Genomic DNA, 55,499 nt, shown 5'->3' with positions numbered 1-55,499 from the left:
CACCGTGACCTTCACGCCGAAGAACAGCCAAGCCAGCGACGTCATACTCAAGCTCAACAACGAGGGCCTCAAGGAGCCCCCCGAAAAATGGTGAAGCTCCACTCGCAGCGCGGTGCCACCCTGCTGGAAGCGCTCGTCACCCTGGTCATCATCGCCTTCGGCCTGCTCGGACTGGTCGGCCTGCAATCCCGCCTGCAGGTGTCCGAGATGGAGGCCTACCAGCGCTCCCAGGCGCTGATCCTGCTGAACGACATGGCCAACCGCATCGCCATCAACCGCCGCGCCGCCGGCAGCTACGTCACGGCGACGCCCGTGGGCACCGGCAACTGCCCCGCCGCCACAGGCAGCCGCCAGCAGGTCGACGCGGCGGAATGGTGCAACGCGCTACAGGGCGCGGCAGAGACGTCCGGCACCAGCAAGATGGGCACCGTGATCGGCGGCCGCGGCTGCGTCGAGGACCTGGGCAACAACGAGTACCTGATCACCGTGGCCTGGCAGGGCCTGGTGCCGATCTCTGCGCCGCCCGACGGCGTCGCCTGCGGCAAGAACCTCTACAACGGCGACCCGACGACATCGCCTTGCAAGGACGACCTGTGCCGCCGCACGGTGACGACCCTGGTGCGCATCGGCTCACTCACATGAAGGCGAGATCCCGTAGTCGCTTCTCGCGCGCGCATGCCGCTGCCGCGCAGCGGGGCCTGACCCTGATCGAGCTGATGGTGTCGATCGCCATCACGCTCATCATCGTGGCAGCCCTGATCACCCTGTACCTCAACGTGTCGCGTTCCAACCGGGAAATGGTCAAGGTCAACCGGCAGATCGAAAGCGGCCGGCTCGCCGTGCACGTCCTGGAGAACGAGGTCGCGCACGCCGGTTTCTGGGAAAACTACATGCCCCAGTTCGACGACCTGACTCTGACCACGGTGCCCGCCGACGTGCCGACCGGCGCTGCGCCCGACCCCTGCCTCGCCTACACGCCGGCCAACTGGACCGACGCCTACAAGCGCAGCCTGCTCGACATTCCCGTGCAGAGCTACGAGGACGTTCCCGCCGGCTGTGCCGCGATCGTGACCCACAAGAAGGCGGACACCGATGTGCTGGTGGTGCGTCATGCCGAGACGTGCCTGCCAGGCACGCCCAACTGCGAAAGCGATATTCCTGCGGGCAAGCTCTATTTCCAATCGTCCTTGTGCGCGACGCAAACGCCCTCGACCTTCGAGCTGAACACCACCGGTTTCAACAGCATCCTGCGCAAGGATTGCACCAATGCGGCAGTCAAGCGCAGGTTCATCTCCGACATCTACTACATCCGCGACTACGCCGAAGCCGAGGGCGACGGCATCCCGACACTGGTGCGCTCGCGCCTGGACACCGCGGGCGGCACGCCCACCTATCCGCAGCCGGTGGCGCTGATCGAAGGCATCGAGGGCCTTCGCGTGGAACTGGGGCTGGATACGCTGGGCAAGACCGGTCTCGCCGTGAACTACACGCAGGCCATCAACTGGCTCGATGCCACCAACAAGACGACACCGACCAATCGAGGAGACGGCAGCCCCGACGGCGCATTCGTGCGCTGCACCACCGCCACGCCGTGCACGGCGGACCAGTTGATCAATACGGTCGCCGTGAAGTTCTACCTGCTCGCGCGCAGCATCGAGCCTTCGCCGGGCCATACCGACAACAAGACCTACGAGCTCGGCAGCGCCGCGACCCTTCCTGCCTACAACGACCAGTACAAGCGGCACGTGTTCTCCACCACCGTGCGCCTGACCAACGTCGCAGGCCGAAGGGAAACGCCGCCGTGAGAACCATGACCCCGAGCCGACAGCGCGGCGCCGCGCTGATCGTCGGCCTCATCATGCTGGTGCTTATCACCCTGACGGTGGTCGTCGCGTTCAACGTCAGCATCTCCAACCTCAAGTCCGTCGGCAACATGCAGACGCGCAACGAGGCCGTCGCGGCGGCCAACCGAGCCATCGAGGAGGTCGCCGCCTCGCTGTTGCCGCCCAACGCGGACGGCACCCCGTCGATGGTGGCGCCGGTGGCGACTGCCAGCCTGGTGGACATCAACAACGACGGCAAGACCGACTACACGGTGCAGGTCGCACCACCGACCTGCGCGCGGGTGACCAAGGCCTCGGGCGGAGGAGGCGGCGGCACGAGGACGGGCCCAGGCGGAATCACCGGCGGTGGCTCCACCAGCGGCTCTGGGCTGACCACGGTGCCGGATCAATACAACGCCGTCTGGGACATCAGCACCACCGTGACGGACGACGCGACCGGCGCCTCGATCGCGGTCCGGCAAGGCGTGCGCGTGCTCATGAGCCAGGCGCAGTTCGAAGCCTTCTGCCCCTGAGGCGTTCTTTCTTGCGATCAGACGATGAACAGGTTCGACAAATGAAAAAGAACTTTCTCAAACCACTGTGGGCCGCTGCCTTGCTGGTGCTGCAGCTGGCGACACCGGCGCGGGCGGAGGACATCGACCTGTTCACTGGCTACACCCCAGTCGTCACGGATCTTCCCAACGTGATCTTCGTTCTGGACAACACGGCCAACTGGAGCCAGCCCTTCGAGGCTGAAATGACTGCTCTGGCGACCGCCTTCGAAAGCCTCAAGCCTGACAGATTCCGCGTGGGCCTGATGATGTTCAGCGAGACAGGCAATGGCAACTCGAACGTCGACGGAGCTTACGTGCGCGCCGCTGTCCGCACGCTGGACAATGGCACCAAGGTCAAGTACGGCGCACTTTTTCGCGCGGACAGTCCCGGCAGGCTCGACAAGCTCGGCGACAAGTCCAATGGCGGCAAGGTCGGCAAGACCATGGTGGAGATCCACCGCTATCTCACCGGCGGCGCGCCGATGGCCGGCAACAACAAGCTGAAGACGGACTACACCGGAAACATCACGGGCACAGCGGCGTCCAAGGCCATCTACGCATTGCCGGGCAACGCCTTGAGCGCGTTTGACGGCACGGCGTACAACAGCCCGAACACGGCCCACTGCACCGGCACCTACGTCATCTACATCAGCAACGGCGCTCCTCAGGACAACACCAGCGACACCAAGACGGCTGCCGATGCGTTGCAGGCGGTCGGCGGCTCGACCACAACGATCCCCTTAACTCCGAGCGGCTCGCAGGACAACATGGCCGACGAGTGGGCCAAGTTCCTGAACACCAGCCTCGGCGTGAAGGTTTACACCATCGAGGCTGCCGCAGCGAGCGGTGGCCAGGGCCCCGGCTGGACCGCCCTGCTCAAAAGCATGGCCGGCCAGAGCAAGGGCGAGTACTACGATCTGCGCGCTAAGCCCGACCTGGGCGCGGCATTGGGTGACGCGCTCAACGACATCTTCAGCAAGATCCAGTCCGTCAACAGCGTGTTCTCCTCGGTGAGCCTGCCCGTGAGCGTCAACACGCAAGGCACCTACCTGAACCAGGTGTTCGTCGGGATGTTCCGTCCGGACCAGGATGCCTTGCCGCGCTGGAACGGCAACCTCAAGCAGTACAAGCTGGGCCTGGATGGCAACAAGCAGCTGATCCTGCAGGATGCTGACGACGCCAATGCCATCAACGCCGAGACGGGCTTCATCGCTCCCTGCGCGCGCAGCTTTTGGACACCTGCGCGCAGCGACACCGACAAGTACTGGAGTTTCCGTCCGGCGGGCGACTGCATCGGCAAGGAGGTCGCAGACAGCCCCGACGGGAACATCGTGGAAAAGGGTGCCCAGGGCTATCTGCTGCGACACATGACGGTCCCCGCTCGGAACGTCAAGACCTGCGCGCCCGGTGCCTGCACGAGCTTGATCGACTTCAGCGCCGGCAACGTGAAGCGCGCGGATGTCGGCGTATCGACCGACGCCGACCGCGACACCCTGGTCAATTGGGTCCGCGGCGAGGACAACAAGGGCGACGAGAGGCTCGACAGCAGCGGCAACCCCTTGAAGGATGCCAAGGGCAATCCGCTGACCTACCCCGACATGCGCCCATCGGTGCACGGCGATGTGGTTCATTCACGCCCGGTGGCCATCAACTACGGCACCGATTCGGCGCCGCAGGTGGTGGTGTTCTATGGCGGCAACGATGGTGCGCTGCGCGCCGTCAACGGCAATCGCAGCACGACGAGCGCACTGTTGGGCTCGGCCCCTGCCGGCAGCGAACTGTGGTCGTTCATCCCGCCGGAGTTCTACGGCAGCCTGAAACGGCTGCGCGACAACACCGTCCGCATCAACTATCCCCAGACCACCGCCACGACCACCGGCGCCGCCGCACCCAAGCCCTATGGCATGGATGGTCCGGTTTCCGCCTACCGGCAAGGCAGCGATACGTGGTTGTTCGCAAGCATGCGCCGCGGCGGTCGCGCGCTCTATGCCTTCGACGTGTCGAACCCGACTGCACCGACGCTCAAGTGGCGCAAGGGCTGCCCCAACCAGGACAACGACACCGGATGCGACATCGGCTTCGAAGGTATCGGCCAGACCTGGTCAGCACCGAAGGTCGTGAAGGCTTCCGGCTACAGCAGCGGACCGCTGCTGATCTTCGGCGGCGGCTACGACAAATGCGAGGACGTGGACACGAACGTCTCCACGAAAGCGTGCAGTTCGAGCACCAAGGGCAACAAGGTCTACGTGCTCGATGCCAGTTCGGGAATCGTGCTCAGTACATTCACCACCGCCCGCGCGGTCTCCGGCGAGGTCACGATCGTGAACGACGCCGCCGGACTGGCCAAGTACGCCTATGCGGCGGACCTGGGCGGGAATGTCTACCGCATCAAGATCGAGGACCGTGCCCCCGGCACCTGGGAGATGACGACGCTCGCCTCGCTGGGCTGCGACGATGCCGTCAGTTGCACCCCCAATCGCAAGTTCATGTTCGGCCCCGACGTCGTCGAGGACAACGGCCTGTACGTGCTGCTCCTGGGCTCCGGCGATCGCGAAAAGCCGCTGCGGTACTACGAATATGCCTTGTCCGTTGCCAACCGCTTCTACATGCTGGTGGACAAGCCCGCCGACACAAGCTGGCTGGACGCAGAAGCTTCACGCTGCGGCTCCGTCAAGGTGCTGTGCCACCAGTCTCTGGTTGCCATCACGGGCACATCGACCCCGACCGGCACCGACCTGGCGGCCAAGAAGGGCTGGTACCTGGCGCTGGCGGCGGGCGAGCAGGTCGTGACCTCGTCCGTCACGGCCTATGGCACCACCACGTTCAGCACCCACATACCGAGCAACCCCTTGAATCAGAGCCAGACCTGCCGCGCCGATCTCGGTACCGCCAGCGTCTACAACGTGTCCTATCTCGACGCCTCGCCCGCACAGGGAGGGACGCGTTCCGACGTCGTCGTCGGTGGCGGCCTAGCCCCTTCCCCTTTCGTGGGGCGGGTCAGGGACGACAACAACGGCGTGCGGGACGTGGTCATCGGAGGCAGCCGGGACTCCGTCCTGAGCCCCAAGGAGACTTTCGGCAAAGCCGCCTTCCGCCAGCCGAAGGGCCGGGTCTACTGGTTCATCCAGAAGTGAGCGCTGCAAACGTCCGTCGCTCGCTCGCGGTCAGGCTCGGACGCCGATCGGCCGGCCGCCGGCGCGGCTTCACCCTCATCGAGCTGATGGTCACGATCACGGTGCTGGCGATCCTGCTCGCGGTGGCCGTGCCCTCCTTCGACGGAATCCGGCTTTCCAACCGCCTGACTTCCTATGCCACCGATCTGGTGGCCGGCAGTCAGCTGGCACGCACGGAGGCGATCAAGCGCAACGCCCAGGTCACGATGTGCGTGTCCGCCAACGGCACCAGCTGCAGCACGTCGGGCGGCTGGGAGACCGGCTGGATCGTGCTCAGCGGCACGACGGTCATCCACCAGCAGCCGGCCGCGGCCGCGGGCTACAAGCTCACGGAAGGCGGCGGCACCACCTCGCTGAGCTTCGAGTCCACCGGCGTCGGCGCCAGCCAGGCCACCTTCACCATCTGCCGCGCGAGCCCCAGCGTGGGCGGGCAGGAACGCGTCGTCAAGATCAGCGCCACCGGGCGGGCTTCGATCACGCGAACGGCTCTCGGCACCTGCGCCTGAAGCCGGACTAAGCATTTTTTTATGCGATCCTCGCCGACTTGCAAAAACTGGCCGGCCGAGTTCCCTTCGGCGCCACAACAACAACGGAGCATGGGCATGGGACGGGCCTCGCACTGACATGGAAAACCAGCTCGCCTGGACACTCGCAGCCTGCGCGCGCGTCATGCGTCCGGTGGTCCGGCTCGCATTGGCCATGGGAGTCAAGCATCCCCATCTGGAGGAAATGCTGCGCGACCTGCTGCTGAGCGAGGCGCGCCGCTCCTGGCAGGCCCAGGGTGTCAAGAACCCCAACATCAGCCAACTCTCGGTATCGACCGGGCTCAACCGCAAGGCCGTCACGGCCAAGGTCCGGGAGCTGGGCGAAGTCCTGCCCCATACCGAAATGTCGGCGGCCGCCAAGACCTTCACCCTGTGGCTGCAGATGCTGGCCGAGCATCCGGAACACCGGCGCCTGCCCGTCGTGGCCGAGGCCGGCGTGCCTTCCTTCGAAACGGTGGCCAGGCAAGCGAGCCGCGGCAACATGCACCACCGCGCCATCCTCGACGAGCTGGTCCGCCTGAACATGGTGGCCGAGCACGGGGGTCACGTCGAAATCACGGCCGAAGCCTTCGTGCCCGCGAAGGATCTGCAGTCCATGCTGGCCTTTTTCGGCGACAACGCCCGCGATCACCTGCTGGCCGCCGTCTCCAACACGCTGGGCGAACGGGCGCCCATGCTCGAGCGCGCGGTCTATGCCAACGGCGTGACCCTGCAGGACTGCCAAGGCATCGAGCAATTGGTCCGGCAACGCTGGAGCAGCTTGCATCACGAGCTGACGCACGAGATGACACGGGCCGTCGCCTCCGTCGCCGGAAACGCATCGGGCCGGATCCGCGTCGGCATCTACACCTACTACGAGGCCGAATCCACCGAGCCGGCCGAGCCGGGATCCGGCGTGCCCCAGATCGGGCAAAAGGGAAAAGAATGAAGAACAGCCTCGTGCGAAGCTGCCTGATCGCAGCGTCGATGACCCTGCTGCTCTCGTGCGGGGGCGGCAGCGACGGCGGCAGCTTCGCTCCGGCCGGCGCAAGCGGCGCCCCGTCCGGTACCGCGTTCCGCGGCCTCTCCAGCAATGCGTCGGGCGACGGCACGCCGGGGTCTGCAGGCGGGTCGACATCCGCAGGTGGAACAAGCTCCGCCGACGGAACGAGCACATCGGATGGAACAGGCTCGGTAGATGGATCGGGCGCATCGGACGGCTCGTCGACGGCCGCTGCCGGCGGCGACGACTCGGGCGTCGGATCGGGTGGCACCGGCGTGAGCACCGCGGATGCCGTCGGTATCGGCGGGGTCGATGGCCTGGGCAGCATCATCGTCAACGGGCTGCGCTACGGCACCGACAACGCCATCTTCAGCGTCGCGGACGCCCCCGCCCTGCAGATCGGAATGACGGCCAAGGTCACCGGTCCCTTCAATGCCGAGTTCACCAGCGGTGTCGCGAAGCAGGTGGTGTCCGCCGCGGAGCTGCGCGGGCCGGTCGACGACGTCGATCTTGCCCGCGGGAGCTTCACCCTCATGGGTACCACCGTGACCACGGACGGAGCGACGGTGTGGGCCAACGCAACCGGCCTGGCCGGATTGCTGCCGGGCGCAGCGGTTCAGGTCTGGGGCCTGCCCGCCGCACCCGGCGCCCTTCGCGCCACGCGGGTCGAGCAGCATCCGGCGAGCTCGGCGCCGATCGCCACCGGCACGGTAAAGAACCTGAACATTGGCTCGCGCGTCTTCACGCTGGGCGGCTTGAGCGTCGACTACGGCACGGCCTCCTTCGCGGGCGGCATCAACGCCAGCACCCTGGCGAACGGGGCCATCGTGCGCGTGCGTGCCGCCACCCAGGCGACGCCGGGCGTGCTGTCCGCCACGGTGGTGGAGGCGTGGCACACGGTCCCGCAGGCGAGCAGCACGCCGGTTCAGCTGGCGGGCATCATTACCGACTACACGGCGCTCTCCTCGTTCCGGCTGCTGGGCACGAAGGCCGATGCCGCCTCGGCGCAGATCACCGGCGGCCTTGCCAGTGCCATCGGCAACGGCGTGAAGGTGGAAGTCGGCGGCACCATGAGCGGCGGCATCCTCGTCGCGACGAAGCTCAGGATCAGGCATGTTCCCGGGACCAGTGGGCCGGCATCGTTCAAGCTCATCGGCCCGGTGGCGGGCTACAGCTCCCCGGCGAGCTTCCGGGTGCGCGGCCAGCCGGTGGACGCGAGCGGCCCGGGCGTCGTCTTCACCAACGGCACGGCGGCCAACCTCGCCATCGGCAGGATGGTGACGGTCTCGGGCTCGCAGATCGTCAACGGCGTGCTGGTTGCCCAGCAGGTCAATTTCGATTGAAATGAGGCACCGGCGAGCGCGCGCCTGAGAGAGGTTCAGCGCTCGCCGCGCACCACCAGGCTCACGCCCGCCGCCGTCATTGCGATACCCACCAGCGTGGCCACCGTGATCGGCTCGGCAAAGAGAAGCCAGGCCATCAGCGCTGTGCAGGGCGGCACGAGGTACAGCAGGCTGGTGACGGCCGTCGCGGTCCCGCGCTGGATCAGCATGTAGAGCAGCGAACTGCCGCCCAGCGACAACGCCAGCACGGACCAGGCCATCGCGCCACCCGAATACAGGTTCCACTGGATGCTGTCGGCCTCCAGGGCCGCAAAGGGCAGCGTGACCAGCAGCGCCGCGCCGAGCTGGATCGCACCCGCGACGCGCACGTCGCAGGGCGCGACGAAGCGCTTCTGATACAGGGTTCCCGCCGTGATGGAGATGAGCGCCATCAGCGCCAGCCCCATGGTCAGCACGCTCACTTCCCCGCCCTGCTCCAGCTTGCGCAGCACCACCAGCACGAGGCCGGCGAAGCCCAGCGCGAGGCCGGCCCATTGGCGACGCGAGACCGCGCCGCCGTGCATCGACATCCAGATGGCCGTGAGCACGGGCTGGATGCCGACGAGCAAGGCGATCAGCCCCGAGCCCATGCCGGCCCGCACTGCCGCCCACACGCCGCCGAGGTAGCCCGCCTGCATCAGGATGCCGGTGACCGCCAGGTGCCCCCATTGCGCGCGCCCCAGCGGCCAGCGCGCGCGCGCCGCCCACACCCAGACCAGGAAGCAGAGGACCGACAGCGCATAGCGCACCGCCAGGAACTTGAGCGGCGGGGCATAGGGCATGCCGTAGCGCGCCACGATGAAGCCGGTGCTCCAGATCAGCACGAAGACCGCGGGCATGGCCCGCACCCATCCCGAAGAGGCCGACGCCCCAACCGCCGTCATTTGGCGCGGGCCCGGATCTCCGGAACGGCCTTCTGGAGGTAGTAGACCATCGACCAGACCGTGAGCACGGCCGAGATCCAGATCAGCCACTGGCCCCAGGTGCCGGTATCGATCACGCCGAACAGGACGCCGTCGAAAAGCAGGAAAGGGATCGCGACCATCTGCACGACGGTCTTGATCTTGCCGATCATGTGGACCGCCACGCTCTTGGCGGCACCGATCTGCGCCATCCATTCGCGCAAGGCTGAAATGGCGATCTCGCGGCCGATGATGATCAGGGCCACGAACACGTCGGCGCGGTTCAGGTGCACCAGCACCAGCAGCGAGGCGCACACCAGGAACTTGTCGGCGACCGGATCGAGGAAGGCGCCGAAGGCGGAGGTCTGGTTGAGCCGCCGTGCAAGAAAACCGTCGAGCCAGTCGGTGGCGGCGAACACGATGAACAGCACCGTGGCCACGATGTTGCGCATTGGCTCGCTCAGGGGCAGGTAGAACACCCCCACGATCAGCGGGATCGCGACGATGCGCGTCCACGTCATGATGGTGGGAAGCGTCCAGAACATGGCGAGGAGTATATGGCTCGCCTCCGGCCTGCCCGCTCCAGGGGCCTAGTGCAAGGCCCGGTAGATCTCCTCCGCCAGTTCGAAGGCGATGCCGTCGACCGAGGCGATGTCCTCCACGCTCGCCGCCGCCACGCCGCGGATGCCGCCGAAGCGCTGCAGCAGCCGCGCGCGGCGCTTGGGCCCGATGCCGGGGATGTCTTCGAGCTGGCTGCCGCCGACCCGCACCTTGGCGCGCTTCGCACGCATGCCGGTGATGGCGAAGCGATGCGCCTCATCGCGGATCTGCGCCACCAGCATCAGGGCCGCCGAGTCGCGGCCGAGGTACACCTTGTCGCGGCCATCGGCGAAGACCAGTTCCTCCAGGCCGACCTTGCGGCCCTCGCCCTTCTCCACCCCGACGATCAGCGACAGCGGCAGCCCCAGTTCGCTGAACACCTCGCGCGCCATAGACACCTGGCCCTTGCCGCCGTCGACCAGCACGAGGTCGGGCATGCGCGCGCCGCGCGTACCGGGTTGGGCATCGCTGCCGGCGCCGCCCGCATCGCCCGCCGGCGGCGCATCGGTCTCTGCGGCCATGGCCTCCGCCAGCTTGCCGTAGCGGCGATGGAGCACCTGCCGCATCGCCGCATAGTCGTCGCCTGGCGTAATGCCCTCGATGTTGTAGCGCCGGTACTCGCGGTTCTGCATCGCGTGATGCTCGAAGACCACGCAGGAAGCCTGCGTGGCCTCCCCCGCCGTGTGCGAGATGTCGAAGCACTCGACGCGGAAGTTGTCGAGCTCGTCCGGCGCGAGCTCGAGCGCCTCGACCAGCGCGCGCGTGCGCGCCTGCTGCGAGCCCTCTTCCGCCAGCAGGCGCGCGAGCTGCAGGCCGGCGTTGGTCTGCGCCATCTCCAGCCAGTGCCGGCGCTGCTCGCGCGGCTGGAACACGGCCGTCACCCGCGTGCCGGCCTGCTGCGAGATGGCCTCGATCAGCTCGCGGCTCACCAGTTCGCTCAGCACCAGCGTGGGCGGCACCGGCACGTCGATGTAGTGCTGGGCGATGAAGGCCTCGAGCACCTGGACCTCCACCGACCCCGCGAAGGCGCCCGGGGCCTCCTCGCCCTCGGCGTCCTGGGCGCCCTGCTCCATCTGCGCCGCGTCTTCGATGTGAACCGGGAAGTAGGCCCGGTCGCCCAGGTGCCGGCCACCCCGCACCATGGCGAGGTTGACGCAGGCCTTGCCGCCCTGCACCTTGACCGCGAGGATATCCACGTCCTTGTCGGAGGCGATTTCGATCGACTGCTGGTGCAGCACGCGCGACAGCGCCGACATCTGGTTGCGCAGCTCGGCCGCCTGCTCGAACTCCAGCTTCTCGGCATGCGCCGTCATGCGGGCCTCGAGCTGGGACAGCACCGCCTGCGTGTCGCCCAGCAGGAAGGCCTCGGCATTCGCCACGTCGTGAGCATAGGCCTCGGGCGTGATGTAGCCCACGCACGGTCCGGTGCAGCGCTTGATCTGGTAGAGCAGGCACGGCCGCGTGCGGTTGGCGTACACCGTGTCCTCGCAGGTGCGCAGCTTGAAGACCTTCTGGAGCAGCTGGATCGATTCCTTCACCGCCCAGGCGCTCGGATACGGACCGAAGTAGCGGTGCTTGCGATCGACGGATCCGCGGTAGTACGCCAGCCGCGGGAAGGCGTGCGACGCGATCTTCAGGTAGGGGTAGCTCTTGTCGTCCCGGAACAGGATGTTGTAGCGCGGCTTGAGCGTCTTGATCAGGTTGTTCTCGAGCAGCAGCGCCTCGGCCTCGGAGCGCACCACGGTGGTCTCCATGCGGGCGATCTTCGAGATCATGTGGCCGATGCGCGTGCCGGCGTGGTTCTTCTGGAAATAGTTGGCCACGCGCTTCTTGAGGTTGCGCGCCTTGCCCACGTACAGCACCGCGCCCGCCGCGTCGAAATAGCGGTAGACGCCCGGCAGTTGGGGGAGCGCCGCAACTTCGCTGAGCAATTGATCGGAATGCGTGTCTGACATCGGGCGCTATTGTGCTGGCGCGAGCGCGGCCGGTCGCCGGCAACGGGCTGTAGAGTATCCCGCGATGCGCTGGGACATTTTCTGCAAGGTCATCGACAACCATGGCGACGTCGGCGTGTGCTGGCGGCTGGCGTGCGGGCTCGCGACTGGGGGCGACACGGTCCGGCTGTGGATCGACGACCCCTCGGCACTGGCATGGATGGCGCCGCAGGGCCACGACGGGGTCCGCGTGGTCACCTGGAGCGAGGATGGGGCCGGGCAAGAAGCCCGCGCCGCGCAGCCGCCGGACGTGCTGATCGAGGCCTTCGGCTGCGACCCCGCGCCCGAACTCGTCGCGCGCTTCGCGGAACCCCTCCCGGCGGGCGCGCCGCGCCGCGTCTGGCTCAATCTCGAATACCTGTCCGCCGAACCCTACGTCGAGCGTCTGCACGGGCTGCCTTCGCCCGTGTTCAAGGGCCCGGGCACCGGCCTCACGAAGTACTTCTTCTATCCCGGCTTCACCCGCTCGACGGGCGGGCTGCTGCGCGAGGAGGACCTGCCGGCACGGCGCGCGCGCTTCGACCGCGCCGCCTGGCTCGCGCAGCAGAACATCGACTGGAACGGCGAACGCCTGGTCTGTCTGTTCTGCTACGAACCGCCGGCGCTCGGGGCCCTGCTCGCGCGCTTCGAGCAGGCGGGCGAGCCCACCCGCCTGCTGGTGACGGCCGGCCGCGCATCCCGGGCCCTGCCGCCCGGGCCGGCCAGGCGCGGCGCGCTGTCGATCCAGTGGCTGCCCCACCTGTCCCAGACCGATTTCGACCACCTGTTGTGGGCCTGCGACCTGAACTTCGTGCGGGGCGAGGATTCGCTGGTGCGCGCCCTCTGGGCCGGGGCGCCCTTCGTCTGGCAGATCTACCCCCAGGACGACGACGCCCACCACACCAAGCTCGACGCCTTCCTGGACTGGCTGGAGGCTCCACCCTTGCTGCGCCGCCTGCACCACCTCTGGAACGGCATGGCCGAGGGCGAGCTGCCGGACGTGGGCCCGGTGGCACTGCCGCCGTGGCGGGCAGCCGCGGTCGCCGCACGCGATCGGCTGCTCGAACAGGATGGCCTTCTGGCCCGTTTGCGGCAGTTCGTCGCCCAAAAAAGTTAGAATTGCGGGCTTTGCGGATTTCGGGCCGGGCCCCAGCCCAGGTGCCGCTGCATCCGCTGAACCCGCCGCGGTGAATGTGTCAGAGGATCCAGGCCCAGACACGCCGAGCGGCCAACATCCAGAAACCCTGACTATGAAAATCGCTCAAGAAATCCGCGCCGGCAACGTGATCATGCACGGCAAGGACCCGATGGTCGTGCTCAAGACCGAGTACAGCCGCGGCGGCCGCAATTCCGCCACCGTGCGCATGAAGCTCAAGAGCCTGATCGCCAACTTCAACACCGAAGTCGTGTTCAAGGCCGACGACAAGATGGAGCAGATCGTGCTCGACAAGAAGGAGTGCACCTACTCCTACTTCGCCGACCCGATGTACGTCTGCATGGACAGCGAATTCAACCAGTACGAGGTCGAGGCCGAGAACATGGGCGACGCGCTCAACTACCTCGAAGACGGCATGCCGGTCGAAGTGGTGTTCTACGACGGCAAGGCGATTTCGGTCGAACTGCCCACCAGCGTCGAGCGCGAGATCACCTGGACCGAGCCGGCCGTCAAGGGCGACACCTCGGGCAAGGTGCTGAAGCCTGCCAAGATCGCCACCGGCTTCGAGGTGCCGGTGCCGCTGTTCGTCTCCCAGGGCGACCGCATCGAGATCGACACCCGCACGGGCGAATACCGCAAGCGTGTCTGAGCGGCTGCGGTATCCGCGTCAAAGGCTCCTTCGGGAGCCTTTTTTGCGCACCGGACGCTGGACGGCGGAGCGCGCACAATCCTAGGCCGATTTCCGCACCAGACCATGCCCAACAACGCACACGACATCCACAACAAGCGCCTCGCAGACGCCTGGGCCACTCTCCAGGCGCATGCCGACAAGGGCCTTCCTCTCAACGCCGACCCCTCGCGACTCGCCTTTGCCGACCCCGAGTTCCTGTTGCGGCGCGAAACGCGCGGGCTGCGCATGCAGCTCGAGCTGATGAAACCCGACCTCGAGATGCGTGCCCATGGCATCGAGAACACCGTGGTGGTGTTCGGCAGCGCGCGCTTCCGCAGCGAGGAGGAATCCGGTGCCCTGATCGCCCAGGCCGATGCCGCCGGCGACGCGATCGCCGCCGCGCGCTGGCGCAGGCTGGCGCGCAGCTCGCACTACTACGAGAAGGCGCGCGCCCTCGGCAAGCTGATCGCCCAGTACAGCGACGACAAGGACCCGGAAGACAAGCTCTTCGTCTGCACCGGCGGCGGCCCCGGCATCATGCAGGCTGCCAACCGCGGCGCCTACGAGGGCGGCGGACTTTCGGTCGGCCTGGCCATCGCGCTGCCGATGGAGGAGGAAGCCAACCCCTACGTCACGCCGGCGCTGAGCTTCAAGTTCCACTACTTCGCAATCCGCAAGATGCATTTCATGATGCGGGCGAAGGCGCTGGTGGCCTTCCCGGGCGGCTTCGGCACCCTGGACGAGCTGTTCGAGGTGATCACGCTCGTGCAGACCCGCAAGGCCCGGCCGGTGCCGATCGTGCTCTTCGGCTCGGACTATTGGAAGCAACTGATCAACTTCGACTTCCTGGCCGAGGAAGGCGTGATCTCGCCCGACGACGTGAAGCTGATCGAGTACGTGGACACGCCGCAGGACGCGTGGGACGCGATCAAGCGCTTTTACAAGCTCTGACCCGGACGGACGCGCGCGGGCTCACCGCGCGCGGGCTCACTGTAGCAACGGCGCGTTCGACTGCGCTACGACGTCCAGAGCGGGCCCCGGACCGCGGCTCACGCCTTCAGCCCCCAGGCCGCCCGCGTTCCGAGCGCCACCACCCCACTCGCCAGCCAGAACACGCCGCCGATGCCGATCAGCGCGCCGATCGACCCGAAAAGCATCGGCATGGCGACGCTGGAAGCGTTGATGGCCATCAGCCGCAGTCCGAGCGCTTCGCCGTGCCGCTCGTGCGGCGTGATCTGGTGCAGCATGCTCATGACCATCGGCTGCACGGCGCCGAGCGCAAAACCCAGAACCACCGAGCAAACGCCCATCGTGAGGGCCGAGGACAGCAGCGGGTAGACCGAGAACACCAGCGCCGTGATCACGGACGACGTCGTGATGACGCTGCGCTCCGATGCGCGGGCGGCGATCAGCGGCAGCACGATGCGGATCAGTGCCGCGGCGATCGCGAAGGCGCCTAGGATGGACCCGATGACCGACGCCCCGAGCCCGCGCTCGTGGCCGAGGATGGGCAGCAGGAAGGCATGCACGTCCCAGCTGGAAGATTGCAGCCAGTTCACGAACAGCAGGCGCCGGAACATGCCTTGGCGCAAGAGGTCCCAGGCACGCGGCCGGGCTCCGCCGTTCGCCGGCGCGATGGGCGGCAGCTCCTGCGTGCGGCGCGCGAAGAACCAGCCGGCGAGTGGGAGCAGTGCCAGCACGGCGAACGCTATCCGAAAACCCGGCAGGTCGGCGGGACTGCGGCCCGCATGGTCGATCAGCAGGCCGGCGCAGAAAGGGCCGACGAAGTTGGCCACCGCCGGGGCAATCGCGAGCCAGCTGAACACCTGCTTGAGCTGCACCGGATTGCTCGCCGCGCGCCCGACATGGCGCTGCAGCGCGATGACGGCCGCGCCGGTGGCGCCGCCCGTCAGCAGTGCTGAAAGGCACAGCACCGGGAACGAGGGCAGGATGGCCGCCACCGCGGCCCCCGACGAGGCCGCGATCACCGACAGCATCAACGGGCGCTTGAGCCCGTGCCGGTCGGCAAAGCGGCCGGCCGGCAGCGCCAGGAACACCTGGGTGAGCGCGAACAGCGCAATGAGCACGCCCACGGCCGCCGCGCTGTAGCCTTGTTGCAGGGCCAGCAACGGCGCGCCGAGGCGCATGCCTGCCATCGCCGCATGCAGCAGGATCTGCGCCGCGATCAGGCGCAGCAGTTCACCGCTCACGTGGCCAGTTCGCCGTCGTCTGCGGCCGGCAGCAGAGCCTGTGACTGCGCCTCCGGGAGTGCCTCCACCTTGCGCAGGGCCAGGCGCATCTGCTTGGCCCGGGTGTCGGCCTTGTCGAGCGTATCGGAGGCCTTGGCCACCTGCTCCTTGATGCGCGCCACCCATTCGCCGTAGCGCTCGAATTCGGTCTTGACCGCGCCGAGCACCTTCCAGACCTCGGAGGCCTGCTGCTCCAGCGCGAGCGTGCGGAAGCCCATGTGCAGGCTGTTGAGCATCGCCAGCAGCGTGGTCGGCCCCGCCAGCGTCACGCGGTGCTGTCGCTGGATCGCGTCCATCAGCCCGGGGCGGCGCAGCACCTCGGCGTACAGGCTCTCGACTGGCAGGAACAGGATCGCGAAATCGGTGGTGTGGGGCGCCGCTAGGTAGTTTTCGGCGATCGATCGCGCCTCGGTGCGGATGCGCGCCTCCAGCGCGCGAGCCGCCAGCTCGGCAGCGCCGGCGTCGATGCGCTCATGGGCATCGAGCAGGCGCTCGTAGTCGTCGCGCGGGAACTTGGCGTCGATCGGCAGCCAGACCGGCGCGCCATCGCTGCCGCGGCCCGGAAAGCGGATGGCGAAATCCACCCGCTGGCCGCTGCGCGGCTTGGTCTCGACCTGCCGGGCGTACTGCTCGGGCGTGAGCACCTGCTCGAGCAGGGCCTCGAGCTGCACCTCGCCGAACACGCCGCGCGTCTTCACGTTGGTCAGCACGCGCTGCAGGCTGCCGACGCCGACCGCCAGCGTCTGCATCTCGCCCAGGCCCTTGTGCACCTGCTCCAGACGGTCGGCCACCTGCTTGAAGCTCTCGCCCAGGCGGGCCTCGAGCGTGCTCTGCAGCTTCTCGTCGACGGTCTTGCGCATCTCGTCGAGCTTGGCCGTGTTGCTCTGCTGGAGCTGCGCGAGCTGGGTCTCCATCGTCGCGCGCACCTCGGCCAGCCGTCGCGCATTCGATTCGGACAGGCCCTGCAGCTGGGTATTGAGCGTGTCGGCCAGCGTCTTCTGCAGCAGTGCGAGCTGCTGCGCGAAGGCGTCGATCTGGGCGTTCTGCGTGCGCGTGGCCTCCGCCCCCTGCTGCACCAGCGCCTGCTGGAAGGTGGCGAAGGCCTGGCTGGTCTCCTGCCGTGCGCCGCGCGAGGCCTCGCCGATCTCGTGCCGCAGCTCACGCTCGATGCGCTCGTTGGCCGCGCCGAGCGTGGCGACCAGGGTGCTGTGGTCGGGGGCCGGCGGCTTGCGCAGCAGCAGCCAGAGCAGCAGGACGATGTTGAACGCCGCGAGGCCGATCAGGATCCAGGATTCCGGCAAAGGCATGACGTGTCTACTTGCCTCCCAGTACCGCGGGGTTGAGGGGCGTGACCGGCTTGCCGTGGACCAGGAATCCGACCAGGTTGTCCGCCGCCAGCTCGGCCATCGCGCGCCGCGTCGGGATGGTGGCGCTCGCGATGTGGGGAGTGAGCACGACGTTGGGGACCTGGAGCAGCCCCGGGTGCACCTTGGGCTCGCCCTCGAACACGTCCAGCCCCGCCGCCGCGATGCGCCTGTCGCGCAGCGCCTGCGCCAGCGCCGCATCGTCCACGATGCCGCCGCGGGCGATGTTGACCAGCGTGGCCGTCGGCTTCATCAGGGCGAGCTCGGCGGCGCCGATGGTGTGATGGGAGGCCGGCGAATAAGGCACCACGAGCACGACGTGGTCGGCGGTCTTCAGCAGCTCTTCCTTGCTCGCGTAGCTGGCCTTGCACTCGGCCTCGAGCTGCGCATCGAGCCGCGAGCGGTTGTGGTAGATCACCTTCATGCCGAAGCCGTGCGCGCCCCGCCTGGCGATGCCCTGCCCGATGCGCCCCATGCCGATGATGCCCAGGGTGGCGCCGTGGATGTCAGAGCCGGCGAACATGTCGTAGCTCCACTTCTCCCACTTGCCGGCGCGCAGGAAATGCTCGCTCTCGGTGATGCGGCGCGCGGTGGCCATCAGGAGCGCGAACCCGAAGTCGGCCGTGGTCTCGGTCAGTACGTCGGGCGCGTTGGTGGCGAGCACGCCGCGAGCGGTCATCGCGTCGACATCGAAGTTGTTGTAGCCGACCGCCATGTTGGCGCAGATCTTCAGCTCGGGGCAGGCGGCCAGCACCTCGGCATCGATGCGCTCGCTGCCGGTGGTGAAGGCGCCCTGCTTGCCTTGCAGTTTCTGGATCAGCTCGGCCTTGCTCCAGCTCTGGTCGTCCTGGTTGGACTCGACCTCGAAATGCGCTTGCAGCCGGGCGATGGTCTCGGGAAAGATCGAACGGGCGACGAGGATCTTGGGTTTGCTCATGATCAACGGAAGAAGATGAAGGTGGAAAGGAGGAACAGCGGCACCAGGATGGCGCCCGACCACATCATGTAGCCGAAGAAGCTCGGCATGCGCACGCCGCGGCTTTCCGCGATGGCCTTGACCATCAGGTTGGGCGCATTGCCGATGTAGGTGTTCGCGCCCATGAACACGGCGCCGGCCGAAATCGCGGCCAAGGTCGACGCATAGGTGGTCATGAGTGCCTGCGCATCACCGCCCGCCGTGTTGAAGAACACGAGGTAGGTGGGTGCATTGTCGAGGAAGGAGCTCAGCACGCCGGTGGCCCAGAAGTACATCGCCGGATCGGGCTGCCCGTCCGCCCGCGTCACCGCGGCCACTACCGCGCCGAACGGGCCACCGAGGCCGGCCTTGAGCATCGCGATCACCGGGATGATGGTGAGGAAGATGCCCGCGAACAGCTTGGCCACCTCGAGCATCGGCGCCCAGACGAACTGGTTGTCGGCATGCACTCGGGGCTTGGTGAGCCGCAGCGAGATCAACGCGATCGCGACCAGCCCGACGTCCCGCACCAGCCCGGGCAGACCGACGACGGTGCCATGGATCTCGAAGGCGATGGACGACTGCCAGACGCCGCTCAGCAGCACGAGGCCAACAATGCCGCCCAACAGCCAGAAGTTGGCCGCGCCATCGAAGCCGAGTCGGCGCGTGTCGGGCGTCGGGTCGAAGGGCAGCACGCCCTCCTTGCGGTAGTACCAGCGGTCGAGCACGTAGAACAGCGCCAGCAGGATGCCGACGATGAACAGGGTCTCGGGCAGGATGTTGCGCGCCGTCCAGAAGAACTCCACCCCCTTCAGGAAGCCCAGGAACAGGGGCGGATCGCCCAGCGGCGTCAGCGAGCCGCCCACGTTCGAGACGATAAAGATGAAGAACACGACCACGTGCACCCGGTGCCGCCGGTTGTCGTTGGCGCGGATCAGGGGCCGGATCAGCAGCATGGAAGCGCCGGTGGTGCCCATCAGGCTCGCGAGCACTGCGCCGACAGCCAGGATCCCGGTGTTGAGACCGGGGGTGCCATGCAGGTTGCCGCGGATGTGGATGCCGCCAGCCACCACGAAAAGCGCCGTCAGCAGGATGATGAAGGGGACGTACTCGGCGAGCATCGCGTGCAAGAGCTGCGTGGCAGCCAGGCTCACCCCATGGATTGCCGCGAAAGGCAGCAGGAAGGCCAGCGCCCAGGCCGCCGCCACCTTGCCGTAGTGGTGGTGCCAGAACGAAGGCGTCAAGAGAGGCATCAAAGCGATGGACAGCAGGATGCCGGCGAAGGGCAGGCCCCACCACGCCGACAAAATGCCACCATCGAAATCGGCAGCGACGGCAGTGGCAGGCAGCAGGGTCGGCAGTGCGACGGTAACCAGCAGGCGGAGGAATCTGGTGTGCGCGTACGAAGCTGTCATGCGGGCGGCTGGGCAATCTCGAAGACCTGGCGCAGGTAGGCCAGGTAGCGCTCGTCGTCGCACATGTTCTTGGAGGGCGTGTCGGACAGCTTGGCCACGGGCTGGTCGTTGCACCGGACCATCTTGATCACGATCTGCAGCGGCTCGTACCCGAGGTCGTTGGTGAGATTGGTGCCGATGCCGAAGGCCAGTTGGCAGCGCCCGCGGAACTGCTGGTAGAGCTCGATCGTGCGCGGGAACGTGAGGCTGTCGCTGAAGATCAGGGTCTTGGTTCGCGGATCGACGCGGTTCGCGGAATAGTGGGCAAGCATGCGTTCGCCCCACTGGAAGGGGTCGCCGCTGTCGTGCCGGGCGCCGTCGAACAGCTTGCAGAAGTACAGGTCGAAGTCACGCAGGAAGGCGGTCATGCCGTAGACGTCGGACAGCGCAATCCCCAGGTCGCCGCGGTACTCGCGCGCCCACGACTCGAACCCGAAGACCTGGCTGTCGCGCAGGCGCGGACCCAGCGCCTGGCAGGCCTGGAGGTACTCGTGCGCCATGGTCCCCAGCGGGATCAGGCCGAGCTTCATGGCATAGAGCACGTTGCTGGTGCCTGCAAACTGCGGCGGTCTCTCGACGCTGCGCTGCGGCGGCGAGGTCACGGGGCCGAGCCGGGCGCTGAGGGTACGCAGGACTTCCTCGTGCCAATCCTTGGAAAATCGGCGGCGGGTGCCGTAGTCGGCGATCTTCAGGTCCTGCAGCCCCGGTCCCTGCAATTGCGTCAACTTGGTCTCGAGGCGCCGGCGGCCTTCGGCGATGTCCGGATTCGGCTGGGTGCTTCGGAAGTAGACCTCGTTGACGATCGCCAGCACCGGGATCTCGAACAGGATGGTGTGCAGCCAGGGCCCCTCGATGCGGATGTCGAGCTCCCCCGAAGGCAGCGGGGTGATCTTGATGTACTTCTCGTTGAGGCGGAACAGCCCCAGGAAATCGACGAAGTCGCTCTTGATGAAGCGCATTGATCGCAGATAGCTCAGCTCCGCATCCCGGAACTGCAGCGAACACAGGTGCCGGACCTCCTCGCGGATCTGCGACGCGAACTGCGCCAGGTCGATGCCGGCATTGCGGCACTTGAAGCGGTACTCCACGCGCGCGCCCGGAAAGTGGTGCAGCACCACCTGCATCATCGTGAACTTGTAGAGGTCGGTGTCGAGCAGGCTGTGGATGATCATGATGATGACGCGGCGCGCTGGTGTCCTGTTTCTGCGTGCGTCCGATTATCACGGGGCACGTCGGCATGTGCCTACGGGCCCTTCCCCGGGCGTCCTACTGCCGGGTCCGGACCTGCGAGCAAGAGTTCATTCACGCCAGCAAGACGCAGCACGCAAGCAGCGATCGGGCAGCGACAAACCCTCATCTGAAGGAGATAGGTTGATGAACAAAGACACCATCGAAGGCAACTGGAAGCAGCTAAAGGGCAAGGTCAAGGAACAGTGGGGCAAGCTGACCGATGATGATTTCGACGTCATCGCCGGGAAGCGCGACCAGCTGCTCGGACGCATCCAGGAACGCCACGGCATCAGCCGGGACGAAGCAGAGAGGCAAGTCAAGGAGTGGGAGACCCGCGACGGCCGCACGCCCGACGCGCTCTGGTTCGAGAAGTATTGATATCGAAAACACCAAGGAGTACATCATGAAGAAGCATCTGCTCATGCTCGCGATCGCCTCGTCGTGCCTTGTGGCCACGCAGGCCAGCGCGCTGACCCAGGACGAATACAAGGCCGCCAAGGAGAGGATCGAGGCGTCCTACAAGGCGGACAAGGCCAAATGCGAACCCATGAAGGACAACGCAAAGGATGTCTGCGAGAAGGAAGCCAAGGGCAAGGAGAACGTCGCCAAGGCTCAACTCGAGCAGCAGTACAAGCCCAGCGACGCCAACGCCCGCAAGGTCGAAGAAGAAAAGGTGAAGGCCACCTACGAAGTCGCGAAGGAAAAATGCGACGACCAGAAGGGTGACGCCAAGAGTGCTTGCGAGAAGCAGGCCAAGGCAGACGAGACCAAGGCCAAGGCCGATATCAGGGCCATGCACGCGAAGAAGTGACGGGGCGCCGGGCGCCACGTAGACAAGAACGGCGCCTGAGGGCGCCGTTTTTTCATGCCCGATCGATGGCGAGGAGTTCGTCGACTACTGCTTGCAGGGTCGGCGGCAGCTTCACGGGCCGCCGGGTCGCCCGGTCGACATAGACATGAATGAAGTGGCCCTGCGCCGACGCAGTATCGGCGCCCTCGGCGAACAGCGCGATCTCATAGCGCACGCTGGAGCTGCCGACATGGGCGACTCGAACGCCTGCCTCGACAGTCTGCGGAAAGGCCAGCGGCGCGAAGTAGTTGCAGCCGGTCTCGACCACGAAGCCGATGACGGCGCCGTCATGGATATCCAGCGCGCCGCGCTTGATCAGCAGTGCATTCACTGCCGTGTCGAACCAGCCGTAGTAAACGACGTTGTTGACATGCCCGTACATGTCGTTGTCGGCCCATCGCGTCGGGATACTTCGGAAGACGCGAAAGGCGCTGCGGGGAAAAGGGGTGGGTTTAGCGGTCATGCGAGTACCTTCGCCTTCTGCTACGGTGCTATTTCGCCTTCGGAACGGCCAGGCGGCTCATTGGTGTCCTCTGGCCGCGGCATTCTGCCATCGGCGCCAGTACTCGAATGCCACCCGGAACGTGCCGAGCTGCACCTGCACCGTTTCGGAGATATCGCTGGCATAGCCGCCGGCCATCGCGAACGCGAGCGGGATCCGGCGCTGCCAGGCGAAGTCGAAGACGCGCCTGTCGCGCGCCTCCAGGCCATCGAAGCTCAGCTTGAGGCGCCCCAGCCGGTCGCGCTCGAAAGGGTCGGCGCCCGCCAGGTAGATCAGCAGGCCGGGGGAAAAACGCCGGTCGAGCTCGTCGAGCGCATGCTCGAGGGCCACCAGGTAGTCGGCGTTGCCGCAGCCGTCGGGCAGTTCGACATCGAGGTCGCTCACCTCCTTCCGGAAAGGGAAATTCTTCTGTCCATGGATCGACAGCGTGAACACGCTCGGGTCCTCGCGAAAGATGCGCGCGGTCCCGTTGCCCTGATGCACGTCGAGATCGATCACCGCCACCTGCAATGCCGCGCGGCGGCGCCGGCCCTGCTCCGCCTGCATGAGGCGCGCCGCGACGGCGGCATCGTTGAAGACGCAGAAGCCCCCGCCGCGATCGGCGCCCGCATGGTGGGTGCCGCCTGCCATATTGCCCGACACGCCTTCTGCCAGGGCGGCGCGGCAGGCCGCGATGGTGGCGCCGGTGGAGCGGCGCGAGCGCTCCACCATGGCTTCGCTCCAGGGAAAGCCGATCTCCCGCATGGCCTGCGCATCGACGCTGCCGTCGCTGATCGCGCCGATCCATTGCGGCGTGTGGACCAACGCGAGTTCCCCATCGCTGGCACGTGGCGCCTCCAGCATCTCGACGTCGGGCAGTTGCCGCTCCATCTGCTCGCGCAGCAGCACGTAGCGCCCCATCGGAAAACGATGACCGGGCGGCAGCGGCAAGACGAAGTGGCCCGAATAAAAAGCACGCATGGGAACATTGTCGGGGACGGTTTTAGAAAGCCGCTTCTAAATTGCTGCAGGGCAGCAAAAACCGCTTGGAGAGGTCCGCGTCGTTGCCTATACTTTCGCCATGCTGCGCCGCAACATAAATGAATGGGAGGGGCAGCTCACCCCCGGGTTCACCCCTTTTATTTGAATGGAGCTTCCACATGGCACTGACCGCTGACCAAATCATCGCCTCCCACAAGGCCAACGTCGAAACGCTGTTCGGCCTCACCACCAAGGCCTTCGAAGGCATCGAGAAACTGGTCGAACTGAACGTCACCGCCTCCAAGGCTGCGCTGACAGAAGCCGCCGGCACCACCCAGGCGCTGCTGAGCGTCAAGGACGCACAAGAACTGCTGGCCCTGCAAGCCGGCCTGTTCCAGCCCATGGCCGAGAAGGCCGCCGCCTACAGCCGCCACCTGTACGAGATCGCGCAAGGCACTGGCACCGAATTCAGCAAGACGTTCGAAGTCAAGGCCGCTGAAGCCCAGCAAGCCTTCGTCGGCCTGGTCGACAGCGCCGCCAAGAATGCCCCCGCCGGTTCGGAAACCGCGGTTGCCGTGATGAAGAGCGCCGTGGCCGCTGCAAACAACGCCTTCGAGTCGGTCCAGAAAGCCGTCAAGCAGGCCACGGACGTCGCGGAAGCCAACTTCCAGGCCGTCTCGAACACGGCCGTGAACGCCGCCAAGAGCAGCGTCCAGACTGCTGCTCGCAAGCGCGCCTGATCATCGACGAGCCTGCCTCGAGCGGGCAACGATTGTCTCCTTGGGTCCTTCGGGATCCAATTCCAGGGCCCCGTCTTCGGACGGGGCTTCTTTTTTTGCGCTCTATGATCGCTCCACGAAACGCATTCTTGAGGAGCTGAGCACATGCAGATCGAAGGCAGGGTTTTCATCGTCACCGGCGGCGCTTCGGGCCTCGGCGAAGGCACGGCGCGCATGCTTGCGGCCAACGGCGGCAAGGTGGTGATCGCCGACATGCAGGCGGACAAGGGCGAGACGGTCGCCAGGGACATCGGCGGCGTCTTCGTCAAGTGCGACGTGAGCCAGGAGGCCGACGGCCAAGCCGCCGTGGCGGCCGCCCAGAAGCTGGGCAAGCTGGTCGGCCTGGTCAACTGCGCAGGCATCGCACCTGCCGAAAAGACCGTCGGCAAGAACGGCCCGCATGCGCTGGCTGTATTCAGCAAGACCGTTACCGTCAACCTGATCGGCAGCTTCAACATGATCCGGCTCGCGGCCGACGCCATGAGCAAGAACGACCCCGAGGCGACCGGCGAGCGCGGCGTGCTGATCTCCACCGCCTCGGTCGCGGCCTACGACGGCCAGATCGGCCAGGCAGCCTACAGCGCCTCGAAGGGCGGCGTGGTCGGCATGACCCTGCCGATCGCCCGCGACCTCGCGCGCAACGGCATCCGCAACATGACGATCGCCCCGGGCATCTTCGGTACGCCGATGCTGTTCGGCATGCCCAAGGAAGTCCAGGACGCCCTGGCCGCCAGCGTGCCCTTCCCTTCGCGCCTGGGCACGCCCGAGGACTACGCCAAGCTGGCGAAGCACATCATCGAGAACGAGATGCTGAACGGCGAGGTGATCCGGCTCGACGGCGCGATTCGGCTGGCGCCGCGCTGACCGCCGCGATATCGCCAGGAATAGGCGGCGCGCTGCCGGTGCGCTCCAGGCGCTCGTACTGCGCAATTACCTGGGCGCCGAAGAGCACCAGCGTAGCGGCGATCTCCAGGCTCAGCAGCACCACGATCGCGGTGGTCAGCGAGCCATACACCACGTTGACCTGCGACAGCGTGGCGAAGTAGAGCACGAGCACGCGGCGCGTGACCTCCCAGAGCAGCGCCGCGGTCACGCCGCCCAGCAATGCGTGCCGCAGCCGCAGCCGCCCCACGGGCATCACCAAGTAGAGCGATGTGAGCATGAAGATCTCGCCGCCCAGCCCGAGCAGATACAGCAGCACCCCAGACAGCCCCGAGAGCGACCAGCTGCGACCGAACAACTCGACGCTTTCCTGCCCGATCACCTGCAACGCGCCCGCCACCAGCGTGACCAGCAACAGGCCGACGCAAAGGCAGAGGATGTAGACATAGGGCATCACGGCGGAAATCAGGAAGTGCCGTGAATGGTTGGCCTTGCGGTGATGAAAGATCACCGCCATCGCGCTTTCGAGCACGGTGAAGGCGAGCGAGCTGAAGAAGATCATCGTCACCAGCAACACCGGCCCCATCAGATCGCGATGGGCCAGGAAGTTCGACAGCTCGGCGACGATGGCCCGTGACTGGCCCGGCAACAGCCACTCGAGGTAGCGGCCCACCGAGCTCAACAGTTCCGCCTGTTGGGTGAAATGCGACATCGCGATCACGCTCAGGATCAGAATCGGCACGATCGACAGCAGCGCGTAGTAGGCGACCGCCCCCGCAAGCAGCAGGCCCTGGTTGGCCCGGAACGCCTTGACCGCATCCCAGGCGAAGCGCAGAGGATGGCGCAGCAAGGGCACTGCGTGGCGGACGGTACGGCGAATCATGCAGACGAGGCCCGGGATCCGAAGCGGCCAGTATGCCGCCGGGCCGCGTTGGCTGGAGGTCTTGCGTATGATTTGCCGCTCTCCGCCTACATGACCATCCCCGCCTCTTTCATCCAGGAACTGATCGCGCGCGCCGACGTGGTGGAAATCGTCGGGCGCTACGTCCAGTTGAAGAAGGCCGGCGCCAATTTCATGGGGCTGTGCCCCTTTCACGGCGAGAAGTCGCCCTCCTTCTCGGTGAGCCCGACCAAGCAGTTCTATCACTGCTTCGGCTGCGGCGCGCACGGCAACGCGATCGGCTTCCTGATGGAGCATGCCGGCATGGGTTTCGTCGAGGCGGTGAACGACCTTGCCGGCCAATACGGCTTGCAGGTGCCCGAGGACGACGCCTCGCCAGAGGAACGCGCCAGAGCCGCCGGACAGCGCCAGAAGCAGGCCACGTTGTCAGAAGTGCTCGAGAAGGCGGGCGAGGCCTACCGCAAGCAGTTGCGCCAGTCGAAGACCGCCATCGACTACCTCAAGGGCCGCGGCCTCTCGGGCGAGATCGCCCGGCAGTTCGGCATCGGCTACGCGCCGCCCGGCTGGCGCACGCTCGCCAGCGTGTTTCCCGACTACGACGACCCGCTGCTGGCCGAGAGCGGCCTGGTGATCGCCGGCGAGGCCGACGAGAACAGCGACGGCAAGCGCTATGACCGCTTCCGCGACCGGGTGATGTTCCCGATCCGCAACGTCAAGGGCGAATGCATCGGCTTCGGCGGCCGGGTGCTGGGCGACGAGAAGCCCAAGTACCTCAATTCGCCCGAGACCCCGGTCTTCAGCAAGGGCCGCGAACTGTACGGCCTCTACGAAGCCCGCGCCGCCTTCCGCGAGCGCGGCTATGCGCTGGTGACCGAGGGCTACATGGACGTCGTGGCGCTGGCCCAGCTGGGCTTCCCGAACGCAGTCGCGACGCTGGGCACGGCCTGCACAGCGGATCATGTCCAGAAGCTGTTCCGCTTCACCGAATCGGTGGTGTTCAGCTTCGACGGTGATGCCGCTGGCCGGCGCGCGGCACGCAAGGCGCTCGATGGCGCCCTCCCCTACGCGACCGACGTGCGCAGCGTCAAGTTCCTATTCCTGCCGGCCGAGCACGATCCCGACAGCTTCATCCGCGAATTCGGCGCTGACGCCTTCGCGCGCTTCGTGAGCGAGGCCACGCCGCTAAGCCGCTTCATGGTCGAGGTTGCGCGCGAGGGTTGCGACCTCGGGAACGCCGAAGGACGCGCCCACATGGCCAGCAACGCCCGACCGCTCTGGAGCGCCCTGCCCGAGGGCGCGCTCAAGCGGCAACTGCTCACCGAGATTGCCGAGATGGTCCAGTTGAGCGCCCAGGAGCTGGGGGAGCTGTGGCTGCCTCCTGGGGCAGCCCGTCCCGTCGGGTCCGGTCCGCGCGAGCGCCGCGAAGACCGGGCTCGGCCGCCAGAAGACCGCTATGGGTCCCGCGCTTCGGCTCCACGCGTCCCTGCACGCGGCCGCACCCTGCCGCCCAGCCGGCCCGACGTGGCCGCGCGCCTGTTGCTGTCGAACATGGCGGAATGGGAGGCCCTGCCCCACGAGCTCCATGCGCTGCTTTGCGAGCTGCCCGGCGAGCACGGACAGCTCTTCGCCTGGCTGGACAGCCAGTTGCACGAACACGGGGTGCAGCCGTGGGCGGCGCTGCGCGAGGGCTTGCGGGGCCTTGACTTCGAGGCGCTGGCGCTGCGCGTGATGACCGGCCCCGAGGGCGCGCCGCTCGGCGACCCCGAGGGCGAGCACACGGCCGAGGCCGCGCGCGAGCTGCGCAACGTGCTCGATTTCATGCTGGACGATCGCCTCAAGGCTCAACAGAGCGAGGCCATCGAGGCGGTCGGCAGCGATCCGCGGGCCCTGGAGCGCTACAAGGCCCTAGAAGCGCGTCGGCTGGAACTGCGCGCCCGCCTGCATCCACGTTAGCCAATTTGCTTGAAAAATGCGCAGCACGCTATAATGTAAGGCTTCGCATACAAGCGAAAACTAAGGCAAGAGCGACAGCAGCACCTCCGGGCCGACTCGATGCGCAACGCAATTTCCGATGAATCCACGTCGGAACACGGGTCAAAAACCGCAAGGACTGCACACCAAATGTTCGCCCGACATCTTGTCTTTTGAAACGCGTTCGAGGGGTCGCCAGCGGCCTTTTGTTCGCCCCTTTCCGTTTTTTGTGCTCCTGCCTGCGCCGGGCTGTTGGCGCCTGTGATCCTGTTGGTCCAATTTCTTGTTGTACGAGGTCTTATGCCCAGTTCAAAGAAGCCTGCCGTGTCCGCCGTCAGCAAGTCGGTTGCAGAGAAACCGTTGAAAGCTGCGGTCCTGCCGGCAACTAAGACGGGTACCGCCGCGTCCAAGGCCACAGCCGCAACGAAAGTGAAAACCGTGCCCACCAAATCGTCCCCCACCGCCGAACTCAAGAAGACCGCCGCAGCAGCGGTCGCCGCCGCACCCGCCACTGCCGCCCGCAAGGTCGGGCGTCCGCCCAAGGCGGCCGGTGCCGCACCCGCCGCCGGCGGCGCCAAGCGCGGCCGCAAGCCCAAGGCTGCCGCCGAAGCACCCGCCAGCGACGTCGATCTGTCCGACATCGAGGACGAGCTGGTCGGTGACGAGCCCGTGGCGACCGAAGAAAAGGTCAAGCCGCTGCGCATGAAGATCAGCAAGGCGAAGGAACGCGCCTTGATGAAGGAGTTCGGCCTCGACGAGACCGTGCTGTCCGAGGAAGACCTGGCCAAGCGCCGCTCCCGCCTCAAGACCCTGATCACCCTGGGCAAGACCCGTGGCTACCTGACGCACGGCGAGATCTCCGACCACCTGCCCGACAAGCTGGTCGACGCCGAGACCATGGAAGTCGTGGTCACCATGCTCAACGACATGGGCGTGGCGGTCTACGAGCAGACACCCGACGCCGAGACCCTGCTGCTGAACAACACGGCGCCCACCGCGACCACGGTGGAAGAAGCCGAGGAAGAGGCCGAGGCGGCGCTCTCCACCGTCGACAGCGAATTCGGCCGCACCACCGACCCCGTGCGCATGTACATGCGCGAGATGGGCACGGTCGAGCTGCTGACGCGCGAGGGCGAGATCGAAATCGCCAAGCGCATCGAAGGCGGCCTGATGGCCATGATGGAGGCCATCTCGGCCTCCCCCGCCACCATCGCCGAGATCCTGCGCCTGGGCCAGGAGATCCGCGAGGGCAAGGTCGTCATTTCCACCATCGTCGACGGCTTCTCGAACCCCAACGAGGCCGACGACTACGTGGCCGAGGAAGACTTCGACGAGTTCGACGAGGAAGACGACGACGACGGCAAGGGCGGCTCCAAGGCGCTGACCAAGAAGCTCGAGGAGCTCAAGAACGAAGCGCTTACCCGTTTCGACCGCATCGCCGTGCTGTTCGAGAAGGTCCACAGGGTCTACGACAAGGAAGGCTACGGCACGCCGGCCTACCAGAAGGCGCAGCATGCTTTGTCGGAAGAGCTGATGACCATCCGCTTCACGGCCCGCACCATCGAAAAGCTGTGCGACCTGGTGCGCACCCAGGTCGACGACGTGCGCAAGAAGGAGCGCGAGCTGCGCCGCATCATCGTGGACAAGTGCGGCTTCCCGCAGGACGAGTTCATCCGCGACTTCAGCGGCTACGACAAGAACGGCAACCGCGTGCCCTCCAATCTGCTCAACCTCAAGTGGGTCGAGAAGCAGGCCGCGGCCGGCAAGCCCTGGAGCGCCGTGCTGGCCCGCAACATCCCGCCGGTGCAGGAGCTGCAGCAGAAGCTCGCCGACATCCAGTCGCGCGTGGTGGTGCCGCTGGCCGAGCTCAAGGACATCAACAAGCGCATGAACGAGGGCGAGTCGTCCTCGCGCGACGCCAAGAAGGAAATGATCGAGGCCAACCTGCGCCTCGTGATCTCCATTGCCAAGAAGTACACCAACCGCGGCCTGCAGTTCCTGGACCTGATCCAGGAAGGCAACATCGGCCTGATGAAGGCGGTCGACAAGTTCGAATACCGCCGCGGCTACAAGTTCTCGACCTATGCGACGTGGTGGATCCGCCAGGCGATCACGCGCTCGATCGCCGACCAGGCGCGCACCATCCGCATCCCGGTGCACATGATCGAGACCATCAACAAGATGAACCGCATCAGCCGCCAGCACCTGCAGGAGTTCGGCTTCGAGCCCGACGCCGGCATCCTGGCCGCCAAGATGGAGATCCCGGAAGACAAGATCCGCAAGATCATGAAGATCGCCAAGGAGCCGATCTCGATGGAAACCCCCATCGGCGACGACGACGATTCGCACCTGGGCGACTTCATCGAGGACAGCAGCAACACCGCGCCGATCGAGGCCGCGATGCAGGCCGGCCTGCGCGACGTGGTCAAGGACATCCTCGACAGCCTGACGCCGCGCGAAGCCAAGGTGCTGCGCATGCGCTTCGGCATCGAGATGTCCACCGACCACACGCTGGAAGAAGTGGGCAAGCAGTTCGACGTGACGCGCGAGCGCATCCGCCAGATCGAGGCAAAGGCGTTGCGCAAGCTCAAGCATCCGAGCCGCTCCGACAAGCTGCGCAGCTTTATTGATACGCTCTGATCCCCAGCGGATCCTCGAGCTTGAACGCCCGCTTTGCCTTCACCGGCGGCGGGCGTTCTCTTTGGCCGCGACACCAAGACCGAGACCAAGACCAAGACGAAGAACGGAACCTGGCCACATGAACCCCGACGCCCACAAACTCTGGCACGCGCCGCGCTGGGCCCTGGCCGTGCTGCTGGCCGTGCTGGGCATGCTCGGGCCGTTCTCGATCGACACCTACATCCCGGCCTTCGCAGGCATCGCCCAGACCATCGGCGCAACACCGGCCGAGATGCAGCAGACGCTCTCGGCCTACCTGTTCGGCTTCGCCTTCATGAACCTGTTCCACGGCGCGCTGTCCGATAGCTTCGGCCGCCGCCCGGTGGTGCTGTGGGGCCTGGCGGTGTTCACCATCGCTTCGCTGGGCTGCGCGCTCTCGCAGACCATCGGCCAGCTGGTGTTCTTCCGCGCGCTGCAGGGCCTCTCGACCGGCGCCGGCATCGTGGTCTCGCGTGCGGTGATCCGCGACATGTTTCCGCCGGCCGACGCACAGCGGGTAATGAGCCAGGTCACGATCTACTTCGGCGTCGCACCGGCGATCGCGCCGATCATCGGCGGCTTCCTGTTCGTGCACCTGGGCTGGCACAGCATCTTCTGGTTCCTGGTCGCAGTGGGCGTGGTGCTGTTTGCCGCCAACTGGAAGCTGCTGCCCGAAACCCTGCACTACAGCCAGCGGCAACCCTTCGAGGTGCGGCACCTGATGCGTGGCTACTGGGACCTGTGCTCCGACCCTCGCTTCCTGCTGCTGGCGCTGGCCAGCGGCGTGCCATTCAACGGCATGTTCCTCTACGTGCTGGCGGCGCCTGCGTTCCTGGGCGACCACCTGGCGCTGGCGCCCACGCAGTTCTTCTGGTTCTTCCTCCTGACCATCGGCGGCATCATGGCCGGGGCCTGGGCCAGCGGCCGCATGGCGGGCAAGGTGGCGCCCAAGCGGCAGATCCGCGACGGCTTCCTGATCATGCTGCTGACCTCGATCGTCAACGTGGTCGCCAACGCCCTCTTCACGCCGCACGCGGCCTGGGCGCTGTGGCCGCTCGCGGTGTTCGCCTTCGGCTGGGCGCTGATGGTGCCGGTGGTCACGCTGCTGGTGCTCGACCTGCATCCCGAGCGCCGGGGCATGGCCTCCTCGCTGCAGGCCGTGATCGGCTCGACCGCCAACGGCCTCGTGGCCGGCGTGGTCGCCCCGCTGGTCATGCATTCGACGCTGGCGCTGGCGCTGACCTCGATCGGGATGATGAGCATCGGCCTCGTGGCCTGGGGCTGGCTGCACGGCCGCTGGCCCGAGATCGGACGCCGGGTCGCCGGCGAGGTTGCCTGAGCATGGGACGCGAGGCACTGCGCACCTTCGCCCGCTCCTGGCTTCCGGCCCGCACCAATGTCAACACGCGCGAACGCCTGCGCGCGGTCGCAGGAGCCGGCCTGGGCCTGCTGCTCACGGTGCTGATCCTTCAACTGGCCAAGCCGGGCAGCGGCAACCAGTGGCTGATCGCGCCGCTGGGCGCCAGCGCCGTGCTGGTCTTCGCACTGCCGGCCAGCCCGCTCGCCCAGCCCTGGCCGGTGATCGCGGGCAACATGTTCTCGGCACTGGTCGGCGTCGCCTGCGCGCGCTGGATGCCCGACGCTGCCTGGGTCGGGCCCGCAGCCACCGCCCTGGCCATCGCGCTGATGTTCGCCCTGCGCTGCCTGCATCCGCCCGGCGGCGCGGTGGCGCTGCTGGTGGCGCTGAACCACACGACGCACTTTCCCTTCGCGCTCCATCCGGTGCTGGTCAATTCGGTGCTGCTGGTACTGGCCGGCGTGGTCTACAACAGCCTGACCGGGCGGCGCTACCCGCACGTTCAACTGGCACCGCGCACGCCGCAGGCCGATGCGCGCTTCAGCTCGGCCGACGTCGATGCCGTGCTGGCCCGCTACAACCAGGTGCTGGACATCAGCCGCGACGACCTCGAGTCGCTGATCCGAGAGACCGAGCTGGAGTCCTACCGCCGCCGCCTCGGCACCGTGCGCTGCGCCGACATCATGTCGCCCAACCCGGTGGTCGCCGAGTTCGGCACGCCGTTGCAGGAAGCCTGGGCCCTGATGCAGGCGCGCCGCATCAAGGCGCTACCGGTGACCGACCGCACGCGCCGGGTGGTGGGGATCGTCACGCAGGCGGATTTCTTCCGGCACATCGACCTGGACCACCATGATGGCCTGGCCGGCCGGTTGCGCAACTTCATTCGCGCCACGCGCACCGTGACGTCCAGCAAGCCCGAGGTGGTCGGCCAGATCATGACGCGGCAGGTCCGCGTGGCCAGCGAGGAGCGGCCGATGGTGGACCTGGTGCCGCTGTTCTCCGAGGGCGGCCACCACCACATCCCGATCATCGACGGCGAGCGGCGCCTCACCGGGATGATCACGCAGTCCGATTTCGTGCGTGCCCTGTACCGCGCGGTCGGCCCTGAGACCGAAGCGGCTACTCCAGCGTCACGTTCGCCTTCTTGACCAGCGCCGCGTAGCGCTCGGCTTCGCTGCGAAAGTAGCGGGCCGCCTCCTCCGGCGTGGTCGGCTTGATGATGTTGCCCTGCTTGTCCATGGCCTCGCGCACCTCGGCCGTTCCGAAGGCAGCCACCACGGCATCGTGCACGCGCTTGACCTCGGCCGCCGGCAGCCGCGCCGGGCCGATCACGGCGAACCAGCCCTCCACGTTGTAGTTGGGCAAGCCCTGTTCCGCAATGGTCGGGATCTCTGGCGCGGCCGGCGAGCGTGCGGGGCCACACACCCCGATCGCGCGCAGCGCGCCGCTCTTGATGTGCGGCTGCGCCGCCGGCAAGGCCACCACGCCGATCTCGACCTGGCCCGCGATCATGTCGGTCACCATCGGGCCGGTGCCCTTGTAGGGGATGTGGCGTGCCTTCACGCCGGCCTCTTCCAAGAACATCTCGCCGGCCAGGTGGATGATGGTCCCGTTGCCCGAGGACGCGTAGTTGTAGCCATCGGGCTTCGCCTTGAGCAGCGCCACCAGCTCCCTCACGTTCTTCGCCGGTACCTTCGGATTCACCAGCAGCACCAGCGGTGTCGCGCCCACCACGCTGATGGGCGTGATGTCGTTGATGGCGTCGAAGGGCATCTTCTTGTAGACGCTCGGGTTGATCACGTGGTTGTTCGACACCATGCCGAGCGTGAGCCCGTCCGGCGCCGCCTTGACCACCACCGACGTACCGGTGATGCCGCCCGCGCCCGGCAGGTTCTCGATCACCACAGGCTGGCCGAAGGCCTTGCCGAGCGCGGGCGCGGCGGCGCGCGCAATGGTGTCCACGCCCGAACCGGCGCTGATCGGCAGGACGATGCGCACCGGCTTGTCGGAGCCGCCCTGGGCCAGGGCGGGCAGCGCGGCGGTGGCGAGCGCGCAAGTGCCGAAGCCGAGCATCGTGCGGCGCGAGAGGATGGGGTTCATGTCGTTGTCTCCTTGAGTTTTTCGAGTCGTCGAGGGGCTCGCCGGTCAGGCCGCTTCGCGGGACGCGAGCTGCGACAGCACCTCGTCGGTGTGCTCGCCCACGCGCGCCAGAGCCTGCCGCACGCCGGGACGGCGGCCGCCCATCAGCAGCGGCAGCAGCACCACTTCGGTCATGCCGCCGTCATCGGTTTCCATCGGTACGAGGCCGCCGCTGGCCTTCAGGTGCGGGTCCTGCAGCAGCTGGTCGGGCCGCACGATCGGGGCGTAGGGAATGCCGGCCTCCTCGAGCCTGGGCGCGAGTTCCTCGACACGGTGATGGGCCAGGATCTCGCCGAGCCGCTGCAGCAAGGCCGGGCGCACCGCCACGCGCAGCGCGTTGTTCGCCAGCGCCGGGTCGGCAGCCAGTTCGGGTGCTTCCAGCACGCGGCACAGCGTGAGGAACTGCTTGTCGCTCACCGCGCCGATGAAGAGCTGCTCGCCCCCGGCGAGCGTGAAGACGTCGTAGACGCTCCAGGCCGACACGCGGGAGGGCATCGGCGGCGGCGGCTCGCCGGTCATCGCGAACTGCTGCATGTGCTGCGAGGACAGGAACACGCAGTTCTCGAACAGCGCGCTCTGCACCTCCTGCCCGCGGCCGGTGCGCTCGCGCTCGCGCAGCGCCGCCAGCACGCCGATGGCACCGAACATACCGCCCATGATGTCGTTGACCGAGGTGCCCGCGCGCAGCGGACGCCCTTGCGGGCCCGTCATGTACGAGAGGCCGCCCATCATCTGCACGACCTCGTCGAGCGCGAGCCGCTTCTCGTACGGACCGGGCAGGAAGCCCTTGTGCGAGACATAGATCAACCCCGGGTACTTCTTCGAGAGCGTCTCGTGGTCCAGGCCCAGCGAGCTCATCAGCCCCGGGCGGAAGTTCTCGAGCACCACATCGCACTGGCCGATCAGCTCGGTCGCCGTGGCTCGGCCCTCCTCGCTCGTGATGTCGAGCACCACGCTCTTCTTGTTGCGGTTGAACGAGCGAAAGAAGCCGATGCCGAGGCCAGGCAGCCGGCGCGTCTTGTCGCCGCCCGGCGGCTCGATCTTGATCACCTCGGCACCGAGATCCGCCAGGATCATCCCGCAGGTGGGGCCCATGACCATGTGGGTGAACTCGACGACGCGGACGCCGGCGAGAGGCAGGGAATCGGCTTCGTTCTTCATGGTGCTTTCGTGTCAGGCCGCCAGGGCTTCGGGTGTGAAGGTCTTTGGCAGGCCGGCGCGCCAGAGCGTGCCGTGCAGCGTCTCGCCGTGCAGCCAGTCCGCCACGCGCGCGCGCAGCGCGAGCAGCTGCCCGATGTCCACTCCGGTCGCGATGCCCATGCTGCCCAGCATGTAGGCGAGGTCCTCGGTGGCGACATTGCCGCTCGCGCCGGGCGCATGCGGGCAGCCGCCGATGCCGGCCAGGCAGGCGTCGAAGCGGCTCACGCCGAGCTCCAGCGCCGCGTAGACGTTCGCCAGACCCAGGCCGCGCGTATCGTGGAAGTGCCCGCACCAGAAGCGCTCGCCTGCGATCTTCAGCGCCTGCTCGAAGAGCTCGCGCACCATCGCCGGGTCGGCATAGCCCACGGTGTCGGCAAGGCTCACCCGGTCGGCGCCGGCGTCGAGCAGGGCCTGCATCAGACGCAGCACTTCGCTCGGGGCGACCTCGCCCTGCAAGGTGCAGCCGAAGGCCGTGCCGACGCCGCCTTCGATCAGCGTTTTCGCGCCGGCTGCGTCGCGCGCCGCGCGGATGCGGGCGACTTCCGCCACCACCTCGTCGGGCGTCTTGCGCAGGTTGGCCAGACTGTGGGCATGGCTGGCCGACAGCGGCACGATCATCAGGTCGGCGCCGCTCGCGATGGCGCTCTCGGCGCCGCGCAGGTTGGGCACCAGCACCGAGACGAAGAGGCCGGGCAGCGTCTTTGCAAAACTCACCAGCTCGGCGGTGTCGGCCAGCTGTGGCAGCAGGCGCGCCGGCACGAAGGAGCCGACCTCGATCTCGCGCTGGCCCGCGGCATGGGCCGCCCGGATCCACTCGCGCTTGTGCCCGGTGGGCAGGACGGTGGCGATGCTCTGGAGGCCATCGCGCAGGCCGACTTCACGGATGACGGCGGCGCGTGGCAGGCGCGGGTTCGATGCGGGCATGGGGCGTTGTCTCTCTTGGTCGGTGGAAGCCGATCCTTCCCTGGACTCTAGGCGTTCCCTGTCGCTAGCAAAAGCGTTAATCTGGCACGCCAACCATTCCGAAACGGAATCTCATGCGCGACCTGGACCTCACGAGCCTGCGCCTTTTCGTGGCGGTCTGCGAGACCCGCAATATCGCCCGGGCCGGCGAGCAGCACCACATCGTCGCCTCCGCCATCAGCAAGCGGCTGGCCCAGCTCGAAAGCGTGGTCGGCGCCACGCTGTTCGAGCGCCGCCGACGGGGCGTCACGCCCACGGCGGCTGGCGAGATCCTGTTGGAGCATGCACGCGCCATGCTGGCCAGTGCCGACCGCGTGGCCCGCGACATGGCCGCTTACGGACGCGGCGTGAAGGGCCAGGTGCGGGTGCTGGCCAGCGTGTCCTCCATCGCCGAGTTCCTGCCCGACGACATCGCGGATTTCCTGCAGGCCGAGGCGCACCACGACATTCGCGTCGACATCGAGGAGGCACTCAGCCGCGACTTGGTCCGCGCGCTGCGCGAAGGCTCGGCTCCGGTCGGCGTGTGCTGGGACGCGGCAGACCTCGAAGGCCTGCAGGCCTGGCCCTACCGGCGCGACCGGCTGGCCATGGTCGCGCATCCCTCGCATCCGATCGCGCGGCGGCGGCGCTGCAGCTTCGAGGAGACGCTGGAGTTCGACCACGTGGGGCTGCCGGCCTCCACCGCGGTCCACACCATGCTGGCGCGCGCGGCCGCCATCATCGGCCGGCCGCTCAGCTATCGCGCGGTGGTGTCGACCTTCGACGCTGCGCTGCGCTGCGTGCGCGCCGGGCTGGGGATCGCCGTGGTGCCGCGCGAGGTGGTCGACCCCGTGGCGCAGAGCTTCGGACTGCGCGTGGTGCCGCTGTCCGACGCCTGGGCCGAGCGGCGTTTTGCGATCTGTTTTCGCAGCGAAGCCAACCTCTCGCCGGCGGCCAAGCTGCTGGTGGCGCACTTGCGCGAGCGTGCCCGGGTCGGCTGAAGACCGGGATGCGGGCGACCGGCCGCAGAGGATGCTTGTTCAGCGCTTCTTCTTCGGCGCCATGACCGGCGGCCAGTAGCGCTCTTCAGCGAAGCGCGCCGCCAGGAAGTCCAGCATCGCCCGCAACGCGGCGGGCATCTGCCGGCGCGAGCCATAGACCGCGTAGACCCCCAACGCCTGCGGTTTCCATTCCGGCAGCAGTGCGACCAAACGGCCTTCCGCCACCAGCGGCGCAGCTGAATACACCGGCTGCATCGTGACGCCGGCGCCTTCGAGCGCGGCCGCCAGCAGCACGCGCGATTCATTGGCGCTCAGGTTGCTTCCCACCGGTACTGCGAGCTGCCGGCCCCGGCGTTCGAACTGCCAGAGGCTCTTGCCGAAATAGGAGTGCGTCAGGCAGTTGTGGAGCGCGAGCTCCTGCGGTGCACGCGGCGTTCCGTGCGCCGCCAGGTAGGCCGGCGTGGCGCACACCAGCGAGCCGCAGGTGCCCAGCGGTCGCGCGATCAGGTTCGGGTCCAGGTCGTTGGTGATCCGGATCGCGAGGTCGATGCGCTCCTCCACCAGATTGACGATGCGGTCGCTGGTCTGCAGGTCGACCGCCACTGCCGGATGACGCTGCAGGAAGGCCGCCACCGCCGAGGCCAGCACGTCCTGCGCCATGGACTGGGCGCAGCTCAGCCGCAGCAGGCCGCGCGGCACTTCGGCCTGCGCATCGACCGCCACCGGCATCTGGCCGGCAATGTCGAGCATCTGCCGGCTGCGCGAGAGCGTCTCCTCGCCCGCGGGCGTGAGGCTGAGGCGGCGCGTGGTCCGGTGCAGCAGGCGTGCGCCGGCCCAGCCCTCCATCTGGGCCAGATAGCGGGTGACCATGGGGCGGGACATGCCCAGCGCGTCGGCGGTCGCGGTCATGCTGCCGCGCTCCGCCACGTTCACGAACACCTGCGCGGCAGTGATGCGGTCCATGATGATCTGATCGATTCAAGCAACAAACCATTGCATGGTAAGCAGTTTTTCGACCGGAACAAGAAACATAAGATCGCCGGCACGCCGAGTCAGCGGCAAGCATCTCGCGCAGCGGTGCGGCAAGTTGCCTGAGTCCGCGGCCTCCCTTTCTTTGCCCTTCAACCAGGAGTTCTCCATGAGCAACATCGCCATCCTCGGCATCAGCGGCCGCGTCGGTTCCCGCATCGCCAACGAGCTGCTTGCACGCGGCCACACCGTCACCGGCATCGCGCGCAACATCGACAAGGTCCAGCCCAAGCCCGGCCTCAAGCTCAAGCAGGCCGATGCCACCCGGCTCGACGCACTGGTACCGCTGGTGCGCGGCCATGACGCCGTCGTCAGCGCGACCCACTTCGCGGACGGCATCGACGCGGCCACCGCCATCGCCGCGGCGAAGCAGGCCGACGTGCCGCGCCTGTTGGTCGTGGGCGGTGCGGGCAGTCTCGAGATCGCGCCGGGCAAGGCGCTGGTGGATACGCCCGAATTCCCGCCCGCCTACAAGGCCGAGGCGCTGGCGGGCCGCAGCTTCCTGCAGGCGTTGCGCGTGGAAAAGGACCTTGACTGGACCTTCCTCTCGCCCTCCGCGCTGCTCGAACCCGGTGAGCGCACCGGCCGCTATCGCACCGGCGGCGACCAGCTGCTGGCCGACGCCGACGGCAAGAGCTGGATCTCGATGGAGGACTACGCGATCGCCATGGCCGACGAAATCGAGAAGCCCGCGCATTCCCGCCAGCGCTTCACCGTCGGCTACTGAACCGCCGCCGCAGTCGCGTCGAGCGCATTCTTCTTCGCCCCGCATCCGCTTGAGCATCATCGGTGCGGGGGAAGCTCGCGAAATCTGTTCGACGACCCGAGCTTGCCAGGAGCCCCTCGTAGAATTTTTTCTACAACTTTCGGGGGGGTTCCATGAGACTCGTCGGTATTGGCTTTTCGGCACTCGCGCTCGTCGGGCTCATCGCCTGTTCCAAGGTGCCCGACACGGTGAAGATCGGCGTCGCCCAGCCCTTGTCAGGCCCGCTCGCTGCCCTGGGCAAGGACATGCTCCAGGGCGTCGAGCTGGCAGTGAAGGAAATCAACGCCAGCGGCGTCACGGTGGACGGAAAGACCTTGCGTTTCCAGATCGTCGCCGTCGACGACCAATCGAGCCCGCGCGCGTCGGCGAGCAGGTGGCGCGCCATCTTGTCGATGAGGGCGTGATCGCGGTCATCGGTCACCTCAATTCCGGCGTGAGCATCCAGGCTGCGCCGATCTACGCTGCGAAGAACATCCCGCAGCTCAGCATCTCCACCCAGCCCAAGTACACGCAGCTCGGCTTTCCCACGACGCTGCGGCTGGTGGCCAGCGACACGATCCAGGGACGCGCGATGGGCGCCTATGCGGCCACGACGCTCAGCGAAAGCGCAGGCGCCTGTGCGGTCGTCGACGACAGTACGTCCTACGGCAAGGCCCTGGCCGACCTGGCGGAAAAATCGCTCAACGCCCAGGGCCGCACCGTCGCCTTGCGGCGATCGTTCGACGACAAGAGCACCGAATTCGGCTCCCTGGTCAAGGAGCTGAAAACCCGTTCGGTCGAAACCATCGTCACGACCCTCGCGGACTTTCAAGTGGTCGCGATCGTCGAGCAGCTGGCAGATGCAGAGCTGACCAACATCAAGATCGTCGGTGGCGACACGCTCAAGACCAACAAGCTGCTCGCAAAGAAGCTCCCCCTCGAAGTCTTTGCCACCTCGCCCGTGCTGGAACCGAGGGAGTTCTACCGCGGCGCGAAGTTCGTCGCCGCGTACAGCGCTGCATATGGCCACGCACCGGCGTATGGCTCGCACTACACCTACGATGCGATATACCTGCTGTCGAACGCCGTGCAACGGGCCGGGTCGGTCGACGGGAAGGTGCTGACGACCAAGCTTCGCGAGCTCGACTTCATGGCCCCCGTCACCAATGTGATGAAGTTCGGCCCCGACGGCGAGCAGATCTACGGCAGCGTCGGCGTCTATCGTCCCCGCGGGGGGCGCTGGGAACCGCTGATGGTTCAGACCGCTGGTGAGCGAGGTGCTCTGCCCAGGCTACTGAGCGGCCGGCTGCGCCTCCAGCGTTTTCTTCATCGCGCGCATGCCCTCGTCGATCATGCCGGCGATGGGCTCCGCCATCTCGTTCGGGAGCAGATCGGCGATCCAGACCAGCCGGCTTTGGCCGCCGCCCTCGTCGAAGATCTGCAGCGATGCGTTGTGATGGCTGAGCCGCCCGCCGGTGGCCGACCAGACCAGCCGCCGCGCGGCATCGTCCATATCGACGATCACCTCCCGCGCCACCACACCGTTGCCGAAGGTGACAATGCGCGCATCGCCCTCCAGCTTGCAGTCGGTCACGAAGCCGGGCACCAGCCGGCGGTGGATCGTGCCGATGTCGCGCACCACCTCCCAGACCTGCGCGGGGCTCGCGGCCACCTGCGTTTCGCGTCGAATGCTTGCCATGCTCGAGTCTCCTGTGGCTGACCGTTGTCGGGCCAGTGTAGGCCCGGCGCAGGCTCAGCGCGCCACGCCCAGCAAACGCTCCAGCACCTCGGGCTGGGCGCGCAAGGCCGCCGCGCGATCGGCATGCACCACCGTGCCATGGTCGAGCACTACCGCCTCATCGGAGATCGCGAGGATGGCCTGCGGATGCTGCTCGACGATGATGGCCGCGAGCCCCTCGTCCTGCGTGATGCGGCGGATCGCGCGCAGCAGCTCCTCCACGAGGATCGGCGCCAGCCCCTCGAGCGGCTCGTCGAGCAGCAGCAGGCGCGGATTCACCACCAGCGCCCGGCCCACGGCCAGCATCTGCTGCTCGCCGCCCGACAGCTGCGTGCCCAGGTTGCGCTTGCGCTCGGCCAGGCGCGGGAACATCTCGTAGACGCGCTGCGGGTTCCAGCGGCCGGGCCGTTCGACTGCGGTCAGGTTCTCGTGCACCGTGAGCGACTTGAAGATGTTGCGCTCCTGCGGCACCCAGCCGATGCCGGCTGCCGCGCGCTGGTGCGGCGAGAGCTTGTGCAGCGCCGCGCCCGACAGCGCGATGCTGCCGCCATGCTGGCGCGTCGTGCCGGCCAGCGTGTTGATCAGCGTGGTCTTGCCGGTGCCGTTGCGGCCCAGCAGCGCCAGGGTCTGGCCTTCGCCGAGGCTGAGCGAAATGTCGTGCAGCACCACGGCCTCTCCGTACCCGGCGCTGAGCTTCTCGATGCGCAGCAGTTCAGACATGCACTGCCCCCTGGCCCAGGTAGACCTCCTTGACCTTCGGATCGCGGGCGATCGCGTCCGGGTCGCCTTCGGTGAGCAAGGCTCCGTTGACCAGCACCGTCATGCGGTCCGCGAAGCTGAACACCAGGTCCATGTCGTGCTCGATCAGCAGCACCGAGACATCGGCCGGCAGCGCGGACACCGTCTGCAGCAGCTCCTCGCGCTCGCCCGCCGGCACGCCGGCCACCGGCTCGTCCAGCAGCAGCACGCGCGGCTCGCAGGCCAGCGCGATCGCGATCTCGAGCAGGCGGCGCTTGCCGTAGGCCAGCTCCCGCGTCGGCTGCCGCGCCACGTCGCTCAGATGGAACTGCTCCAGCAGCTGCGCCGCCCGCTCCGAGACCTGCGCCGACGCGCCCAGCGGCCGCCACCACTGCGCACCCAGGCCCGAGCGCTGGGACACGACCAGTGCCAGGGTCTCCAGCGGCGTCATCGAGTCGAAGAGCTGGTTGATCTGGAAGGTGCGCACCATGCCTCGCGCGACGCGGGCATGCGGCGCCAGGCGCGTGATGTCTTCGCCCTCCAGCACGATGCGCCCGGCGGTCGGCGTGAGCACGCCCGTCAGCAGATTGACCAGCGTGGTCTTGCCGGCGCCATTGGGGCCGATCAGCGCGTGGCGCGCGCCGCGCCGCAGGTTCAGCGTCACGTTGTCGGTGGCGGTGATGCCGCCGAAGCGCATCACCAGGCCGGTGGCGGACAGGACGGTATCGCTCATGGCCTCGAACCCGCCCGCCGGCCGAACCACGTCCAGGGCCTGAGCAGCCGGTCGCGCCCCACCAGCACCAGCAGCACCAGGATCAGACCGATCCAGAACATCCAGTACTGCGGCGTCACCGTTGACAGCGTGTCCTGCAGCAGCTTGAAGACAATGGCACCGGCGATGCCGCCGTAGAGCCAGCCCACGCCGCCGATCACCAGCATCAGCAGCACGTCGGCCGAGCGGTCGAAGGCCAGCACGTCGAGCGAGGCGAAGCCGGTGGTCTGCGCCAGCAGCGCGCCCGCTGCGCCCGCCACCGCAGCAGCCACGGTGTAGATCACCGCGATGCGCGAGACCACGGGGATGCCGATCGCCATCGCGCGCAGCCGGTTGTCGCGGATCGCCTTGAGCGTGGCGCCGAAGGGGGACTGCACCACGCGCCGCATCACGAGGAACAAAAGCAACAGCACGGCGAGCGAGTACCACGCCGCCGTGCGGCCGTAGAGGTCGAATTCGAACAGGCCCAGCACCGGCCCCATCACCACGCCCTGCAGCCCGTCCGCGCCACCGGTGAGCCAGTCCAGCTTGTTGGCCAGTTCGAGCAGCAGCAGCGCAGTGCCCAGCGTGACCATCAGCCGCGTGAGGTCGCTGCCGCGGAGGATGGTGATGCTGGCCACGGCGCCGAGCGCGGCCGAGGCGACGATGGCGACCAGCAGACCCACCGTCGGGTCGGGCATCACGTGCTTGGCAAAGAGAGCGGACGTGTAGGCGCCGAAGCCGAAGAAGGCCGCATGCCCGAGCGAGACGATGCCGGTGTAGCCCAGGATCAGGTCCAGCGACAGCGCGAACAGCGCGATGATCGCGATCTCGTTGATCATCAGCGCCTTCGAGGGCAGCAGCCCCGGCAGCACGAAGACCACCGCCCAGAAGACGAACTCCCACGGCCGCCAGCGCGTGCGGGCGAGCAGCGCGTCGCGCGGCGCCTCGGCGCTTATCGGAGCACCTTCGCCTGCGGCTACGGTGCCATGAGCCTTCGGAGCGGCCGTGCGGCTCATCGGCCACCACCCCGCCGGGTGAACAGGCCCTGCGGGCGCCACATCAGGATCAGGATCATGAGCAGGTAGACCGTGAAGGCCCCCATCTTCGGGATGAAGTACTTGCCCGCCACGTCGGCGATGCCCAGCAGCAGCGCGGCCAGCAGCGGCCCGGTGATCGACGAGGTGCCGCCGACCGAGACCACGATCAGGAAATAGATCATGTACTTGAGCGGGAAGGTCGGGTCCATGCCGAGGATCTCGGCGCCCAGCGCGCCGCCGAGCCCGGCCAGGCCCGAGCCCACCGCGAAGGTCGCCAGGAACACCACGTTGACGTTGATGCCCAGCCCCGCCGCCACGCGGGGGTCGTCCACCGCGGCGCGCAACCGGCTGCCGAAGCGCGTCTTCGACAGGATGAGCTGCAGCACCACCGTGAGCAGCGCGCACACCACGATGATGAAGATGCGGTAGTGGCCCATGCCCAGCAGCAGCGCGCCCTCGCCGATCTCGGTGCGCCCGCGCAGCCAGTCGGGCAGATGCACGTTCTGCTGCGAGGAGCCGACGAAATAGTCGATGGCCGCCACCGCCATGAACGCCAGCCCGATCGAGAACAGCACCTGGTCCAGGTGCGACTTGCCGTACATCGGCCGGTACAGCGTGCGCTCCAGCAGCGCACCCAGCAGCCCCACGAGCACGAAGGCGAGCGGCAGGCACACCAGGAAGGGAACGCCCGCCTTCTGCATCGCGAACACCGTCAGGTAGCCCCCCGCCATCGCGAAGGCCCCGTGCGCGAGGTTGATGAAGTTCATCAGCCCGAGCGTCACCGCCAGCCCGACCGCGAGCACGAACAGCAGCATGCCGTAGGCGATGCCGTCAAAGAGGATGGTGAGCATGCAGCTTGGGTTGGGGCTGTCGAATCCAGTCGCGACTTACTTGGACTTCCCGGGATCCTTCACCGCCTTGATCACGTCGAACTCGACGTTGTAGAGCTGCCCGTCCTTCTTCTCGACCTTGCGCAGGTACACGTCCTGCACGATGTCGCGGGTCTGCGCATCGATCAGCACCTGGCCGCGCGGGCTCTCGAAGAGCTGGCCCTTCATCGCCGCCAGCAGCGCGTCGCCGCCGCCCTGCCCCTTGGTGGCCTTGAGCGCCTCGTAGATCACGTGCATGCCGTCGTAGCCGCCGATCGCCATGAAGTTGGGCCGCATGTTCTTGTTGGCCTTCTGAAAGGCCTCGACGAACTTCTTGTTGAGCGCGGAAGGATGCGCGGCCGAGTAATGGTGCGTGGTGACCACGCCCAGCGCCCCGTCGCCCATGTCGTTGAGCTGGTCGTCGTCCGTCACGTCGCCGGTGGCGATCATCTTGATGCCGGCCTTGTCCATGCCGCGCTCGATAAACTGCTTCATCACCGCCGCGCCGGCGCCCGAGGGCACGAAGACGAACAGCGCGTCGGGCTTGGCATCGCGCACCTTCTGCAGGAAGGGCGCGAAATCCGGGTTGCGCAGCGGCACGCGCAGCTTGTCGAGCACCTTGCCGCCGTTGAGCTGGAAGCGCTCGGCGAAGAACTTCTCCGCGTCGTTGCCCGGGCCGTAGTCGGTGACCAGCGTGACCACCGACTTGATGCCGTTCTTGGGCGCCCAGTCGCCCATCGCGACCGAGACCTGCGGCAGCGTGAAGCTGGTGCGCACGATGTAGGGCGAGGCCTCGGTGATGCTGGAGGTGGCGGCGGCCATCACCACCATCGGCGTCTTCGACTGGGTGGCGATGGGCGCGGTGGCCATGGCCGAAGGCGTGATGCCGAAGCCGGCCAGCACGTTGACCTTGTCGTTCACCACGAGCTCTTGCGCCAGGCGCTTGGTCACGTCGGGCAGGCTGGTGTCGTCCTTGACGATCAGCTCGATCTTCTTGCCCGCCACGGTGTCGCCGTTCTGCGCCATGTAGAGCCGGGCCGCAGCCTCGATCTGGCGCCCGGTGGTGGCCTGCTGCCCTGTCATCGGCAGCACGAGGCCGATCTTGAACGTGTTGCCCTGGGCCTGCGCCAGCGGCATGGCCAGGGCGAAGGCCGTGAGGCTCGCGGCCTGCAGGAGGTGGCGACGTTGCATGGAAGTCTCCTTGAGATGGGGATCGGAACGGGGCGTATTGTGATCAATCGAAACGACGTTGGCGCCTTGGCAAACACCTAAGCACCGGCCTGGCGACCTGCATTCTGCGCGATGCAGCGACCACTTGCGCGATCATCGCGCAAAGCTTCCGGCCCTTCACGGCGTGTCCGGGCGCCATGCGGAATCGAGGGTGATGCTGCCGACCGCGCGCGACACGCAGGCGCAGATGCGCCGGCCTTCGCGCTTCTCCTGCTCGCTGAGGAACACGTCGCGGTGGTCGATCTCGCCATCGACCGCGAGCACGTCCATCGCGCACAGGCCGCATTCGCCGCGGCGGCAGTCCCACAGCGTCTGCACGCCGGCGGCTTCGAGCGCTTCGAGCAAGCTGCTTTCGGCGGGTACCTGGATGCTGAGGCCATGACGCGGAATGCGCACTTCGAATGCCTGCGCCGGCAGCCGGCCGCTGCTGCCGAAAGTCTCGAAGCGCAGGTTCGCAGGCGGCCGGCCGGCCGCCGCCCAGGCGCGCTTGACGGCCTCCAGCATGGGCACCGGCCCGCAGGTGTAGAGCTGGCCGCCGCGCGGCAAGGCCTCGATCTCGGTCGCGAAATCGATCGGTGCGCTGCCGGTGTGGGCCTGGACGCTGGTGGCTTGCGAGCCTCCGAGCGCCTGCTGCAGCACCGGGAGGTAGGCCAGCTCCTCGGCACTTCGCGCGCCGTAGAGCATGCGCACCGGCACACCCCTGCGCGCGGCCAGCGCGCTCAGGCGCTGCGCCATGAAGACCATCGGCGTGATGCCGATGCCACCCGCCACCAGCAGGTAGCCGGGCGCCGTGGTGTCGAGGCCGAAGTGGTTCTGCGGCTGCGTCACCAGCAGCCGATCGCCAGGTGCCAGGCGCCACATCGCGAGCGAGCCGCCGCGGCCATCGTCCAGGCGCTTGACGGCGATGCGCCAGGAGCGGCCGTCCGGCTCGCCGACCAGCGAGTAGTGACGCGTCTGCATCCGGCCTGCGCCTGGCGCGCCGACCAGCACCTGGACCTGGAGATGAGACCCCGGCTCATAGCCCATTGCCACGCTCGATTCGGGCGTGAGCTCGAACTCGCGCACGGTGGGCGTCACGTCGCGGCAGGCCGTGATGCGCGCAGGCATCCAGTGGATTTCGCTGTTCATCGCAAAAATGGTGTCTTCAGGCCCGCCGGCGGATCAGTTGCACACCCGGCAGAGGATGGTTGTGTGCGCCGTGCAGCGCCTCGCGCAGATTGCGCTGGGCCAGGCGGCTGTGCTCGCGCATCAGCGACTCGGCGCGCGAGCCTTCGCGGTTCTCGATCGCGTCCAGCACCTGGCCGTGCTGGTCCTGCGCGATCACGAGCATGTCGCGCGCGGCCGGCGAGTTGGCCTGCACCACCACGAAGGCGGAGGGCGATGCGAAGGGAAGGTTGATCACGCGCTCCATCTGCTGCGCGAGCAGCGGGCTGCCGGCCATCTCCGACAGCAGCCGATGGAACTGGCCGTTGAATTCGACATAGCGCGAGAAGGCGGCGTCGTCGAGCGCCGGCTCCTTCAACAGTTCGTCGATGCGACGCAGGCAGGCGCGCGCCTCGCGCAGCACCACGGGCGCCGCGCCGCGCTCGGCCGCCAGCCGCGCCGACAGGCCTTCGAGCGTGCCGCGCAGCTCGATGGCATCGGCGACGTCGCGCTCGGAGAAAGTGCGCACTGCATAGCCGCCATTCGGCAGGGCTTCGAGCAGGCCTTCCTGCTCCAGCCGCATGAGCGCGCTGCGCACCGGCGTGCGCGAGACGCCCAGTTGCTCCGAGATCGCCACCTCGGCGATGCGCGCGCCGCCCGGCAGCTCGCCGGCCAGCACCATCTCGCGCAGCCGCAACTGGGCCTTGACGGCCTGCGAGCTGCCGGCCTCGCCGGCTTCGACGCCGCCGCTCACGCGCCCTCCGTCACCGGCGCCGGCCGGATCGGGATGGTGGGCGTGGACGGCCGCTCCTTCGCGATCATCTGGTCGATCAGCCGGCGGGCCCACATCGCGCCGGCGTCGATGTTGAGATTGTTGAAATCGCGTCCGGGGCGCTCGTCCATCGCGCGCTGCTGTGCCTCGAGCACCAGCTCGTCCTCGCGGAAGATGCTGGCCACGCCCTCGCGCAGCTCGTGCGTGAGCCGCTGTTCGCCGATGCAGTAGTTGCGAGCGAAGGCCCAGAAATAGAGGCAGGTCTTGTCGGTCTCGGGCGTGATGGTGTTGAGCACGTAGCCGTTCACGCCCCCGCTGCGGTCGCCCGGATGCCCCTCGCGCGGCACTGCGCCGCTGCCCGCCGGTGCGACGCCCACGTCGATGTTGACGGTGCACGGGCCCTCGAAGCGGATGATCTGCCAGCGGTCGACCTTGCCCTCGTAGCTGCGGGCATGCCGGATCTGCGCAGCCCAGAACGGCGGCGCGTCGATGTTCTCCATCCACCGCGTGACCGTGGCCGATCGGTCGCCGTGCGTCGCGACGAAAGGCGCCTCGGCCACCGCGCGGTTGCCGATGGAGGAGCCGTGCACGAAGGTCTCGTGCGTGAGGTCCATCAGGTTGTCGACCACCAGGCGGTAGTCGCAAGCCACGCGGATCATCTTGCCGTCGCCGGCCCAGGCCGGGTCGTCGTTCCAGTGCATGTCGGGCACCAGCGCCGGGTCGGCCTTGGCAGGGTCGCCGGGCCAGACCCAGACGAAGCGGTGCTTCTCCACCACCGGGTAGGCGCGCACGCAGGCCGACGGATTGAGCGTCTCCTGGCTCGGCATGTGGGTACAGCGGCCCTGGCTGTTGTAGACCAGGCCGTGGTAGCCGCAGACCAGCTCGTCGCCTTCCAGCCGGCCGAGGGACAGCGGCATCAGGCGGTGCCAGCAGGCGTCCTCCAGCGCGGCCACCTGGCCATCGTTGCGCCGGTACAGCACCAGCTTCTGGTTGCAGATGGTGCGGGCCAGCAGGCTGTGCTTGACCTCGACGTCGTAGGCGGCCGCGTACCAGGCGTCGAGAGGAAAAGGACTTTTGGAGTTCATGGATACGCAATGTATACAATGAACACTGAACTTCCAATACTTACGCGCTCGTTTGAGGGAAAACACTGATCCGACTGTATTCAGTCTCGCCAATTGCCGAGCGTTTACGATCGGTCGTTCTTTTCCAGATTCGACGGAGCCCACCATGTCCGAACATGCCCGCCTGCCTGCCCGCTACGACCACGTCGGCAGCTTCCTGCGCCCCCAGTACCTGCTCGAAGCCCGCGAGCAGAAAGCCAAGGGCGAGATCACGCCCGAACAGCTTCGCAAGGTCGAAGACAAGGCCATCACCGAGATCGTGAAGTTCCAGGAGGACATCGGCCTCAAGAGCATCACCGACGGCGAGTTCCGCCGGACCTACTTCCACATCGACTTCCTCGAGCAGCTCGGCGGTGTGAAGACCGACATCCCGGTCACCATCCGCAAGCCGGACGGCACCGAAGAGCTCGCGCCACCGGTGATGCGCGTCATCGACAAGGTCACCCACGCCAAGGCCATCCAGCTCGCCGACTTCCAGTACCTCAAGAGCCAGGTCTCGCCCGGCAACACGCCCAAGGTCACCATCCCCTCGCCCACCATGCTGCATTTCCGCGGCGGCCGCGCCGGGATCAGCAAGGAGGCCTACCCCGAGCTCGACCCGACCTTCTACGACGACGTGGCCCGTGCCTACGGCGACGAGCTGCGCTCGCTGGCCGAGGCCGGCTGTACCTACGTGCAGATGGACGACACCAACCTCGCCTACCTGTGCGACGAGAAGATGCGCGAGGCGGCCCGCCAGCGCGGCGACGACCCCAACGAGCTCCCGCACCGCTACGCCGCCTTCATCAACAAGGTGGTGGCGCAGAAGCCCGCGGGCATGACGCTGGCGATGCACCTGTGCCGCGGCAACTTCAAGAGCACCCATGCCGCGGCCGGCAACTATGAGCCCGTGGCCGAGGCCCTGCTCAAGGAGATGGACCTGGACGCCTACTTCCTCGAGTACGACGACGCGCGCTCGGGCGACTTCCGGCCGCTGCGCTTCCTGCCCAAGGGCAAGACCGTCGTGCTGGGGCTGGTGACCACCAAGTTCGGCCAGCTGGAAGACAAGGACGAGCTCAAGGAACGCATCGAGGCTGCTGCCAAGTACGTGCCGCTGGAGCAGCTGGCGCTGTCGCCGCAGTGCGGTTTCTCCAGCACGGTGCATGGCAACAAGATCGCGGTGGAGGATCAGCGCAACAAGCTGCGGCTGGTGGTCGAGACGGCGCGGGAGGTCTGGGGCTCCGCCTGAGGTGCATGCCGGGTGAAGTCGCGGCATGATCGCGCCTCATGAAGCTCTTCACCGGCCCCCTCAGCATGTTCGGCGCCAAGGCCCACATCGCGGCGCTCGAAAAAGGCATCGCGATCGAAACCGTCATGGTGCCTTTCGACAAGGGCGACAACTACCTGCCCAAGCACCCCGAGGTGCTGCGGGTCAATCCCAAGCGGCAGGTGCCCGTGCTGATCGATGGCGAGGTGGAGGTCTTCGACTCCACGCAGATCTTCGAGTACCTCGAGGACAAGGTGCCCGAGCCGCCGCTGTGGCCGCGTGACGTTGCCGGCCGCGCCCGTGCCCGCCAGCTCGAGCACCTGTCCGACGAGGTCTTCTTCCCGCACGTGATCAAGCTGATGGGCCTGCAGCACGACATGCGCAGCGAAGCAGCAGTCACGGCCTGCGCCGCCTGCGCGCGCTTCTACGAGCAGATGGAAGAGCGGCTCGCGCACGCCGACCACCTGGCCGGCCCCTACACCTTCGCCGACATCGCCTTCTACATGGCGCAGGTCTTCGCAGACCGCAAGGGTGCCGGCATGACGGAGGCCACGCCGCGCCTGCTGGCCTGGCGCGAGCGCGTGGGCGCGCGTCCCGCGGTGCGCGCCGTGGTCGGGCCGATGATGCGCTTCCTCGCCTCGGAGGGACGGCCCGTGCCCGCCGCCCTCCAGTCGCACCTGGTGCCGGTCAACTCCTGAATCGGGCCTTCGTCGCGTGAACCGCATCGACGACTGGCTGGACTGGCTGCCCTCGCCGTCGCAGCACCTGCTGGTCGTCACCTTCGCGCTGCTGGTCTATGTGCTGACGACCCGAGGGCGGCGCGAGCACCGCGCCCCCGCCACCGCGATCGCCTGGGTCATGGGCCTGGCGCTGATGCCCTACCTCGTCCTCCCCATGTACCTGTTGTTCGGCCAGCGCAAGCTGCGGCCGGCGGGTTCGCCGCGGCCGCCGCGCTCGATCCCGGCCGGGCATTGGGCGGCCGACCTGATCGAGAGCTTCGGCCTCGCACCGCCCGGGCCCGCCGCGGTGCGCTTCCACGCCGACGGCGGCGCGGCACGCGATGCGTTGTGGGAGGTGATCGAGGGTGCGCGCACGCGCATCGACGTGTGCACCTTCATCATCGGCGACGATGCGTTGGGCCATGAAGCGATCAACCGGCTGTCGCGGCGCGCGCGCGAGGGCGTCAAGGTGCGCGTGCTGCTCGACGGCTTCGGCGCCCTGTCGCTGCCGCGCCATCACTTCGACACGCTGCGCGAGGCCGGCGCGGACGTCGCCGTGTTCCGCCCCATCTTCAGCCTGCGCCGCACGGGCCCGCGCAACCTGCGCAATCACCGCAAGCTCATCATCGCGGACGACAGCTGGCTCTGGTCGGGCGGGCGCAACCTCGCAGGCGAGTACTTCCTCGGCAACGACGAGCACCCGCAGCCCTGGCGCGACCTGTCCTTCGACCTCCGGGGCAGCGTGGCCGCGGCGGCGGCGCGCCAGTTCGACCACGACTGGGCCTCGGTGCGCGGGCGCAAGCCGCGCGCCATCGCCGCCGCCGCACCGCCGGCGGGCGAGCTCGCCCAGTTTCTTCCCAGCGGGCCCGACCAGACCGAGGACACGGCCCATGCGCTGCTGATCGACGCCTGCTTCCGCGCGGAGCACCGGCTGCTCGCCATCACGCCGTACTTCGTGCCCGGCGACGGCCTGCGCGACGCGCTGCGGCTGGCAGCTCGGCGCGGCGTGCAGGTCACGATCGCGATGCCGGCGCGATCCAACCACCCGCTCGCCGACTTCGTGCGCGCCCGGGCCATGCGCGACCTCGCGCGCGCCGGCGTCAGCTTCCGCATGCTCCCCTTCATGGCGCACGCCAAGGCCGTCGTGATGGACGAGCAGCTGGCGCTGTGCGGTTCGATCAACCTCGACATGCGCAGCCTGCTGCTGAACCACGAGGCGGCCGTGGTGTTCTACGGCGCCGAGCACATCGACTGGCTCGCGCAGTGGATCGAGACCACCGCCTCGGCCGGCGAGACCTACCGCGCGCGGCGGCCCGGCCTGGTGCGCGACGTGGCAGAGGGCCTGCTGCTGACGATCGCGTTTCAGCTCTAGTGGGCCGTAACGGCCAATTCGGGAGTGAAGGCCGCGTCAACGGCGTGCAGGGCAAGGCGCAAAGCTAGGACCCGCCGGACTTCGCAGGCGGTTCCAGGTTGGTATAGCTCGCATTCCCCAACCCGGTGCCGATGGTCAGCACCGCCCAGCGCTTCACGTCGCGCATGAAGGGCAGCTCGCTGAGCCCCTGCACCACCGCGTCGTTGTGCATCAGCGCCATGGTCGGCACGCCGCGGATGGTCGGGATCTTCTTGGCCAGCTCCGTGGGCAGGTGAAAGTGCTCGCTGGTCCAGTCGCCGGGCATGTTCTGCGCGCCTCGCGCGATCGAGCCGTCCTTGCGGATCAGCCCCGGGCAGCCGATACCCACGAAGGGCGCGAGCCGGATGCCCTCCTTCTTGCAATAGTGCACCTGCTCTTCGAGCATCTCCGCCAGCCTTGCAACCAGCGTGCGGCGGTTCGGCCCGTCGTCGGCGTGGCGCCACTTCTCGCGCCGGACCACCTTCGCCTTCGACAAATCGGCCGCACGTTTTTGGCGCGTCTTCACGATGCCGCAGCGCACGTTGGTGCCGCCGATGTCGAGCGCGAGGATGGCGTCGTAGTGCTCCAGCAGCTCGGGCGGCGTGAGGTGCAGCCAGCCGAGCAGCCCGGCATCGTCGGGTTCGTGGCAGATGCGTGCGAGCTCGACCTGCACCTTCATCTCCTGGAGGATGGCGGCCGCCTGCAGCACCGCCCGCTCGCCCACGTCGCTTTCCGGAAAGCCGCCGCCGATCACGATGCGCTCCACGCCCTGCCATGAAGGCTGGCGCAGGAAGCTCTGGATGACTTCGGCCAGCGACTCGGCGAACTCCTCGATGACGGCATGCACCACGTCGGTGGCCTCGGTGGCCTTGCCCGCCTTCAACGCCGCGTCGAGCGTGCCCTTCGCCAGGTCCTTGGAGTGCTGCTGGCCCAGCGGGTCGCGCTTGCCCTTCTTGCGCACGCGCTGGCGCCAGCGCTCCAGCAGCTCGCGGAAAGCCGTCTGGCTGGCCTGGTCGCCCAGGAAACCGTCCTCGCCGCGCAACTGGAGGCTGTAGCCCTCCACCACCACCGCCGGCAGTTCCTTCGCTCCATGGATGTCGGCCGATGGCGCCGTCGGCGCGTATCGGTTGTTGCTGTCGTTGTTGCTCTTCTTCGGTCGCGCCTTGTGCGTCTCGTTCTTGGGAGCCATGCAGTCCTTCGGAGGTTTTCGGGTGGGTTGTCGGTCAGTCGGCCGTGGCTTCGAGGATAAGGCGCGTGGTTTCCTCGGGCGCGTCCCAGTGCGGAAAATGGCCGCAGCGCTCGAACCAGTGCAGGCGTGCTCCGGGAAAGAGCTCCAGCGCACGCGCTGCCTGCCGCGGCAGGCAGATGCGGTCGAGCCGCCCCCAGCCGATCACCAGCGGCCTGGTCAGGCTGCCCGCATCCGCGCCCTGCCGTGCCGGCTCGCGCAGGAGCGCGCGCAGCACCGCGCCGTAGGAGCGTGCGGACGCATAGCTGCGCATTTCCTCGAGCACCATGGAAGGCGACAGCGCGTCCGGCTGCACCGAGAACCGCGCCAGCAGCAGCCTGCGCGACCAGCGGTGCGCGATGAGGGTGGGCATGGCAAATTGCAGGCTGTGCGCCAGCCGGTGCGAGAACCACACGGACGCGGCGAAGAGGAAGCGCTCCCACCCGAGCCAGAAGCCGCCCGGCCCCAGCGACACCACCGACCCCAGCACGCCGCCGCGGCTTGCCAGCTCGAGCAGCAGTCGCGCCCCCACCGAGCTGCCGACCGCATCGGTGCCGATCAGCTCGTGCTCCCGCAGGAACTGCGCGAGCGCGTCGGCCAGCGTCTGCACCGAGACCTCTCCGTCCAGCGGCGGGCTCTTGCCGAAGCCGGGCAGGTCGATCGCGGTCACGCTGCGCCGAGCGGCCAGCGGTTCCATGATCCCCTGCCACGAACGCCAGCTGCTGCCCAGTCCATGGACGAGCAACAGCGACTTGCCTTGGCCACGCCGGACGTAGTTGATGAGCACCATGGCACTGTGGGGGCACGTGCCATGGCATGCATCAGCCTCGCACACGATCTCCTGTAGGAAGGCGACCTGTCGCGATCCGCAGTGCATCGATACACTGCGCCGCATGCATTGCCTGCGCCAACTGCGGCTTCTCGCCTTGTTCTGCCTGGGCCTGCTCTGCGCAGCGGCGCCTTCGCAGGCGCAGGACGCGCGCCTGGACATCGGCTCCAAGCGCTTCACCGAGTCCTACATCCTGGCCGAGGTGCTGGCGCAGACCGCCGCGCCGCACCTGCCGGCCCCGCCCCGGCTGCGGCAGGGCCTGGGGAACACCGCGATCGTCTACGAGGCCCTGCGCTCGGGCAGCATCGACCTGTACGCCGAATACACCGGCACGGTGGCACTGGAGATCCTCAAGAACCCGCAGCCCATGACGCGCGAGGCCATGAGCGCCGCGCTCGCGCCGCTCGGCCTGGGCATCGCGATCCCGCTCGGCTTCAACGACGGCTACGCGCTCGCCATGCGCGCGGCCGATGCCGACCGGCTCGGCGTGCGCACCCTCAGCGAGCTGGCGCGCCATCCCGATCTGCGGCTGGGACTGTCCAACGAATTCATCGGCCGCGCCGATGGCTGGCAAGGCCTGGCTGCGCGCTACGGCTTCACGCAGAAGCCGACCGGCCTGGACCATGGCCTGGCGTACGACGCGATCGCGGCGAAGCAGGTGGACGTCATCGACATCTACACCACGGACGCCAAGATCGACCACCTCGGCCTGCGCGTGCTGACCGACGACCGCGCCTACTTCCCGCGCTACGACGCGGTGGTGCTGTACCGGCTCGACGTGCCCACGCGCTGGCCGGCGGCCTGGGCCGCGCTGCAGAAGCTCGAGGGCCGCATCGACGAGCGCGCGATGATCGCGATGAACGCGCGCGCCGAGCTGCAGGGCGTGGCCTTCGACGTGATCGCGCGCGATTTCCTGGCGCAAGGCGGCATGGGCGGGAAGGCCGGCACTACAGGCACTGCCGGCAGCGACGGTGCGCGCGGCTTCGCCGCCAAGCTCTTCGGCCCCGACCTCGGACGGCTCGCGCGCCAGCATCTTCTGCTGGTGGCGATCTCGGTGGGGCTGGCGATCCTGGTCGCCGTGCCGCTGGGGATTGCCGTGTTCCCGCACCTGCGGCTGCGAGCCATCGTGCTCGGCCTTGCCGGCCTCCTGCAGACCGTGCCCTCCCTGGCGCTGCTGGCGGTGCTGATCTCGCTCATCGGCGCCATCGGCACCGTGCCGGCGCTGATCGCGCTCACGCTCTATTCGCTGCTGCCCATCATGCGCAACACCGTGACTGGCCTGGCCGAGGTGCCGGCCGGGCTGCGAATGGCCGGCACGGCGCTGGGCATGACGGGCGGGCAGAGCCTCCGGCTGGTGCTGCTGCCGCTCGCGCTGCCGACGCTGTTGGCGGGCGTGCGGACGGCGACGGCGATTGCGATCGGGACGGCGACGATTGCTGCTTTTATCGGCGCGGGCGGGTTTGGGGAAAGGATCGTGACGGGGCTGGCCTTGAATGACCGCGAGTTGCTGGTGGCGGGGGCGGTGCCGGCGGCGGTGCTGGCGTTGCTGAGTGAAGGGGTGTTCGAGGGGATCGAGTACTGGCTTCGTCGGGGGCGGTCTGGTTGACTTGTTCCCTCGCCCGTTGACTTACTCCCTCCCCCTTTGCGGGGCACTCTGCCTGTCGATTCGTGCGTTGCTGGTGTGTTGAGTGCGGAGCCGGGATTTCGCCCCGGCGGGCGAGTCACTTTCTTTGTCTCGCCAAAGAAAGTAACCAAAG

The 55,499-nt window shown here is 67.6% G+C and carries 52 protein-coding genes and 1 pseudogene (1 of these 53 running past the window's edge); 27 read left to right on the top strand and 26 right to left on the bottom strand.

Annotated features, from left to right (window positions below; genetic code table 11):
- From ACMGEZ_RS10620 to ACMGEZ_RS10585, 8 genes are all read left to right on the top strand, one after another.
- A protein-coding gene (locus ACMGEZ_RS10620) for a type IV pilin protein (protein WP_436822242.1) crosses the window boundary here: on the top strand, positions 1-94 show its 3' portion. It extends 284 nt beyond the left edge of the window; 94 of the gene's 378 nt are visible here — the last part of the coding sequence; its start codon lies beyond the left edge, outside the window; its stop codon occupies positions 92-94.
- Positions 88-642 (top strand): prepilin-type N-terminal cleavage/methylation domain-containing protein, encoded by a 555-nt coding sequence (locus ACMGEZ_RS10615; protein ID WP_436822241.1) that lies wholly within the window; start codon positions 88-90, stop codon positions 640-642. Before ACMGEZ_RS10620 ends, ACMGEZ_RS10615 begins: the two co-directional genes overlap by 7 nt.
- Positions 639-1,805: a PilW family protein gene (locus ACMGEZ_RS10610; protein ID WP_436822240.1), complete on the top strand. Its 1,167-nt coding sequence runs from the start codon at positions 639-641 to the stop codon at positions 1,803-1,805. The genes ACMGEZ_RS10615 and ACMGEZ_RS10610 overlap by 4 nt, the downstream gene beginning before the upstream one ends.
- A gap of 5 nt (positions 1,806-1,810) precedes the next feature.
- Positions 1,811-2,356: a pilus assembly PilX family protein gene (locus tag ACMGEZ_RS10605; RefSeq protein WP_436822565.1), complete on the top strand. Its 546-nt coding sequence runs from the start codon at positions 1,811-1,813 to the stop codon at positions 2,354-2,356.
- 41 nt (positions 2,357-2,397) lie between these two features.
- Positions 2,398-5,511 carry a pilus assembly protein gene (locus tag ACMGEZ_RS10600; protein WP_436822239.1) on the top strand — a complete coding sequence of 1,038 codons (3,114 nt, stop codon included), beginning with the start codon at positions 2,398-2,400 and terminating at the stop codon, positions 5,509-5,511.
- Positions 5,508-6,056 (top strand): GspH/FimT family pseudopilin, encoded by a 549-nt coding sequence (locus ACMGEZ_RS10595; RefSeq protein WP_436822238.1) that lies wholly within the window; start codon positions 5,508-5,510, stop codon positions 6,054-6,056. Before ACMGEZ_RS10600 ends, ACMGEZ_RS10595 begins: the two co-directional genes overlap by 4 nt.
- A 118-nt stretch (positions 6,057-6,174) precedes the next feature.
- Positions 6,175-7,023, top strand: coding sequence for a DUF6502 family protein (locus tag ACMGEZ_RS10590; RefSeq protein WP_436822237.1), 849 nt, complete (start codon positions 6,175-6,177; stop codon positions 7,021-7,023).
- Positions 7,020-8,420, top strand: a complete 1,401-nt coding sequence (locus tag ACMGEZ_RS10585) for a DUF5666 domain-containing protein (protein ID WP_436822236.1) — start codon at positions 7,020-7,022, stop codon at positions 8,418-8,420. The genes ACMGEZ_RS10590 and ACMGEZ_RS10585 overlap by 4 nt, the downstream gene beginning before the upstream one ends.
- A gap of 35 nt (positions 8,421-8,455) precedes the next feature.
- Here the strand turns inward: ACMGEZ_RS10585 and ACMGEZ_RS10580 are convergent, their stop codons facing one another.
- Genes ACMGEZ_RS10580 through uvrC form a run of 3 tightly spaced genes read right to left on the bottom strand, consistent with a single transcriptional unit; the run spans position 8,456 to position 11,916 of the window.
- Complete coding sequence (locus tag ACMGEZ_RS10580) at positions 8,456-9,298, bottom strand: DMT family transporter (protein WP_436822235.1); 843 nt, start codon at positions 9,296-9,298, stop codon at positions 8,456-8,458.
- Positions 9,299-9,339: 41 nt separating this feature from the next.
- Positions 9,340-9,906, bottom strand: a complete 567-nt coding sequence (gene pgsA / locus ACMGEZ_RS10575) for a CDP-diacylglycerol--glycerol-3-phosphate 3-phosphatidyltransferase (protein WP_162587855.1) — start codon at positions 9,904-9,906, stop codon at positions 9,340-9,342.
- A gap of 45 nt (positions 9,907-9,951) precedes the next feature.
- Complete coding sequence (uvrC, locus tag ACMGEZ_RS10570) at positions 9,952-11,916, bottom strand: excinuclease ABC subunit UvrC (protein ID WP_436822234.1); 1,965 nt, start codon at positions 11,914-11,916, stop codon at positions 9,952-9,954.
- Positions 11,917-11,980: 64 nt separating this feature from the next.
- Between uvrC and earP the strand changes: the two genes are divergently transcribed.
- The 3 genes from earP to ACMGEZ_RS10555 all read left to right on the top strand — a co-directional run bounded on the left by earP (position 11,981) and on the right by ACMGEZ_RS10555 (position 14,711).
- Positions 11,981-13,051: an elongation factor P maturation arginine rhamnosyltransferase EarP gene (gene earP, locus ACMGEZ_RS10565; RefSeq protein WP_436822233.1), complete on the top strand. Its 1,071-nt coding sequence runs from the start codon at positions 11,981-11,983 to the stop codon at positions 13,049-13,051.
- Between the two features lie 133 nt (positions 13,052-13,184).
- The gene (gene efp, locus ACMGEZ_RS10560) at positions 13,185-13,739 is read left to right on the top strand and encodes an elongation factor P (RefSeq protein WP_068683006.1); all 555 of its coding nucleotides are present in this window, start codon (positions 13,185-13,187) and stop codon (positions 13,737-13,739) included.
- 105 nt (positions 13,740-13,844) lie between these two features.
- Positions 13,845-14,711 carry an LOG family protein gene (locus tag ACMGEZ_RS10555; protein WP_436822232.1) on the top strand — a complete coding sequence of 289 codons (867 nt, stop codon included), beginning with the start codon at positions 13,845-13,847 and terminating at the stop codon, positions 14,709-14,711.
- A gap of 98 nt (positions 14,712-14,809) precedes the next feature.
- Here ACMGEZ_RS10555 and ACMGEZ_RS10550 read toward each other — a convergent pair whose 3' ends face one another.
- From ACMGEZ_RS10550 to pncB, 5 genes are read right to left on the bottom strand one after another with little or no spacing between them, the layout of a single operon-like run.
- Positions 14,810-15,970 carry an MFS transporter gene (locus tag ACMGEZ_RS10550; RefSeq protein ID WP_436822231.1) on the bottom strand — a complete coding sequence of 387 codons (1,161 nt, stop codon included), beginning with the start codon at positions 15,968-15,970 and terminating at the stop codon, positions 14,810-14,812.
- Positions 15,967-17,316: a DNA recombination protein RmuC gene (locus ACMGEZ_RS10545; RefSeq protein ID WP_436822230.1), complete on the bottom strand. Its 1,350-nt coding sequence runs from the start codon at positions 17,314-17,316 to the stop codon at positions 15,967-15,969. Before ACMGEZ_RS10545 ends, ACMGEZ_RS10550 begins: the two co-directional genes overlap by 4 nt.
- 7 nt (positions 17,317-17,323) lie before the next feature.
- Positions 17,324-18,310, bottom strand: coding sequence for a 2-hydroxyacid dehydrogenase (locus ACMGEZ_RS10540; protein WP_436822229.1), 987 nt, complete (start codon positions 18,308-18,310; stop codon positions 17,324-17,326).
- Positions 18,311-18,312: 2 nt separating this feature from the next.
- Positions 18,313-19,743, bottom strand: coding sequence for a sodium:proton antiporter (locus ACMGEZ_RS10535; RefSeq protein WP_436822228.1), 1,431 nt, complete (start codon positions 19,741-19,743; stop codon positions 18,313-18,315).
- A complete protein-coding gene (gene pncB, locus ACMGEZ_RS10530; RefSeq protein WP_436822227.1) occupies positions 19,740-20,954 on the bottom strand; it encodes a nicotinate phosphoribosyltransferase in 1,215 nt (404 codons plus the stop codon). Before pncB ends, ACMGEZ_RS10535 begins: the two co-directional genes overlap by 4 nt.
- Before the next feature lie 202 nt (positions 20,955-21,156).
- On the opposite strand from pncB, the gene ACMGEZ_RS10525 reads away from it, so the two are divergent.
- Complete coding sequence (locus tag ACMGEZ_RS10525) at positions 21,157-21,390, top strand: CsbD family protein (protein ID WP_436822226.1); 234 nt, start codon at positions 21,157-21,159, stop codon at positions 21,388-21,390.
- 25 nt (positions 21,391-21,415) lie between these two features.
- Positions 21,416-21,823 (top strand): hypothetical protein, encoded by a 408-nt coding sequence (locus ACMGEZ_RS10520; protein ID WP_436822225.1) that lies wholly within the window; start codon positions 21,416-21,418, stop codon positions 21,821-21,823.
- A gap of 52 nt (positions 21,824-21,875) precedes the next feature.
- Here the strand turns inward: ACMGEZ_RS10520 and ACMGEZ_RS10515 are convergent, their stop codons facing one another.
- Together ACMGEZ_RS10515 and ACMGEZ_RS10510 are read right to left on the bottom strand one after the other, a co-directional pair.
- Positions 21,876-22,325, bottom strand: a complete 450-nt coding sequence (locus tag ACMGEZ_RS10515) for an acyl-CoA thioesterase (RefSeq protein WP_436822224.1) — start codon at positions 22,323-22,325, stop codon at positions 21,876-21,878.
- Positions 22,326-22,382: 57 nt separating this feature from the next.
- Positions 22,383-23,324 (bottom strand): histone deacetylase family protein, encoded by a 942-nt coding sequence (locus ACMGEZ_RS10510; RefSeq protein WP_436822223.1) that lies wholly within the window; start codon positions 23,322-23,324, stop codon positions 22,383-22,385.
- 179 nt (positions 23,325-23,503) lie between these two features.
- Here ACMGEZ_RS10510 and ACMGEZ_RS10505 point away from each other — a divergent pair, with 179 nt between their 5' ends.
- Together ACMGEZ_RS10505 and ACMGEZ_RS10500 are read left to right on the top strand one after the other, a co-directional pair.
- Complete coding sequence (locus ACMGEZ_RS10505) at positions 23,504-24,064, top strand: phasin family protein (protein WP_436822222.1); 561 nt, start codon at positions 23,504-23,506, stop codon at positions 24,062-24,064.
- Positions 24,065-24,208: 144 nt separating this feature from the next.
- Complete coding sequence (locus tag ACMGEZ_RS10500; RefSeq protein WP_436822221.1) at positions 24,209-24,967, top strand: 3-hydroxyacyl-CoA dehydrogenase; 759 nt, start codon at positions 24,209-24,211, stop codon at positions 24,965-24,967.
- Here ACMGEZ_RS10500 and ACMGEZ_RS10495 read toward each other — a convergent pair.
- Positions 24,897-25,868: a YihY/virulence factor BrkB family protein gene (locus ACMGEZ_RS10495; RefSeq protein WP_436822220.1), complete on the bottom strand. Its 972-nt coding sequence runs from the start codon at positions 25,866-25,868 to the stop codon at positions 24,897-24,899. The genes ACMGEZ_RS10500 and ACMGEZ_RS10495 overlap by 71 nt on opposite strands.
- 90 nt (positions 25,869-25,958) lie before the next feature.
- Between ACMGEZ_RS10495 and dnaG the strand changes: the two genes are divergently transcribed.
- The 4 genes from dnaG to ACMGEZ_RS10475 all read left to right on the top strand — a co-directional run bounded on the left by dnaG (position 25,959) and on the right by ACMGEZ_RS10475 (position 33,020).
- Positions 25,959-27,839, top strand: a complete 1,881-nt coding sequence (dnaG, locus tag ACMGEZ_RS10490) for a DNA primase (protein WP_436822219.1) — start codon at positions 25,959-25,961, stop codon at positions 27,837-27,839.
- Between the two features lie 318 nt (positions 27,840-28,157).
- On the top strand, positions 28,158-30,497 hold the full coding sequence (rpoD, locus tag ACMGEZ_RS10485) for an RNA polymerase sigma factor RpoD (protein ID WP_436822218.1): 2,340 nt from the start codon (positions 28,158-28,160) through the stop codon (positions 30,495-30,497).
- Positions 30,498-30,615: 118 nt separating this feature from the next.
- Positions 30,616-31,854, top strand: coding sequence for a multidrug effflux MFS transporter (locus tag ACMGEZ_RS10480; RefSeq protein ID WP_436822217.1), 1,239 nt, complete (start codon positions 30,616-30,618; stop codon positions 31,852-31,854).
- A 2-nt stretch (positions 31,855-31,856) separates the two neighbouring features.
- Positions 31,857-33,020: an HPP family protein gene (locus tag ACMGEZ_RS10475; protein WP_436822216.1), complete on the top strand. Its 1,164-nt coding sequence runs from the start codon at positions 31,857-31,859 to the stop codon at positions 33,018-33,020.
- Here ACMGEZ_RS10475 and ACMGEZ_RS10470 read toward each other — a convergent pair.
- Genes ACMGEZ_RS10470 through ACMGEZ_RS10460 form a run of 3 tightly spaced genes read right to left on the bottom strand, consistent with a single transcriptional unit; the run spans position 32,992 to position 36,135 of the window.
- Complete coding sequence (locus ACMGEZ_RS10470; RefSeq protein ID WP_436822215.1) at positions 32,992-33,972, bottom strand: tripartite tricarboxylate transporter substrate binding protein; 981 nt, start codon at positions 33,970-33,972, stop codon at positions 32,992-32,994. The genes ACMGEZ_RS10475 and ACMGEZ_RS10470 overlap by 29 nt on opposite strands.
- A gap of 45 nt (positions 33,973-34,017) precedes the next feature.
- Entirely contained in the window at positions 34,018-35,172 is a 1,155-nt protein-coding gene (locus ACMGEZ_RS10465) for a CaiB/BaiF CoA transferase family protein (protein ID WP_436822214.1), read from the bottom strand.
- A 12-nt stretch (positions 35,173-35,184) separates the two neighbouring features.
- The gene (locus tag ACMGEZ_RS10460) at positions 35,185-36,135 is read right to left on the bottom strand and encodes a hydroxymethylglutaryl-CoA lyase (protein ID WP_436822213.1); all 951 of its coding nucleotides are present in this window, start codon (positions 36,133-36,135) and stop codon (positions 35,185-35,187) included.
- A gap of 113 nt (positions 36,136-36,248) precedes the next feature.
- Here ACMGEZ_RS10460 and ACMGEZ_RS10455 point away from each other — a divergent pair, with 113 nt between their 5' ends.
- Positions 36,249-37,154 carry a LysR family transcriptional regulator gene (locus tag ACMGEZ_RS10455; RefSeq protein ID WP_436822212.1) on the top strand — a complete coding sequence of 302 codons (906 nt, stop codon included), beginning with the start codon at positions 36,249-36,251 and terminating at the stop codon, positions 37,152-37,154.
- A 39-nt stretch (positions 37,155-37,193) separates the two neighbouring features.
- On the opposite strand, the gene ACMGEZ_RS10450 is transcribed toward ACMGEZ_RS10455, so the two are convergent.
- Positions 37,194-38,117 (bottom strand): LysR family transcriptional regulator, encoded by a 924-nt coding sequence (locus tag ACMGEZ_RS10450; protein WP_436822211.1) that lies wholly within the window; start codon positions 38,115-38,117, stop codon positions 37,194-37,196.
- Between the two features lie 175 nt (positions 38,118-38,292).
- On the opposite strand from ACMGEZ_RS10450, the gene ACMGEZ_RS10445 reads away from it, so the two are divergent.
- The 3 genes and pseudogenes from ACMGEZ_RS10445 to ACMGEZ_RS10435 form a co-directional block, all read left to right on the top strand.
- Positions 38,293-38,910: an NAD(P)-dependent oxidoreductase gene (locus tag ACMGEZ_RS10445; protein WP_436822210.1), complete on the top strand. Its 618-nt coding sequence runs from the start codon at positions 38,293-38,295 to the stop codon at positions 38,908-38,910.
- Between the two features lie 152 nt (positions 38,911-39,062).
- Complete coding sequence (locus ACMGEZ_RS10440; protein ID WP_436822209.1) at positions 39,063-39,353, top strand: ABC transporter substrate-binding protein; 291 nt, start codon at positions 39,063-39,065, stop codon at positions 39,351-39,353.
- Positions 39,323-40,072 (top strand): annotated as a pseudogene (locus ACMGEZ_RS10435) (branched-chain amino acid ABC transporter substrate-binding protein); the annotation flags it as partial. The gene ACMGEZ_RS10440 and the pseudogene ACMGEZ_RS10435, both read left to right, overlap by 31 nt.
- Positions 40,073-40,219: 147 nt before the next feature.
- Here the strand turns inward: ACMGEZ_RS10435 and ACMGEZ_RS10430 are convergent.
- The 9 genes from ACMGEZ_RS10430 to ACMGEZ_RS10390 all read right to left on the bottom strand — a co-directional run bounded on the left by ACMGEZ_RS10430 (position 40,220) and on the right by ACMGEZ_RS10390 (position 48,294).
- On the bottom strand, positions 40,220-40,627 hold the full coding sequence (locus ACMGEZ_RS10430; protein WP_436822564.1) for an SRPBCC family protein: 408 nt from the start codon (positions 40,625-40,627) through the stop codon (positions 40,220-40,222).
- Between the two features lie 54 nt (positions 40,628-40,681).
- Positions 40,682-41,386, bottom strand: coding sequence for an ABC transporter ATP-binding protein (locus tag ACMGEZ_RS10425; RefSeq protein ID WP_436822208.1), 705 nt, complete (start codon positions 41,384-41,386; stop codon positions 40,682-40,684).
- Positions 41,379-42,137 carry an ABC transporter ATP-binding protein gene (locus tag ACMGEZ_RS10420; RefSeq protein WP_436822207.1) on the bottom strand — a complete coding sequence of 253 codons (759 nt, stop codon included), beginning with the start codon at positions 42,135-42,137 and terminating at the stop codon, positions 41,379-41,381. The genes ACMGEZ_RS10425 and ACMGEZ_RS10420 overlap by 8 nt, the downstream gene beginning before the upstream one ends.
- Positions 42,134-43,174, bottom strand: coding sequence for a branched-chain amino acid ABC transporter permease (locus ACMGEZ_RS10415; RefSeq protein ID WP_436822206.1), 1,041 nt, complete (start codon positions 43,172-43,174; stop codon positions 42,134-42,136). The genes ACMGEZ_RS10420 and ACMGEZ_RS10415 overlap by 4 nt, the downstream gene beginning before the upstream one ends.
- The gene (locus ACMGEZ_RS10410; protein WP_436822205.1) at positions 43,171-44,046 is read right to left on the bottom strand and encodes a branched-chain amino acid ABC transporter permease; all 876 of its coding nucleotides are present in this window, start codon (positions 44,044-44,046) and stop codon (positions 43,171-43,173) included. Before ACMGEZ_RS10410 ends, ACMGEZ_RS10415 begins: the two co-directional genes overlap by 4 nt.
- 36 nt (positions 44,047-44,082) lie before the next feature.
- Complete coding sequence (locus tag ACMGEZ_RS10405; RefSeq protein ID WP_436822204.1) at positions 44,083-45,255, bottom strand: ABC transporter substrate-binding protein; 1,173 nt, start codon at positions 45,253-45,255, stop codon at positions 44,083-44,085.
- Between the two features lie 156 nt (positions 45,256-45,411).
- Positions 45,412-46,422, bottom strand: coding sequence for a PDR/VanB family oxidoreductase (locus ACMGEZ_RS10400; RefSeq protein WP_436822203.1), 1,011 nt, complete (start codon positions 46,420-46,422; stop codon positions 45,412-45,414).
- Between the two features lie 16 nt (positions 46,423-46,438).
- Positions 46,439-47,191, bottom strand: coding sequence for a GntR family transcriptional regulator (locus tag ACMGEZ_RS10395; protein WP_436822202.1), 753 nt, complete (start codon positions 47,189-47,191; stop codon positions 46,439-46,441).
- A complete protein-coding gene (locus ACMGEZ_RS10390) occupies positions 47,188-48,294 on the bottom strand; it encodes an aromatic ring-hydroxylating dioxygenase subunit alpha (protein ID WP_436822201.1) in 1,107 nt (368 codons plus the stop codon). The genes ACMGEZ_RS10395 and ACMGEZ_RS10390 overlap by 4 nt, the downstream gene beginning before the upstream one ends.
- Before the next feature lie 145 nt (positions 48,295-48,439).
- Between ACMGEZ_RS10390 and ACMGEZ_RS10385 the strand changes: the two genes are divergently transcribed.
- From ACMGEZ_RS10385 to ACMGEZ_RS10375, 3 genes are read left to right on the top strand one after another with little or no spacing between them, the layout of a single operon-like run.
- Positions 48,440-49,561 carry a 5-methyltetrahydropteroyltriglutamate--homocysteine S-methyltransferase gene (locus ACMGEZ_RS10385; RefSeq protein ID WP_436822200.1) on the top strand — a complete coding sequence of 374 codons (1,122 nt, stop codon included), beginning with the start codon at positions 48,440-48,442 and terminating at the stop codon, positions 49,559-49,561.
- Between the two features lie 38 nt (positions 49,562-49,599).
- Entirely contained in the window at positions 49,600-50,277 is a 678-nt protein-coding gene (locus tag ACMGEZ_RS10380) for a glutathione S-transferase family protein (RefSeq protein ID WP_436822199.1), read from the top strand.
- A gap of 16 nt (positions 50,278-50,293) precedes the next feature.
- Positions 50,294-51,670: a phospholipase D-like domain-containing protein gene (locus ACMGEZ_RS10375; protein ID WP_436822198.1), complete on the top strand. Its 1,377-nt coding sequence runs from the start codon at positions 50,294-50,296 to the stop codon at positions 51,668-51,670.
- 64 nt (positions 51,671-51,734) lie between these two features.
- Here ACMGEZ_RS10375 and ACMGEZ_RS10370 read toward each other — a convergent pair whose 3' ends face one another.
- Together ACMGEZ_RS10370 and ACMGEZ_RS10365 are read right to left on the bottom strand one after the other, a co-directional pair.
- Positions 51,735-52,877, bottom strand: a complete 1,143-nt coding sequence (locus ACMGEZ_RS10370) for an ROK family protein (protein ID WP_436822197.1) — start codon at positions 52,875-52,877, stop codon at positions 51,735-51,737.
- A 34-nt stretch (positions 52,878-52,911) separates the two neighbouring features.
- On the bottom strand, positions 52,912-53,703 hold the full coding sequence (locus tag ACMGEZ_RS10365) for an alpha/beta fold hydrolase (RefSeq protein WP_436822196.1): 792 nt from the start codon (positions 53,701-53,703) through the stop codon (positions 52,912-52,914).
- A 103-nt stretch (positions 53,704-53,806) separates the two neighbouring features.
- On the opposite strand from ACMGEZ_RS10365, the gene ACMGEZ_RS10360 reads away from it, so the two are divergent.
- Positions 53,807-55,348, top strand: coding sequence for an ABC transporter permease/substrate-binding protein (locus ACMGEZ_RS10360; RefSeq protein WP_436822195.1), 1,542 nt, complete (start codon positions 53,807-53,809; stop codon positions 55,346-55,348).
- The last annotated feature ends 151 nt before the right edge of the window (positions 55,349-55,499 follow it).

Origin of the sequence: Variovorax stachyos, from assembly GCF_051400855.1 — a bacterium.
In the GTDB taxonomy this organism is placed as follows: domain Bacteria; phylum Pseudomonadota; class Gammaproteobacteria; order Burkholderiales; family Burkholderiaceae_C; genus Variovorax.
The sequence above is the reverse complement of the archived record's forward strand: the minus strand, read 5'-3'. Positions and strand labels throughout refer to the sequence as shown.

Coding starts and splice junctions, on each gene's coding strand:
- ACMGEZ_RS10525 (WP_436822226.1), top strand. CDS start 21,157: ATGAACAAAGACACCATCGAAGGCAACTGGAAGCAGCTAAAGGGCAAG.
- ACMGEZ_RS10585 (WP_436822236.1), top strand. CDS start 7,020: ATGAAGAACAGCCTCGTGCGAAGCTGCCTGATCGCAGCGTCGATGACC.
- ACMGEZ_RS10470 (WP_436822215.1), bottom strand. CDS start 33,972: ATGAACCCCATCCTCTCGCGCCGCACGATGCTCGGCTTCGGCACTTGC.
- rpoD (WP_436822218.1), top strand. CDS start 28,158: ATGCCCAGTTCAAAGAAGCCTGCCGTGTCCGCCGTCAGCAAGTCGGTT.
- ACMGEZ_RS10500 (WP_436822221.1), top strand. CDS start 24,209: ATGCAGATCGAAGGCAGGGTTTTCATCGTCACCGGCGGCGCTTCGGGC.
- ACMGEZ_RS10365 (WP_436822196.1), bottom strand. CDS start 53,703: ATGGTGCTCATCAACTACGTCCGGCGTGGCCAAGGCAAGTCGCTGTTG.
- ACMGEZ_RS10535 (WP_436822228.1), bottom strand. CDS start 19,743: ATGACAGCTTCGTACGCGCACACCAGATTCCTCCGCCTGCTGGTTACC.
- ACMGEZ_RS10515 (WP_436822224.1), bottom strand. CDS start 22,325: ATGACCGCTAAACCCACCCCTTTTCCCCGCAGCGCCTTTCGCGTCTTC.
- ACMGEZ_RS10460 (WP_436822213.1), bottom strand. CDS start 36,135: ATGCCCGCATCGAACCCGCGCCTGCCACGCGCCGCCGTCATCCGTGAA.
- ACMGEZ_RS10385 (WP_436822200.1), top strand. CDS start 48,440: ATGTCCGAACATGCCCGCCTGCCTGCCCGCTACGACCACGTCGGCAGC.
- pncB (WP_436822227.1), bottom strand. CDS start 20,954: ATGATCATCCACAGCCTGCTCGACACCGACCTCTACAAGTTCACGATG.
- ACMGEZ_RS10615 (WP_436822241.1), top strand. CDS start 88: ATGGTGAAGCTCCACTCGCAGCGCGGTGCCACCCTGCTGGAAGCGCTC.
- ACMGEZ_RS10475 (WP_436822216.1), top strand. CDS start 31,857: ATGGGACGCGAGGCACTGCGCACCTTCGCCCGCTCCTGGCTTCCGGCC.
- ACMGEZ_RS10410 (WP_436822205.1), bottom strand. CDS start 44,046: ATGCTCACCATCCTCTTTGACGGCATCGCCTACGGCATGCTGCTGTTC.
- ACMGEZ_RS10425 (WP_436822208.1), bottom strand. CDS start 41,386: ATGTCTGAACTGCTGCGCATCGAGAAGCTCAGCGCCGGGTACGGAGAG.
- ACMGEZ_RS10510 (WP_436822223.1), bottom strand. CDS start 23,324: ATGCGTGCTTTTTATTCGGGCCACTTCGTCTTGCCGCTGCCGCCCGGT.
- pgsA (WP_162587855.1), bottom strand. CDS start 9,906: ATGTTCTGGACGCTTCCCACCATCATGACGTGGACGCGCATCGTCGCG.
- ACMGEZ_RS10455 (WP_436822212.1), top strand. CDS start 36,249: ATGCGCGACCTGGACCTCACGAGCCTGCGCCTTTTCGTGGCGGTCTGC.
- ACMGEZ_RS10360 (WP_436822195.1), top strand. CDS start 53,807: ATGCATTGCCTGCGCCAACTGCGGCTTCTCGCCTTGTTCTGCCTGGGC.
- ACMGEZ_RS10505 (WP_436822222.1), top strand. CDS start 23,504: ATGGCACTGACCGCTGACCAAATCATCGCCTCCCACAAGGCCAACGTC.
- uvrC (WP_436822234.1), bottom strand. CDS start 11,916: ATGTCAGACACGCATTCCGATCAATTGCTCAGCGAAGTTGCGGCGCTC.
- efp (WP_068683006.1), top strand. CDS start 13,185: ATGAAAATCGCTCAAGAAATCCGCGCCGGCAACGTGATCATGCACGGC.
- ACMGEZ_RS10555 (WP_436822232.1), top strand. CDS start 13,845: ATGCCCAACAACGCACACGACATCCACAACAAGCGCCTCGCAGACGCC.
- ACMGEZ_RS10540 (WP_436822229.1), bottom strand. CDS start 18,310: ATGAGCAAACCCAAGATCCTCGTCGCCCGTTCGATCTTTCCCGAGACC.
- ACMGEZ_RS10370 (WP_436822197.1), bottom strand. CDS start 52,877: ATGGCTCCCAAGAACGAGACGCACAAGGCGCGACCGAAGAAGAGCAAC.
- ACMGEZ_RS10415 (WP_436822206.1), bottom strand. CDS start 43,174: ATGAGCCGCACGGCCGCTCCGAAGGCTCATGGCACCGTAGCCGCAGGC.
- dnaG (WP_436822219.1), top strand. CDS start 25,959: ATGACCATCCCCGCCTCTTTCATCCAGGAACTGATCGCGCGCGCCGAC.
- ACMGEZ_RS10405 (WP_436822204.1), bottom strand. CDS start 45,255: ATGCAACGTCGCCACCTCCTGCAGGCCGCGAGCCTCACGGCCTTCGCC.
- ACMGEZ_RS10445 (WP_436822210.1), top strand. CDS start 38,293: ATGAGCAACATCGCCATCCTCGGCATCAGCGGCCGCGTCGGTTCCCGC.
- ACMGEZ_RS10610 (WP_436822240.1), top strand. CDS start 639: ATGAAGGCGAGATCCCGTAGTCGCTTCTCGCGCGCGCATGCCGCTGCC.
- ACMGEZ_RS10545 (WP_436822230.1), bottom strand. CDS start 17,316: ATGCCTTTGCCGGAATCCTGGATCCTGATCGGCCTCGCGGCGTTCAAC.
- ACMGEZ_RS10400 (WP_436822203.1), bottom strand. CDS start 46,422: ATGAACAGCGAAATCCACTGGATGCCTGCGCGCATCACGGCCTGCCGC.
- earP (WP_436822233.1), top strand. CDS start 11,981: ATGCGCTGGGACATTTTCTGCAAGGTCATCGACAACCATGGCGACGTC.
- ACMGEZ_RS10520 (WP_436822225.1), top strand. CDS start 21,416: ATGAAGAAGCATCTGCTCATGCTCGCGATCGCCTCGTCGTGCCTTGTG.
- ACMGEZ_RS10605 (WP_436822565.1), top strand. CDS start 1,811: ATGACCCCGAGCCGACAGCGCGGCGCCGCGCTGATCGTCGGCCTCATC.
- ACMGEZ_RS10480 (WP_436822217.1), top strand. CDS start 30,616: ATGAACCCCGACGCCCACAAACTCTGGCACGCGCCGCGCTGGGCCCTG.
- ACMGEZ_RS10430 (WP_436822564.1), bottom strand. CDS start 40,627: ATGGCAAGCATTCGACGCGAAACGCAGGTGGCCGCGAGCCCCGCGCAG.
- ACMGEZ_RS10600 (WP_436822239.1), top strand. CDS start 2,398: ATGAAAAAGAACTTTCTCAAACCACTGTGGGCCGCTGCCTTGCTGGTG.
- ACMGEZ_RS10465 (WP_436822214.1), bottom strand. CDS start 35,172: ATGAAGAACGAAGCCGATTCCCTGCCTCTCGCCGGCGTCCGCGTCGTC.
- ACMGEZ_RS10380 (WP_436822199.1), top strand. CDS start 49,600: ATGAAGCTCTTCACCGGCCCCCTCAGCATGTTCGGCGCCAAGGCCCAC.
- ACMGEZ_RS10420 (WP_436822207.1), bottom strand. CDS start 42,137: ATGAGCGATACCGTCCTGTCCGCCACCGGCCTGGTGATGCGCTTCGGC.
- ACMGEZ_RS10450 (WP_436822211.1), bottom strand. CDS start 38,117: ATGGACCGCATCACTGCCGCGCAGGTGTTCGTGAACGTGGCGGAGCGC.
- ACMGEZ_RS10495 (WP_436822220.1), bottom strand. CDS start 25,868: ATGATTCGCCGTACCGTCCGCCACGCAGTGCCCTTGCTGCGCCATCCT.
- ACMGEZ_RS10390 (WP_436822201.1), bottom strand. CDS start 48,294: ATGAACTCCAAAAGTCCTTTTCCTCTCGACGCCTGGTACGCGGCCGCC.
- ACMGEZ_RS10580 (WP_436822235.1), bottom strand. CDS start 9,298: ATGCCCGCGGTCTTCGTGCTGATCTGGAGCACCGGCTTCATCGTGGCG.
- ACMGEZ_RS10590 (WP_436822237.1), top strand. CDS start 6,175: ATGGAAAACCAGCTCGCCTGGACACTCGCAGCCTGCGCGCGCGTCATG.
- ACMGEZ_RS10440 (WP_436822209.1), top strand. CDS start 39,063: ATGAGACTCGTCGGTATTGGCTTTTCGGCACTCGCGCTCGTCGGGCTC.